Genomic DNA, 57,671 nt, shown 5'->3' on the forward strand with positions numbered 1-57,671 from the left:
TTGACCGAGCATACGGCGGTGCCCACTTCTCTAATTACGGTTTAGGGATGATGATGGAAGATTATCATGGTTATAAATACCTGTTCCATAGCGGCTCGTATGTTGGCTATTGCTCATTCTTAGGCTTTATTCCGGAACTTGACTTGGCATTTGTTTCGACAATGAACTTGGACTCAACCGATGCGATTTTTGCTCTGGCATACCAAACAATTGATACTTTTGCAGGTCTTGAGCAGCATGATTGGATTAAAACTTCGTCGGACTTCATGGCTCAGAGATTGGCAACTAAGCAACGTAAATTTAATGAGGCCGAGGGCGAGAATCCGCAGCCAGTTAAAGCTAAGCCGGAATTACTTGGTGATTATCGCAATCCTGGCTATGGAATTGTCACGATTAGTGAGCAAGATGACAATTTGATGGCTGCAATTGGACCGTGGTCATTTCCAATTATTGCTAACAGCAATGGTGATAAATTTGTTGAGATTAAAATTTATGATACTTTACTGCCACTTGATTTCACGGCAAATGGTTTAGAAATTATGACTGAACCGGCGCTGGGCAAGCCAACGATTTTCAGAAAATAAAAATAACAGGAACTTCTCGAGATACTGAGAGGTTCCTGTTTATTTTTTTCTAAATTGATTAATTTCTGCGGCGTAAATTTCAACTAAGTCAGGCGTAAATTCTTTGGGCTTAGTTGAAGACTTAACATGCTGCCATAGAATAGCGGCAACTTTAAGCTTACTATCAAACTCTTGACTAACTGTATCCTGACAAAACGCACGGACAAAGTTGTTCCACTGATAAGTGTTTTCCTCAGCTGTTTGGCTAACGAGTTGTTGGCTCTGCTTAGTTGACGTCAAATCCTGATACTGAGCAATTAAGTCGCCAACAGTCATTTGTGTATCGCGGCGAGCTTCAGCTGCGCGTTTAATAATCGCCATTTCTTTTTTAAAGGAAAAATGGTCAACGTGAAAGTATTCCGCAAAAAATTGTCGACTGGCATCGTTAAAAGAAAATCCTGAATCGACAATTGGCGTTGTTAAAGTGATTTCATCAGCTGTAAGTTGGCGCACTTTTTGCTTTTTTCGGGTAGGCTTAATTTGGTCTTTAGGAATACCGGACAAGAACGCTTCTAAGTACGAATTGAGTTCGGCCTTAGTCCCAGATGTTGGCAGGCCGTATTGCCTGCACAGGTCTTGAAGCTCGGTCTTATAAAAGTATTTTTGCTTAAATTTAGTTAGTGTAAGTTGGCTCATGGATATTATTCCTATTAGTAATAGTGATGAACGATGATTAGATAGATTGTTTGCATTAAGTTGATTGAATATAGCAGAACAAGGACGCCGACCAAGCTGCTGAGCCAGATTCTTAATGTTTTGTACTTAGCTGATTGCTGGTGCCGCCGTTTTTGACAAAAATCATAAAGAGGGTATAAGAGGTACAGACTAAGGGCTAGGGTGATGATCGCTAATATAACTAGCAATAGTAAATTTGCTGGACTAGAAGTAATTTCCATTGTGTTGACTTCCTATATATAATTACGCTGTATTTAGGTTTAATTCATGATTTCAGTATACATGTTTTTGGATGAGTAATACATGCTAATTTTTAAAAAGAAAAAAGCAGCTGAGACTTTTGCATCAAAACCTTAACTGCTTTTTTCTATTTAATGATCCGGGTGAGATTCGAACCCACGACCCACGGTTTAGAAGACCGTTGCTCTATCCAGCTGAGCTACCAGACCATTGTATGTTTGTTTGTCCTTCACAGAACATTAACTATTATAGAGAAAAGTTTTACTAATTGCAACAAAAAGTTTTATTTATTTTCAAATAAGTGCATAAACCGCAGAATGACGGCAAAAATTAGTCATTGAAGTGGCTGAATTTTGGTATAATTAAGGCAAATAAATTTATGGGAGAAACTAATGAAACGTAAACTAGTGCGACTTTTTGTCTTGCTAAGTGTAGTATTACTTGGCCTGACTATTAGTCAAAATGTTCATGCTGATGATGAATACGATATTGAATACGTTAATGTTACGGCAAAAGTTAATGCCAACGGCTCACTAACAATGACGCGGCAGATTAGGTACGATTTTAACGATGACATGCATGGCGTCTATTACCAGCAAAATCTGGGCAAAAAACAAGCAGTTAAGAACGTTAGTGTCACTGTTAAAGATAACAATGAACCTGAGCAAACTGCTCACGACTTTTCAATTGAGCATAATGACGATGGCTATCGCTTTAAAGTTTACCATGCCGTTAGTGAGGACGATAGGCTGACGGTAACTTACCATTATCAGATAACAAATGCAGTTACCAATTATCGCGACACTGCTGAGCTTAACTTTATGATTATTGGGAATGGCTGGGATACAGACTTAGATCACGTGCAAGCAAGTGTGATTTTCCCTGGTAAAGTCAAAAATTTACGGGCTTGGGCGCACGGACCGTTAAACGGTGAAATTAAGGTTTTACCAAATCAAGGTAAGATTGTGATGCATGTTGACGATTTAGACGGTGATACTGGCGTTGAAGTCCACACGATTTTTCCATTAACGGTTACGCCGCAAAATAAAAATGTGATTGACAAAAATCACCGCCAAGCAGTAATTAAGCAGGAAGCGGCTTTGGCTGAGAAGGCTAACCAAGAGCGCAAGCGCGATCGAATTATTAACGCCGTGATGATTGCAGCTGCACTATTAACTGGTATCGGCGCAGTTTTGCAGGGTTTGTTTGTTAAAAAGCAAGGAACTAAGCCTGCTAAAATGTCACAATTAAGGCATAACTACAGTCTTCCTGCAGTTACGCCAATTGCCGCTCAAATTCTGGACAGTGGTCGTAAGCCTGATAGCCGTGCTTTTACTGCTTACCTAATGCAGTTAGCGGTGCAAAAGAAGGTTAAACTGGACGATTATCTAGTGCATCATAAAGTATATTATCGAATTACATTGCAAGACCCAGAAATTTTAACTGCTAGTCCATTAATGCAGTTCTTGTTTAATGATCTTGGTGACGGGCAATCATTTACGACACGTGAGCTGCGCCAGTATCATAGCAAAAAATTGGGAAATAAGTTCGATGACTGGGCCGATACGCAATTTACTGGGGTTGAAGATCAAGGCTATCTTGAGTCTGACCTGTATGACAAGCGCTCGTTTACACTGGGCTCAATTTTGTTCTTGCTTGCGATCAGCTTTGTCTTAGTGCTCTTTTCGTGGGGAATCTTCGGTCAGTATAAGATGCAGCTTGCAATCGGCGAGACAATTATTATTTTACTTGGCATTGCCGCATATTTCCGTGCGAAAAATCAAATTTCACTGTATACAAAAGAAGGCGCTCGAGAGGCAGAACAGGTTCGCGGTTTTAAAAAGATGTTGTCTGATATTGGCAATTTCAAAATGCGGGCTGTTGGTGATTTGATTCTTTGGGAAGATATTTTGCCGTATGCCGTTGCTTTTGATCTCGCGGACAAGGTTGTTAAACAGTTGAAAATTGAATTTAGCAAAGAAGAATTTGCGAATGATGATTTCTATTATTACGCGCCATTTTATTTGAGCGGGAAAAATAGTTTCGCGGCAAGTTTTAATTCTAGCTTTACCAGTGGAATTTCGTCTGGTTCTTCGAGCTCAGGTGCTAGTGGCGGCTTTTCTGGTGGTTCATCTGGTGGCTTTGGTGGCGGCTCCGGCGGTGGCGTCTTTTAAAAAATATGAGTTTGAAGTCTGGCTGTTGTCGGGCTTTTTTCATTTGATATATACTAGAATAATCAGATTAGAAAAGTTGAGAAAAAATGTTTGATTATCGAAATAATTTAAAAAGAATTTTAAACCAAACCGCGGGCGATGATAAAAGTCTGCGCAACGGGTTGGCTGCAATTAAGATGATACTGGGGATGGCTGATGATGGCGCTGCGCCCGAAGCAACTGTAAAAACTCGCGATACTGCTGTTAAGGTCGATGCCAAGCAAGTAAATTTACTGTTGTCGGGGTTAGCTGATTTAATTTCTACTCCCGGCGACCCTGCTGCTAAGAACACGGCATTGTCGGCAATTCATCGGTTGACCTTTACACCCAACATTGGCGCTAGTTATGGTAAAAGTCTAAGTCAATTAGAACAAGCAATTCAAGCTTCAAACACGACTAAAGATGTGATTAATAAAAAAATCTTTGAGCAAGCAATGCAGCCTAAGGAGAAGCCTGTACGAGATTATCGTAAGGGCAAGCGCTATACAGTAATTCGGCTTCTTGGCGGCTGCGACCTGATTAATGGTAATAATCAGCGCGTTTATACTTTGAAGGAATCACAAATTCATTCTCTTAATTTAAAGAGCGGCGATATTGTTGAAGCAGTTCCTGAAGAAAACAATCCTAATTATGAAGCAACCATTTTGCGGGTTGTCGGTTTTCGTAAACTGTCGGCAACCGAAGTTGATAAAATTTCAACTTTTAAATACGCAGTTGTGCAGGGCAGGACTGGTCATTTGTCGGTTAGTCGCAATATCAAGGGACAAAAGCTGCGGATTCGGGGTAAGGCAGTTTTACTTCCAGTTGATTCAAGTCAGTTCCAAGAGGGTAATGTTCAGCTAGTTGATGGTTCAATTGTAGATTTGGCGTGGTATGACGGGGATGTCCGCTTGAAGAAAAATCCAGCGGATGCCATTCAGCTGCGGTGGATTTATCAGGTTGATCAACCAAAGTCAAAACCTGTAATTAAAAAGAAAAAGGTCAAGGCAGTTCAAGATGAGGTTGCCATTACTAAGTTAGACATGGATTTGCATTATCAACGTGTTGGCATTGCCATTGGTGATAATCAAAATGAGGCAATGCTCGAAGGCATTGTCAATCGTTATCACGGAATTCCGATTCCCATAGATGCTTTTCAGGGCAAGAAAAAGGTCATGGAAAATCAAATTAAGGATTTGGATATTGTGATTTTGGTGACAGCATTTGCGGCCCATGACAGTACGTGGAATATTCGTGAATTTGCTAGCAAGTATAATGTCAAATTTGCAGTCAGTTCAAGCAAAGGCTATCAAGCTTTTGAGCGGGCATTATATCGTGCTGCAAAAGGTTTCCCGGCATACGAGGGCAACCAAACTATTAAGTATGAAACAGAATAATTAATGTTAAAAGCTCGGAGTATATTGCTCTGAGCTTTTAAAATGAGAAGGATTAAATTGTGATAATTATTACCGCTTGATATTATATATACTTATAAGCGAAAGTAGATAAATTTTTATGTTTGAAAATAAGTTGAGCACTAAGACGACAGAGAGGCTTTTTGTACTCGCATAAATTATTAACGATAAAATAAAAAATTAGTAATTATTAGTAATTAAAGTATTTTTAATTTATTGTTGTTTTTTGCTTATTTCTTGAATAGATTATTGCTTTCTTATTACAATAGGAAGTAATAATTTTATTTTGGAAGGAAGATGAGATGACAATTAATAAACAAACACATACGTGGCAATATTGGTTATTTTTCTTAGCGGGGCTGGAAATAATCACGATTGCAATTAACTTCTTTTATGCGCCAATTAACATTGCAGCCGGTGGTTCTACGGGAATTGCGATATTGGTTGATGCTGTTTGGGGTATTAATCGCTCGATAACGGTTCTGGTTGTAAACGCGCTGTTGCTAATCTTAGCAACGATCTTTTTAGGAAAAGAAACGTTAAAAAAGGCGGCTTTAGGCAGTTTGTTATTGCCAGTTTTAATGGCAATAACACCGAGCTTTAAACTAACATCAAATAACATGCTGGCCGTTATTTATGGCGGTGTCTTAATGGGCATTGGCGTTTCGATGCTTTATCGAATTAACGCGTCGGCTGGTGGTACCACAATTCCACCATTAATTTTCAAAAAATATTTTTATCTTGATCCAACTTTAACGTTGCTAATGCTTGATATGTCAATTATTCTGTTGAACGTTTTTGTCGACGGCATTGAGGCAGTTTTGCTGGCGGCTTTTTCACAAATTATTACTACGCTGACAATGCGCTACACCGAAACTGGCTTGGACAAAAAATATCAGGTAACCATTATGAGCAATGAAAACCTTGAGCAGATTAAAGAGATGCTGCAGCAGGATTATGAGGGGCTGACTGTCTACAATGTCGTTGGTGGTTATAGCGATGAAGATAAGCAGCAGCTAGTAATCGTGGTTGACCCTAATGAATATGGCCAACTAGTTGCTAAAGTGCGGGCAATTGACGGCGAAGCGTTTATTGTTACTGAAAATATTGCCAAGGTGCATGGCGGCAAGTGGCGGATTTAAATTAGGCAATTATTCCTAATGTAAAAATGCTGCTCAATTTCGGATTAACAGGCGATATGTTATTAATAATCAAGAATTTTTTATTGCCAACTTCTCTTAAGGGGAGTATCATAAAGTAGTTGTATTTGTGGAGACCTCCACATCTGCAACCGCACATTTCGAGGTAAGAAGTCTTTTTAAAAAAGCACCTCGATTGGCGAGTCTAAGTATTTTTTGGAGGTGCAGTAATGTACGCAATTATTAAAACCGGTGGTAAGCAATACAAAGTTGCTGAAGGCGACGCTATTTTTGTAGAAAAGCTTGATGTAGAAGAAGGCAAAGAAGTTACCTTTGATGAAGTCATTCTTGTTTCTGATGGTAAAGATGTTAAAATCGGCAGCCCATTAGTTAAGGGTGCTAAAGTAACTGCTAAAGTTGAAAAGCAAGGCAAGGAAAAGAAAGTTGTTACTTTCAAGTACAAGCCTAAGAAGCACTCACATTCAAAATATGGTCACCGTCAACCTTATACTAAGGTTACAGTTGAAAAAATTGAAGCTTAATTCAGAGGTGAAATGATATGAATATTTTAGGTCTTAAATTATTTGCCCACCACAAGGGTGGAGGTTCTACTGCTAACGGTCGTGACTCAGCTGGTCGTCGTTTAGGCGCTAAGGCTGCTGATGGTCAAACTATCCACGCAGGTACTATTATTTACCGTCAACGTGGTACACACATTCACCCAGGCCAAAACGTTGGTAAAGGTGGAGACGATACATTGTTTGCATTAGTAAACGGTGTTGTTAAGTTTGAACGGTTGGACAAATACAGAAAGCAAGTTTCTGTTATTCCAGTCGAAGAAGAAGCTAAGTAATTTAGTTCTTAAGAAAAAGACGAAAAGCACGTGCTTCTCGTCTTTTTTATGCGTTTTTAATTTAATTTTATTTAATATTTAAATAGAATAGCCAAGCGTACGTTTTTAGCGGTAGAATAGAATTAAGTATTTTTTCCGTAAGAGGTGCGCGCAATGGACGAACAAGACCAATTATTAACACTTTTAAATAGACGAATTGCTGAAGTTACAAAGCTTATTAAAGAGCAAAACGCTGATGGTTTGCTAATCTTTAACCAAGCTAACTATCGCTATCTAACCAACTTTACCGGTGAAGAAGCGCAGCTGATTTTGACAGCTCAAGGGGACCGTATTTTATTATCGGACTCCAGATTTGCTGATCAGATTAAGGCGCAAGCTCCCGGTGAGTTAACGGTAATTATGAAGCGCGGCAATCAAGACGCAGAAATCAGCAAGCAGTTAGGACAAGCTAATCTTAAAAAAGTCCTGATTGAAGGCGAATTTGTTTCGGCAGTTGAATTTGCTAATTTGCAAAAGTTAAACCCAGAAATTGAATTTGTTATTTGTGAAGAACTCGTTGAACGTGTCCGCAATGTGAAAGATGAGTTAGAACTTGTAGCCTTACGGCAGGCAATCAACATTTCAATGGACAGTTTTAATGGAATTTTGCCGTTAGTTAAGCCTGGCGCAATTGAGCGTAATATTGGGGCCAAGCTTGATTATCTGTTTAAGGTTAATGGCGGCGATGGTCCAAGTTTTGATACAATTATCGCTTCTGGTGTTCGTTCAGCTTGGGCTCATGGTGTTGCCAGCGACAAGATGATTGCTGACGGCGACATGGTAGTGATTGACTTTGGTGCTTTCTATCATGGTTATGCGGCTGATATCACTCGGACTGTTTCTGTTGGTAAAGTTGACCGTGAAATGCACAAGATTTACGACATTGTGCACGAAGCGCAAAGACGTGGGATTGCTGCTGCAGTTGCTGGTAATCACGGTCGTGATGTTGACAAGGCAGCTCGTGATTATATTAAAGAGCAAGGCTATGGTGAATATTTCGGTCATGGCATCGGTCATGGTATTGGTTTAGAGATTCATGAATTATGTCAGCCTGCTTTGCCATTTGGTAAACAGGATCTGGTTAACAACATGGTTCACACCGTTGAGCCGGGAATTTATTTACCGAATAAGGGTGGCGTCAGGATTGAGGACGATATTTTGGTTCACGATCAAACACCGGAAACCTTGTCTACCCTACCTAAAGACGAATTAATTTCTTTGTAAATTTAAATATTATTAATAGTAAAATTATGCGCAAATTGGTAAGATATATTATGGAGATGAGGTACTAAATATGACAATGATTTCAGTTAACGAATTTAAGAATGGCTTAACCATTCAATTTAACAATGACTTATGGCGGATTGTTGAATTCCAACACGTAAAGCCAGGTAAGGGTAGTGCTTTTGTTCGTTCAAAGCTTAAGAGCTTGACTACAGGTGCAGTTCAAGAAAATACTTTCCGTTCAACTGCTAAGGTAGAAACTGCAGAAATTGAAACCAAGGCTATGCAATACTTGTACAATGATGGTTCAAGTTATGTTTTCATGGATACAACCACTTATGACCAATTAGCGATTGCTAACGAACAAGTTAAGGATGAAGCTAATTATCTTAAGGAAAACATGGATGTTAGTGTCATTATGCATGATGGCAAGACTTTGGGAATTCAGCTTCCTAACACTGTTGACTTAGCAGTTGCTAAAACAGAACCTAATATCAAAGGTGATACTTCTTCCGGTGGTGGTAAACCAGCGACTATGGAAACTGGATTGGTAGTTAACGTACCGTTCTTCATCAATGAAGGTGATGTATTAACTATTAATACAGCTGACGGTACATACGTATCTCGCGCAAATAAGTAGTTTTTCGAGGTAAACAAAATGGCAGATAGTTCAAAAATTGTCTTAGACGATAAAAATAACGGTGAAGAAATCGAAATTGATCCTAGTGTTATTGAAGTTATCATGGGCATTGCTGCCGAAAAAGTTGACGGTGTTGCCGGAATGCGCGGCAGTGTCAGATCTGGGATTAACCGAGTTTTAGGACGTGAGGATCGCAGTAAAGGCGTTACAGTTGGTCTTGACGACGACAATAACTTGATTGCTGAGGTTTATATTAACGTTGAAGCAGGTAGTTATGTTCCTAAGGTTGCGATGACTTTGCAAAGCAGTTTGCTGGAGCAAGTTAAGCAAATGACTGACTTAACCTTTAAAGAAATTAACGTTCACGTGACCGGATTAGTCTTCCCAGAGGATGAGGACAAGGATAACAGTGAAACTTCAAAGCTGTTTTCCGACATTGATGAAAAGAGTAAAAATGAATCAACACGAGAGTCGTAGAGTTGCGATGCAGGCGGTTTATTTGGCTAATCAAGATATAAAAATGCTGCCGGCAGATGTTGAAGCTAAAACTGTTATAGCGCTTGATTTAAAAGAACTTTCTGCTTATTCGAAAACTCTAATTGAAGGCGTAGTTACTAAACGGGATGAGCTGAAGGGTGAGCTCGCTAGTCACTTAAAGAAGAACTGGCGGATTAACCGAATTAATCAAATTACCCTTGCTATTCTGGAAGTTGCCTTATACGAAATTAAGTATAGTGATGAAATTGAGCCTAAGGCAGCAGTAAATGAGGCTTTAAATTTATGTGATGAGTTTGCCGATCCAAAGACTAAACCATTTATTAATGGCGTTTTGGCAAATTTTGTTGAAAAATAACTAATAGTCGGCTGTGAAGCCGGCTATTTTTATAGAAAAGGAATTATTGATGGGGCAGATTCTGGACGGTAAAGGCTTGGCTAACTTGCTGGCGGGTAAATTACAGCAGCAGGTTAGTGAATTAAAAGAGCAAGGAATTGAGCCATTATTTTGCGTAATTAATATTGGCGATGATCCAGGCAGTAAAATTTACTTGCGAACGAAAAAAAAACGTGCACAAGAAATTGGAATTGCGCAGAAAGTTTATCAATTGCCAGCTGACGAAAGCCAAGCAGATTTATTAGCATTAATTGACGAGTTAAATGTTAATCCACAAATTAACGGCATTATGGTTCAATTGCCAGTGCCTGAGCAAATTGATTTAAATGAAGCTTTAGAACATATTAGTCCTGACAAGGACGTTGATTGCTTGACGCCGAGCAACGTCGGGCGCTTGTGGCGCGGCGATCATTTTGTTGAACCGGCAACTGCTCACGGTATTTTGGCATTGTTAAAGCATTACCAAATTAATTTACGGGGTAAAAATGTTGTAATCATTGGTCGCAGCAGCATTGTTGGTAAGCCATTGGCTGCTTTAATGCTAGAACAAGATGCAACAGTTTCCATTTTGCACTTGAAGACTAAGAACCTTTCCGAATATACTAAGAGAGCGGATATTTTAGTGTCAGCGGCTGGGCATGCCGGTTTGGTAACAGCTGAGATGATTAAGCAAGATGCCGTTGTTGTCGATGTCGGGATTAATCGGGTTAATGGTCGAACTGTTGGTGATGTTAATTTTGACGAGGTTGCACCCAAGGCAAGTTACATTACTCCAGTTCCTGGTGGCATTGGGCCGCTAACAGTTGAATCACTGATGGAGCAAGTGGTCAAGCTAACAAGGAGAAATCATGGCAGATAATAAATATCTTACCGTTACGGATTTGAATTATTACATTACGCAAAAATTTAAAAATGATCCTTATTTGCACAAAGTCTTTTTGCAAGGTGAATTGTCAAATTTTCGCTTTCGGCGTAATTCACACCAATATTTTTCGTTAAAAGATGAAAAGTCAAAAATCAATGTGGTCATGTTTCGGTCATATTTTGATAAAGTTAAATTTCGACCAGAAGAAGGCATGAAGGTCTTTGTGACCGGCTATGTTAGTGTTTATGGTCCACAAGGCTCGTATCAGTTTTATGCTGAATCAATGGAGCCAGCTGGGTTAGGTGCACTTTATGAGCAGTTGCAGCAACTGCAAGCCAAGCTAGCCAACGAAGGTTTATTTGCGCAAGAGCATAAACGGCCGTTGCCACACTTTCCCGATCATATTGGGGTAATTACGAGTGCGTCGGGTGCCGTTATTCACGATATTTTGGTAACTGTTAATCGGCGCTTTCCTCACGCAGAAGTTGACTTATTTCCAGCACAAGTTCAAGGTGACCGCGCTGCTGCCTCGCTTGTAGCAGCAATGAAGCAAATTTCGTCATATGGTGATAAATATGACGTCATGATCATTGGTCGTGGTGGTGGGTCACTTGAAGACTTGTGGCCGTTTAATGAAGAAGCTGTTGTTCGGCAAGTTTATGCGATGTCAATGCCCGTAATTTCTTCAGTTGGTCATGAAACTGACACGACGCTGTGCGACTTAGTAGCTGATAGTCGGGCAGCAACGCCGACAGCAGCTGCGGAATATGCAACACCAAATTTGCCGGATGAGTTAGCTAATATTCATCAATTACAGAGCAGTTTACTGTCAAGCATGCAAAATATAATTCGGGTGCGACGAGACGCACTTAATCGGATTAATAATTCGATGATTATGCGTGAGCCAACGCGGTTATATGATGAGCAAGCACAAACATTAGACATGCTGCGTGAGCGGTTAATTAATAATATGCAGCACCAGTTAGAGCGTTCTCGTCAGCGTTACCAGTTATCTAAGCAAGCGCTACTGGGGACTAATCTAACTGGTCAAATTAGGCAGATGTTGCAGCAAGAAGATTTTTATTATCAAAAGTTGCAGGCTAATATGACTAATATGCTAAGAGAAAAGCGGCACCAATTAGGACAAATTGGCCAGCAGTTAAACGATTATAGTCCCTTGCAAACATTAAATCGTGGCTTTGCGTATGCGACTGATAATCAGGGGAAAACTGTGAGTTCAGTCGCGCAGCTTAAAGCAAAAGGTGAAATTAACTTACACTTTAAAGATGGTAATGCTAAGGCAATTGTAAAGTCAGTTAGGAGAACAAATGATGGCAACTAAGAAGAATAATTTTGAAGAGCAATTAACAGAATTACAAAAGATTGTGGCAAATTTGGAAAACGGCAATGTGCCGCTAGAAGATGCTTTAAAGGAATTCCAAGCAGGAGTTAAGTTGAGCCGTGATTTGAACCAAAAATTGACGGCGGCTGAAGAAACTGTGGCTAAACTAGTTGATAGTGACGGAACAGAACACCAACTAGATCCAAATAATGCGGCAGCACCAGAGGAATAATATGACTTTTAAAGAATTTAGAACTATATGGACACCAGTTGTTGATGAATATTTAACAAAGAATTTAGCAAGCGAAGTTGATGATGAGAAGATTAGCCAAATTATGGCTTATTCAGTAATGGCTGGTGGTAAAAGATTACGCCCGCTGCTATTTCTAGCAACTTTAGCTGCGTTAGACAAGCCAATTAGTGAACCAGAAGTGCGAATTGCTTGCGGCATTGAATTGATTCACACCTATTCATTAATTCATGATGATTTACCAGCAATGGATAATGATGATTATCGCCGGGGTAAGTTAACAAGCCATAAAAAATGGGGCGAAGCCGAAGCAATTTTAGCTGGGGATGCATTGTTGCCAATGGGAATTGAATGGATTGCCTCAGGCAGTCATTCTTCTGACTTAGTTAAAATTATTACCCAAGCAGTTGGCCCTAACGGCATGGTTGGCGGTCAATATCTCGACATTGATTCGACCAACAATGCTAGCGTGGCCGACGATGCTCAGTTCATCAATCGGATGGAATGGTTAAAGACAGGTTGTCTCATCCTTGCTTGCGTTGAGATGGCGGCAACTTACGCTGGAGCTGATCCTGATAAGAAAGCCAAACTGATGGCGTTTGCGCATGACTTTGGTCGTTCATACCAAATTTATGATGATTTGGTTGATGTTGTAGAGACCAGTGAGGAAGCTGGCAAGGCAACACATAAGGATCAAGAAGAAGGCAAAAATAACACTTTGACTTTGCTGGGAATTAAGCAGAGTCGCCAGGAATTAACTAGCTTGATTAAGCATGCCCAAGACAGTTTAACTGGTTTGAATGGCAGTGTGTTAGCGGGCTTTCTTGATTTATACCAAAAGGTGCTGTAAATGACGAAAAAAAGAGCAGATATTTTATTGGCAGAGCAGGGCCTTTTTCATTCAAGAACACAAGCACAGCGTGCAATTATGGCCGGACTAGTATCCGATCATAATCACCAACGTATTGATAAGAGCGGCACGAGTTTTCCCGAAGATGAAAAATTTCACATTAAAGATGATGGCAAAAAGTACGTCTCACGTGGCGGCTTTAAATTAGAAAAAGCCCTGAAGTCTTTTCAAATTGATTTAAATAATAAAATTTGTTTGGACATTGGTGCCTCAACTGGTGGCTTTACCGATGTCGCACTGCAAAATGGTGCCAAGATGGTTTATGCCCTTGATGTTGGTTATAACCAACTGGCGTGGCAGCTGCGGGATGATGACCGTGTTATTGTCATGGAAAAGCAAAATTTTCGTTATAGTAAGCCGGCAGATTTTACCCAAGGTCTGCCTGACTTTGCCATGACAGATGTTTCCTTCATTTCGCTGGATTTAATTATGCCACCGATGTTTGAAATTTTAAAAGATGGTTGTGATGCTGTCTGTCTAATCAAGCCGCAGTTTGAAGCTGGCCCAGAAAATGTAGGTAAGCACGGTATTGTGCATGACCATGCGGTTCACTGTGCTGTAATTGAGCACACCGTTGAGCAGGCGCTAAAGGTTGGCTTCAACGTTCTTGATGTTGACTATTCGCCAATTAAGGGTGGCAAGGGCAACATTGAATTTTTGATTCATTTACAAAAAGAAGAGCATCATGGCGGCCAGAAATTATGGTCGGGTACGCCAGAAGAGGTTGTAGAACGGGCAGTTCATGAACTTTAGGAGTTAAAAATGTTAGTTGAGCTGGATATTAAGAATTTTGCCATTATCAAGGCGCTGAAGGTTCGCTTTCAAGAAAATATGACGGTGCTGATTGGTGAAACTGGTGCCGGAAAATCGATTATTATTGATGCCGTGTCACTCTTAATGGGTGGGCGCGGTCAAAAAGAAATGGTCCGCAGCGGTGAAAAAAAGGCTGTTGTCACGGGGTTATTTGAGGTTAATCAGGACACTAATGAAATCACCGAGTTATGTGAAAAGTATGGTCTGCCGGATTCCGATGGTCAGCTGATAATTAGTCGTGAACTGGCTGTCAAAGGTCGCAACGTGGTGCGCATTAACGGTCAGTTGACGACGATTAATGTCCTGCGTGAGTTAGGCAATTATCTAGTTGATATTCACGGTCAAAATGATCAGCAGATACTAATGGATCAGGACCGGCAGATTGATTTAGTGGATAATTACGCGCCGGCAAGTTTTAAGGCGGCTCTAGCTAGCTATCAGAAAGATTTTGCCACGTGGCAAACTTTAACTTCACGGCTCAATCACCTGCGTAAAGACGCGCAGGAGTTGGCACAAAAGCAGGACATTTTAAAATTTCAAAATGATGAACTGACTGCGGCTAATCTGACTGATGTCCATGAAGATGAGCAGCTAGAAGAAGAATTTAACGAGCTGAACAATTATCAGAAAATTGTCGATACTGCCAATTATTTGATGCAATTATATGATGATGACGAGCACGGTATTGAAACGCTAATTGGCGATGCACAAAATGCTGCCAATGAATTGAGCGAGTATGGTTCCAAGTTTAAAGATATTGCCAAGACGATAGACGATGGGGTATATGCTTTAAGTGATGCCCGCGGAGAACTATCGAATGTCCTGGATGAAATGGACTTTGATGAGGAACGTTACCAGTATGTTTCTAGCCGGTTAGATACCTTGAATTCGCTCAAGAAAAAGTATGGCCCAGATCTTGAAGATGTTTTTGCTTTTTATACAAAAGTACAAAAGGAATTAGGGCAATATGAAACTGGTGGCCTTGATGAAGAAGAACTGCAGAAGCAAGTTGCCGTAATTGAAGAGAAGCTGACTCAAGAAGCGCGAGGACTGCATGATACACGTGAGCAAGTTGCGCGCAATCTTGAAGAAAAAATCAAGCAGGAATTGGCCGATCTTTATATGGCAAAAGCTCGATTTGCGATTGATTTTTCTAGTACAACGACTTTTACCAGCAAAGGTACTGATGAAATTGTCTTTTTGATTGCGCCAAATCCCGGCGAGGATTTGATGCCGCTAGTTAAGATCGTTTCTGGTGGTGAGCAATCGCGGTTAATTTTGGCATTAAAAGCAATTTTTAGTCGGGTAGAGCCAGTTGGTACCATGATTTTTGATGAAATTGATACCGGTGTTTCCGGTCGCGTGTCAGCGGCAATTGGCGCCAAGATGCACTCAATTGGTGAAAGTAAACAGGTCATTGCGATTACGCACTCGCCGCAAGTAGCCGCCGCAGGGGACCAAAAGTACTTGGTGGCTAAACAAGTTAAGGATGGAGCAACTTATACGCAGATTGGGCCATTGACGCAAGAAGAAACAATTACTGCGATTGCGGAAATGATGGCTGGTAGCAACGTGACGGAAGCTGCTAAACAGAATGCCGAAGATTTGATGGAGAGTTTTAAAAAGAAAAAATGATCATTGAAGAAGTGGCTTTAACTGCTAGTGAGCTTAAGGCTGTAAATCAGTTAATTAATGAGGTTCATCAATTTGACCAAACAATTAAAGATCCTTATTTGAGCAATCAATATAATTATTTCTCGCAGATGCCAACTTTTGTGTTAGCGTATTGTGAGCAAAAAATGGTTGGCTTAACAATGTTGTATGCTGATGAGGAGCCGGGTAGCGAAGTCGAGTTAAGCGTCATCGTTGCTCCTGCTTATCGCAAACGAGGATTTGCTGATGAGATGGTAAAGCATGCAGTTAGGATTTCACAAAAGTATGGTTATTCAAAATTTAGTTTTGTTTCAGAAAAAATCTTTTTACAGCAGAATCCTGATTTTTTGAACAATAATATGTTAACTATTACCGACTCTGAATATTATATGAAAGCAAGTAGGGCAGTTAAGGCTTCACCGCTTTCAGGGTTAACAGTCGAGCAAATGACGGCTGATGATGTTGACGAAGTTGCTAAAATTTATCATGCATCTTTTGACGAGCCACTAACGACAACGATGAACTATTTAGTTCAAGGGTTGAAGGATCCAACTGGGTTAAGTTTTGTCTTACGTTATCAAAATAAAATTGTCGGCTATTGCGGCGTTGACTGCGGTCAATCGGATTATTTCTTTGGCTTGTTAATTGCCGAAGAATTTCGCGGTCGGGGTTTTGCAACGTTCTTTATTAAACAGATGATGGTAACTCTACAAGAACAGGGTTGTAAGGAATTTTCTATCGAAGTTGACTGTGACAATCCAGCGGCAATTCATGTTTACAAGAATGCTGGCTTTGTGGTTGCCACGGAAGTAGTTTATTTGGTGAAAAATGAATGCACAAATAGAACAGTATTGGCGTAATTTTTGTAATGAAAGAGCAATTGCTCCTAGCGAATTGGATGAGGCATTTGCCTTTGGCGATACGAAAAAAATGGTTGATGAATTAGCTGATCTAGTTAATCGGGGAATAAAAACGGCGACAACTAGCATTTATGTGCCAGAGGATAGTCTGGCGCAAGTGGGTAAATATTGCATTATTCTGGATGGTTCTAATAAGCCAGTTTGCGTCGTGCAAAACAAGGTCTGTGAGGTAATGCCCTTTAAGCAGGTATCGCAAGAGCATGCTTATCATGAGGGCGAGGGCGACCGCACGTATGCATATTGGCATCAGGCACATGTTGATTTCTTTACTAAAGAGTGTAAAGAAGAAGGCTGGACCTTTAATGACGAGACACTAGTCGTCTGTGAAGTGTTTGCCAAATTTTCATAATCAAAAAAGCTCGAGAATTTTTAGTTCTCGAGCTTTTGGCTATTTTTGTTAAGCTAAATCAATCCGAAAAATATTGCTGACGTCAATTATTTTTAATATCTTGCGATCATTAGAACGTAAGATAAAACGTCCAGCCGATACACGCTTAACAATCTGGCCGATTTCACTTGTGTCGTTTGGATAGGTAATCATTACAAAATCACGGTGCAACAGAGCAAAGTTTAGGGTAGTTAAAATATGGCGATAAGCTTGGTTATAAATGCTTAGTCTGTCATCATCATAAGTAAATAGATAGTGGTAAATTTTCTTAAGCGAGTTTTTCATTAAAGCACCCCTCAAAAGTAGCGAACATTTGTTTGATAAGCTCATTATACGAACATCTGTTTACGAAAACAAGTGTTTGGCGTAAATTTGTTTAAAAAACTTATTAACTTGAAAAACTGTTACATTTAGTTTTAAATAGACTTAATAGCTTTTTATAGGGGAGTATGGCATGGCAGATAAAGGTTTGTTACTTGTCCTTTCGGGTCCTTCAGGAGTTGGCAAAGGAACCGTTAAAAGTGCAATAGTTAAGAATAAAGTTTTTCCGTTTGAATATTCAGTGTCAATGACGACGCGTAAGCCGCGACCTGGCGAAGTTAATGGCAAAGATTATTTTTTCGTTTCAGAAGAACGTTTTAAGCAAGCTATTAACCATGGCGAACTTCTAGAATATAATAGATATGTGAACCATTATTATGGGACGCCGCTTACACCAGTGAAAAAAATGCTGGAGCAGGGTAAAGATGTGTTGTTAGAGATTGACGTTAATGGGGCGCAAAAAGTGCGTGAACAAATGCCGGATGGAGTTTTTATTTTCTTAACCCCACCAGACTTACACACTTTGCACGAGCGCTTGGAAAATCGTGGCACAGAATCAGAAGACATCATTATGGGTCGCATCAAGCAGGCCAGAGAAGAAATATTGGTAATGCAAGATTATGATTATGCAGTTGTTAATGATGAGGTGGCAAATGCTGTTCATCATATTAAAGCAATTGTTGATGCCGAGCATGTTAGCGTCAAACGGGTAATTGATACTTACCGGAAAATGGTCAGGGAGGACTAATTATGAGAGTTACATATCCATCAATTGACAAATTATTAGCACGTGTTGATTCGCGTTATTCGTTATCAGTGCTTGCTGCTAAGAGAGCACATGAATTAGAGGCTGGCGATCCAGAAGCATTAAAGAGCTACAAGTCGCTAAAGCCTGTCGGTAAGGCGCTGGAAGAAATCGAAGCCGGTAAAGTTACCGTTGATCCCGAACATCGCGAGGTTAATCAATAAGTTGGTTAAATTTCATGACCTTCATCCGCAAGTGATGGAGGTCATTTTTTTCAAGGTGATTAAATGATTGCGCAAGTAATTGTAGATATTGCAGCTAAGCAAACGGACCGGATTTTTGAATATCATATTCCTGATGAAGTTGGTAATGTCGAAATTGGCTCACGAGTGTTTGTACCATTTGGTCCGCGAAAATTGCAGGGTTTTGTGGTTGGCCTGACTGAGAGCAGCCAGTTTCAAGGTAAGTTAAAGGACTTATTACTAGTTGTTGACGAAATGCCGCCGTTAACACCAGAGTTAGTAGAGTTATCTAAAGAACTGGCTAACCGTATATTTTCGTATCGGATTACGCTGTTAAAGGCAATGCTGCCGCGAGTGATGCGGGCGAATTATCGTAAAATTTTGGTACCACAATCTCCTCAGGCAAAGAAGCTACCATTTTTTCAGGGCGAGCCAATTGATTTAAATAAAGTGACTGATGCCAAGGAGATTGCGGCGATTCGCAAATTACTTCGTAATGATAATGCTAGAATTGAATATTTGGTTGAAAATCGAGCTAAGGTGAAGACGCAAAACCAGTATGCCTTGGTATTAACTAAAAAAGACTACATTAACCTTTATGAGTCCTTACGACAAAACGCGGTTAAGCAAAAGCAACTGCTGATGGCGATAATTGAAAACTTTTCTGCCTTCCCGATGCTGCAAAGCCAATTAGAGCAAATAGCTCAAGTTAATACAGCCCCATTAACAAGTGCTGTTAAAAAAGGCTGGCTGAAGAAGTCGGCACTGGAAGTTTATCGTGATCCACTTGCTACTTTCACCAAGAATAAGCATCCTCATGCCAAAATTACATTGAACGATGAGCAACAAGCTGCACTAGACCAAATTGTGCCTGCTATTCAATCAGCCAAGCCGCAGACTTTTTTGCTTGAGGGGATTACGGGCAGCGGAAAAACCGAGGTTTATTTGCATGCAATCAACCAAACCCTGATTAGTAGAAAAAATGCGCTAATGCTGGTGCCGGAAATTTCGCTAACGCCGCAAATGGTGAGTCAAGTCAAAGGACGCTTTGGTGAGCAAGTGGCGGTGTTACATAGTGGCTTGTCAGAAGGCGAATTGTATGACGAGTGGCGGCGAATCCGCCGCGGCGAAGTGCGAGTCGTTGTCGGCGCACGTAGTGCGGTCTTTGCACCCTTAACCAACATTGGCCTTATTGTCATTGACGAGGAGCATGAATCTTCATATAAGCAGGAAGACAATCCGCGCTATCATGCTCGGGATGTTGCTATTTGGCGCAGTAAATATAATTCTTGCCCTTTAGTATTAGGAAGTGCCACACCTTCACTTGGTAGCCGTGCCCGAGCACAAAAGGGTGTGTATCAGTTATTAAAATTGACCAAACGGGCTAACCAAAAGGAGTTGCCTGAAGTTAATTTAATTGACCTCAAGCAGGCTGACTTTGCTGGTGGGCAACTAGATCTGACAGTACAATTGGTTACTGCAATTCAAGAACGATTGGCTAAAAAAGAGCAAGTGATATTGATGCTTAATCGGCGCGGCTTTGCCAACTTTATGTTGTGCCGCGAATGTGGCTACGTTATGAAGTGTCCTAATTGCGATCTATCGCTAACAATGCACAAGGACACGGGACAAATGCAATGCCATTACTGCGGCTATACAATAGCAATTCCGCGCAAATGTCCTAATTGTCAAAGTTCTAAGATTCGTTTCTTAGGGACAGGTACGCAAAAAGTTCAAGAAGAATTAAATTCGCTATTGCCAAGTGCAAGAATTTTGCGGATGGACGTTGACACAACACGGCGCAAGGGAGCATTTAAACGGATTTTGGATGCATTCGGGAACCACGAAGCAGATATTTTACTAGGGACACAAATGATTGCCAAAGGACTAGACTTTCCCAATGTTACGCTTGTTGGGGTTGTTAATGCAGATACGGGCTTGTGGCTGCCAGATTATAATGCTTCCGAACGGACTTTTGAATTGTTAACCCAAGTTGCCGGCCGAGCTGGTCGTGCTGAAAAAAAGGGTGAGGTCATCATTCAGACCTTTAATCCGGATCATTATGCAATTAAGCTGGCACAAACGCAGGATTATGAACGCTTCTATGCCTATGAGATGCAGATGCGACACGCAGGCAATTATCCGCCGTATTTCTATACGGTATTAATATCGGTTGCAGCCAAAAAGGAGCAAAATGCTGCTCGCGAAGCATTTAAGATTAAACGTCGCTTGCAAGCTAACTTGCATCCAGCAACGATTGTCTTGGGACCGACACCGAGTGCAATTTCTCGTCTAAAAAACAAATATTATTATCAAATACTGGTAAAATATAAAAAAGAAGTTAACTTAAATAATTTATTACACCAAATTCAGGACTCAGCGCAGGAAGTAAAGAAGTACGGCTTAAGCGTGTATATCGACAATGAGCCTGAGCGAATTATGTAAAGGAGAATGTCAATGACATCAGTTATTTTTATGGGGACACCCGATTTTGCGGTGCCGATTTTACAAGCACTGGTAAGAAACAATTATGATATTAAAGCGGTTGTTACTCAGCCAGATAAAAAGGTGGGCCGCAAGCAAAAAGTTACCCCAACACCAGTTAAGGTGGCCGCGGAAGAACTTAATCTGCCGGTAGTTCAACCAGTAAAATTGTCGGGTTCGCCAGAAATAGCAGAGTTAATTGCCTTGCACGCTGACCTAATTATCACTGCTGCCTACGGGCAATTTTTGCCGACCAAATTTTTAAATTCAGTTAAAATTGCGGCAGTTAATGTGCACGGCTCATTATTGCCAAAATATCGCGGTGGGGCACCAATTCAGTATTCACTAATCAATGGCGATTCCGAAACGGGAATAACAATTATGGAAATGGTCAAGAAGATGGATGCCGGCGATATTTATGCCCAAAAGACATTAAAGATTGAACCAGAAGACACCACTGGCAGCGTGTTTGCCAAACTATCATTGCTAGGCCGTGACTTACTGCTTGAAACTTTGCCACAGATTATTGCCAATCCAAACCAAAAGACGCCGCAGGATGCAAGCAAAGTTGTATTTTCACCTAATATTCAAAAAGACCAGGAGCAAATTAAGCTGACACTAACGGCAACACAGGCTAACAACTTAATTCGCGGGCTTAATCCTGATCCTGGTGCCTATTTATCAGTTGCTGGCAAACGCCTAAAGGTGTGGCGAGCAGAAGTTAGTTCAGAGCAAACAGAACTGCCAGCAGGTAGTTTAGTTGCAAACGATGGCCGCTTTGCAATCAGTTTTGCGCAAGGAACGGTGTTGAACTTATTGGAATTGCAACCAGCGGGTAAAAAGAAAATGACCGTTAACAACTTTTTAAACGGTCAAGGCAGTAAATATACGGTAGGAGAACAAATTGTCGACGACTAAAAGTGCGCGTGCAGTCGCGCTGCAAACACTGATTCGCGTTTTGCGCGATGGCTCATACTCAAACATTAGCTTGAATAACAGTCTGCGGCATTCGCAATTAAGTCAAGCAGACCGGAATTTTTGTACGCGCCTAGTTTATGGCACGATCCAATACAAAATTTATTTAGAATACCAGCTGCATGACCTAGTTAAGACCAAGCTTAAAGAAGATTATTTGTTGCCGCTATTATTGATGTCGAGCTACCAAATTTTATTTTTGGATAAAGTGCCTAACAGGGCAGCAGTCAATGAGGCCAATCTGCTGGCTAAGCAATTCGGTAAGCCGCATTCAACCGGTTTTAAAATTGTCAACGGTATTTTGCATGCGCTAATTCGTCGCGGGTCAGTCTTACCCGATAAAAAGGATGTCGTACAATACTTGAGCGTCAGGGAGAGTGTGCCTGAATGGTTAGTGCAATATTTAATTAACAATTGGGGGTTTGAACGCACGAGCAGTATTTTGACCAGTATCAATTTGCCCGCTAAAAATACGGTGCGCGTTGCCCGCTCAGTAGATACTGAAGAAGTAATTAAAGCGCTGATAAATTTAGGTTTTGCTTCAGAAGAGTCAGCCTTAACAAGTGACGAGCTAGTTTTAGATCGCGGCGGCGTCAGTGAGACACCGTTATTTCAAGATGGTAAATTGACAATTCAAGATGAAGCTGCTAGTTTAGCGGTAAATGCTTTCAATTTTATGGGTGATGAAGAAGTGCTGGATGCTTGTAGTGCACCTGGTGGCAAAACCGTGCAGATTGCGGAACAATTGGCAACTGGCCACGTGACTGCGCTCGATATTCATGAAAATAAGTTGCGGCTGGTTAAGCAGAATGCTGAACGAATGAATGTGAACGAGCGCGTTGTCACTAAGGCAATGGACGCTCGCAAGGCCGACCAAGTTTTTGCGCAAGGTCAATTTGCTAAAATTCTGGTTGATGCACCTTGTTCTGGTTTGGGATTATTACGCCGCAAGCCGGAAATCCGTTATACCAAGAGTTTGAGTGATTTAACTAACTTGCAAAAAGTGCAGCTAGCATTACTTGATCATTTAAGTGGTCTGGTAAAGGCGAATGGCGAACTAGTTTATTCTACGTGTACCATTGCCGTTGAAGAGGATGAGGCAGTAGTCAAGACATTCTTAAAGCAACATCCTGAATTTGAATTGCAGGCGTTTAAAGCGGGCAAAATTGATGCACCAGAAGGGATGCTCAAGATTTTACCTGATAGTTATGGCAGTGATGGCTTTTTCATTGCTAAGTTTGTAAGGCGAGGTTAGAGTTTTGATTAAAACAGCATACGCTTCGAGTATCGGTCGGATACGGAAAAGCAATCAAGATTTTGTACGAGTTTTTCAAAATAAGAGCGGTGCAACTATGGCAATTGTCTGTGATGGCATGGGGGGCCATCAGGGCGGGGATGTTGCCTCGACAATGGCTGTTAGCCATTTAGGCCATAGCTTTGGTGTAACTGACTTTACTGATTGTGACAGTGCTCGTAAGTGGCTTGATGTTCAGCTTAATTCCGAAAATGAGACGATTTTAAAGACTGCTGACCGTTTTCCCGATTTGAATGGGATGGGCACGACGATTGTCTTGGCCGTAGTTTTTGCACAAGAAGCTTTAATTGCACACTTAGGCGACTCGCGGGCATACAGTTATACGGCGGGCAAGTTTATCCAGTTAGTCGAAGATCATTCGCTGGTTAATGAACTTGTTAAAATTGGCCAAATTACTAAACAGCAAGCCAAGCACCACCCGCAAAAAAATATTATTACGCAAGCACTTGGCGTTTCTAGCACAATTGATCCAGAATTTCGCCAGATAACTTTGCATGATAATGACGTGATTTTGCTATGTACAGATGGGCTGACCAATTCGTTAAGTGACCCCCAGATTCAACAAATTTTGGCAACCAAAGAATTGTCTTTAAAGGAACGCTGCCATAAATTAATCAATGAAGCTAACCGCTTAGGTGGTGGCGACAATATTACCGTTTGCCTTGTAGTTGACGAGGACGGTGATCAGCAGTGATTGATAAAGGGTATTTATTAGGCGACCGCTATCGGATCATTGATACGCTGGGCGAAGGCGGGATGGCTAACGTTTATTTAGCTGAAGACATCATTTTGCAGCGTAAAGTTGCCGTTAAAATTTTACGAATGGACTTGCAGCGTGAGCCGCAGACCCTAGCTCGATTTCAACGTGAGGCATTAGCAACTAGTGAGTTAAGCCATCCAAATATTGTCATGGTACTGGATGTTGGAACGGATTATGGCCTGCCTTACATGGTGATGGAGTACGTTTCGGGTCCAGACTTAAAAGAGTATATCCGGCAGAATTCGCCGCTGGACTTGCGCGATGTGATTCGGATAATGGATCAAATATTGAGTGCTATGGCTTTGGCGCACAAACATAATGTGATTCACCGCGATTTAAAGCCGCAAAATATTCTGATGGATAAACGCGGCAATATTAAGATTGCCGACTTTGGCATCGCGGTGGCTTTGAACCAAAATTCCGTGACTCAGACTAATTCTGCAATTGGTTCAGTTCATTACATGTCTCCAGAACAAACACGCGGCGGACTGGTTACCAAGCAATCTGATTTGTATTCGCTAGGAATTATTCTTTATGAATTAATTACTGGCACGGTTCCGTTCAACGGTGACACCGCTGTTGCCATCGCCTTGAAGCATGCTCAAGAGCCGATTCCGTCAATTAAATTAAAAGACCCAAAAGTCCCCCAGGCATTAGAAAATGTGGTCTTAAAGGCCACTGCTAAGGACCCACGAGATCGCTATAGCACTGCTCAAGAAATGAAGGCTGACTTAGACACAAGTCTTGACGGTAGCCGTGCCGATGAGCCGGTTTTTATTCCTAATCATGGTCTAAATAATGACGAAACAATTGTTCTGCCTAACTTTAAGCCCAGTCGCAAGACCGAGACAGCCAAAGAAAAAGACCAGGGTAAAGACATAGAGCAGCAGCCGCTTAAAAAGAATGGTTTGTTAGCTAGTCTACGGCAAAATAAATGGTGGTGGCTATTTATTGCCATTGCTGCGGCTGCAGTTGTCGGATTAATGTTTTTAGTTCTTAGCAGCCATGCAGACGTCCGGATTCCCGATGTCACTAATCTAACTGAAAAAAGTGCCCGAGTTCAGCTAGAAAAAGTTGGCCTGAAGGTCGGTCATATTAAGCATAAGAGTTCAGATAGTATTGATCAGGGCCGCGTAATTGAGACCTTACCGCCTGCTGGCTCGCAAAGTAAGAAGGGGCGGCCAATTGATCTTTATATTTCAGATGGTGCTGGGATGGTGCGCGTGCCCGACGTAACAGGTGAAGACTATGATGCAGCCGTGGCAAAACTGCAAAAATTGGGCTTTGATGTTATTAAAGACACCCAATATTCGCCTAACGTGCCACCTGATCACGTCATCAGCCAAAGTATCGCTGCCGATGTTGAGGTTAAACCTAACCAGACAACAGTCACTTTAGTTGTATCCAAGGGCCGCGATGATGGACTTCGCCGTAACTCAATTAAATTGGCAAATTTGAAGAATTACACGCTAAAAGATGCCCAAGAATATGCTCATCAGCATGGCTTAACCTTGCAAGTGACCTCAACGTATTCTGATAAAGTTAAAAAAGGCAAGATTATTTCCATGAGTCCAGCAGCTGGTACGCAATTGCCGCGCAATAGCACGGTGACTGTGAGCTTGTCAGAGGGGCCAAAAGAAAAAGAGGATTCATCTGCGATTAAAACCTTTACCGTTAACTATGATTCTGAAAATACTTCGGGTGGTCATGGTAACCACGTGCAAATCTATGTTTCCGATGATAATCATTCTCTCAGCAATATTTATCGCGACTTATATATTAAGCGAGATACTAATTTTTCAATTCCATTTTCACTGAAAAACGGTGCCGGTAGTTTGCGAGTTGTGCGCGATGGTCAAACAATATTAAATGAAAAGGTGAAATAAATGACTAAGCAAGTCGAAGGAATTGTTATTGGCCTGATTGCTGGCTTTTATGATGTGCAGACGCAATCTGGGGTTGTGCGCACAAGAGCACGCGGAGTTTTTCGTAAAAACAAGGAGAAGCCAACAGTTGGCGACCACGTCCAAATTCAAATTGATGAGCAAGGAACCAGTTATTTGGTTGCGATTATGCCACGCAAGAACCTGATTGGACGGCCAGCTTTGGCAAATGTAAGTCATGTTTTACTGGTGATGTCGGCGGTTGAACCAGACTTTTCTCTGCAACTACTTGACCGATTCTTGACGTTTTTTGCATGGCAAAAGGTTGCCGTTAGCATTTATTTATCGAAAAGTGATATTGTTGGTGCGGTTAAACTGCAGAAAATTAAGCAGGAGCTTGATTATTATGCCGCAATTGGTTATCCCGTTTATGATGATTGGACCAAGCTAGCTACCAAGTTGCCTAAGGCAATTATGCAGGACCAAATTTGGACACTGGCAGGGCAGTCTGGTGCTGGCAAGTCGACCTTAATTAATCACCTAAAAAAGGATTTGCAACAAGAAACAGCTGCAATTTCAACAAGTTTAAACCGCGGTAAGCATACGACTAGAACGGTTCAGCTATTTAGCTTAGGTAAGGGCTTTTTAGCAGATACGCCGGGATTTTCCGCGATTGACTTTACGCCAATCAAACTAAATGAACTTTGCAATTATTTTGTCGAGTTTAAGAAAGCGAGCGTTAATTGCAAGTTCCGCGGCTGTCAGCACCTTAAAGAACCTGGCTGTGCGGTTAAGCAGCTTGTAGACGAGGGCAAAATTCGCCAGAGTCGCTACGATGATTATTTATTGATGCACAATGAGATTGCCAATGGCCGGATACCCGAATATTTGAAATAAGGAGATAAGATGTTAATTGCACCTTCGATTTTAAATGCGAATAATTTAAACCTCAAAAGTGACATTGCAGCAGCTGTTGCAGCTGGAATTAACCGGGTTCATATTGATATTATGGATGGCCACTTTGTACCTAATTTATCTTTTGGTCCGCAATTGGTCAGTGATTTTAAGCGGGCATTTCCTGAAGTTACGGCAGAAATCCATTTAATGAGCGACAAGCCGGATATTTTTGTGCCAGCGTTTGTTAGTGCTGGCGCCGATTTAATTGAGCTGCATTATGAGGCGATGACTGAAGTAAAATTAGATAAGTGGCTAACTTATTTAAATCTGCATCATGTCAAAGCTGGTATTGTGCTTAGCCCCGATACGCCGATAACAGTCTTGCCTAAATTTGCAGCTAAGCTTGATCAAGTCTTATTAATGACTGTTTATCCAGGTTTTGGTGGGCAAAAGTTTATTCCAGAAATGATTGATAAAATTAATCGGGCCAATGAATTGCTGCAAGGCAAGCTGCCAATTGAGGTTGATGGCGGCATTGATGCCGAAACCGCCCAGATTGCTCAATCTGCTGGAGCAAGTATTTTTGTTGCTGGTTCATATTTGTTTGGCAAGGGGCAAATTGCCAAACAGGTAGCAGAACTAACGGAGATATTGCGATGAAGGCAATTGCGTTATTAGGTGGTCCGGAAGCCGAATGGCCGCAAGAAATTAAGCAAATATTATTAACTGCAAAGTGTCGCGGCGATCTCTTGATAGGAGTTGACCGCGGCAGTATTTTACTTGAGCAATTGGGTTTTACTCCTGATCTGGCAGTTGGTGATTTTGACTCCTTAAAGCAAAAAGAATTAACTAAAATTGCTTGTGATGTCCCAGATGTGCGTTATTCAGTCCCAGAAAAAGATTTCACCGATACCGAATTGATGATTAGGGATGTTTTTAACGATTATCAAGTTGAAAAACTAACGCTGCTGGGTGCTACTGGTGGGCGTATTGATCATTTTTTGGTAAATTTGCTGATGTTGCTAAATCCGGCAGTTAATCAATTTGCCGAGCAAGTTGAAATATTGGACCGGCAAAACCTCATTAATTTTTATAATTCTGGCAGTCATGTTGTGTTGCGGCAAAAAGGTTACACCTATTTTGGCGTTGTTTCGCTTACAGCAGTAACGCAGTTAAATATTACTAATGCCAAATATAATTTGTTAGATTATGATGGTTCCTATCCGGTGGCATTTAGTTCTAACGAATTTTTGCCGCAGGCAAATTCATTTAATTTGTCGTTTATCAAGGGGACTGTTGCTGTTATCCAAGCTAAAGATATTGATCGTTATCAAAATATTTAATTAAAAAAGCCAATTCCTAGAATTTCTAAGAATTGGCTTTTAATTTAGCGTAATAAAAAAACTGCTAGAAATTAATCCAGCAGTTTTTTATGTATATTAGGCACGAGTCACTTTACCAGACTTCAAAGTCTTGGTTGAAACCCATACACGCTTTGGTTTACCATCAACAAGAATACGAACTTTTTGAAGGTTTGGCTTCCAAGCACGACGAGCTGAATTCAATGAGTGAGAACGTGTGTTACCAAAAGTGGTCTTTTTACCTGTAATATAATCTTTTGCCATTTGCTAAACCTCCTTTACTTGTGTTTTCATACTTATTTAAGATAGCATAACTTTTAGCGTAATGCAACTACAAAAGTATTTTTTGTGAATGGATTTTGTATTTATCTTGGTTTACTATGATAAAATAGAATCATACACAAGAAGCAATGAGACGGAGGATAAACATGGCTGTTAAAATCAAAACAAAAAACGGTTTGATTGATATTTCAAACGGAGTAATCGCAACTGTTGTTGGTAATGCGGCTACGTCTAATTATGGCGTTGTTGGTATGGCGTCAAAGAACGCGATTCGTGACGGTGTTGACGTCATTTTGAACCGAGCAAATTACAAGCGTGGCGTTGTTGTTAAATCAGAAGATAATGAAATTACGGTTGATGTTTATATTATTGTCGGCTACGGCTTGAAGATTTCTGAAGTTAGTCGTAATGTACAAGACAGCGTTAAATTCAGTTTGAAGAATCAACTTGGAATTGACACAAGAGCTGTTAACGTAATCGTTCAAAGTGTTAAGGTACTTGACGAGTAACTCAATCGGAGGTTTAGAATATTGGTTTTAAAGGAAATAGATAGTAACAAATTTAGAGATATGGTACGAGTGGCTACTCACCGAATGGGGCGCAATGCCGAGTTTGTTAACTCACTTAATGTGTTTCCAGTTCCTGATGGCGATACTGGTACTAACATGAATTTAACTATTGAAAGTGGTGCAAAGGCCGTTGCTCAAAATACCAGTACAAGTGTAGGCGATCTAACTGAAAGCTTGGCAAAAGGAATGCTTATGGGGGCTCGTGGTAATAGCGGCGTTATTTCCTCGCAGCTTTTTAGAGGCATTTATAAGGCCACTCAAGGCATGAAAACTTTAAATGCCCAGGAGCTTGCTAATGCATTTTCAAACGGTGTTGCGACAGCTTATAAAGCTGTAATGAAGCCCGTTGAAGGAACAATCTTGACGGTTGCGCGGGTGGCGGCTCAAGAGGGAGCAAATAAGGCTAACGAAACTGATGATGTTGAAAAAGTTATGGAAGCAATTGTCAATGGTGCCAAGAAGTCTTTGAAGACGACACCTGACTTGTTGCCAGTTTTGAAGCAAGTTGGCGTTGTTGACTCTGGTGGTCAAGGATTACTCTTTATCTATGAAGGCTTTTTAGAAGGTATTTTGGGTGAGAGTTTTGCTGATCGCTACCAGCCAGATGAAGGCGAAATGGACGAAATGATTAATGCCATGCACCATCAATCAGTGCAGACGCAATTGTCAACGCAAGATATTAAAAATGGTTACTGTACTGAAATCATGGTTGATTTGACCGCTGATATTCCAGATAAAAAGCCGTTTAATCTGGAAGAATTCAGAAATCATTTGTCTGAGCTTGGAGACTCGTTATTAGCTGTTTCCGATGATGAAGTTGCTAAGGTTCACGTTCATACTGAACATCCTGGTGATGTTTTCTTATACGGCAGTCAGTTTGGTCAATTAGGCAAAATCAAGATTGATAACATGCGGATTCAGCACGAAACGATTGTTAACGATAGTGATGAACAACAAGAAAGCGTTGATTTTGCAGTGATCGCTGTGGCTTCTGGTAATGGTATTCGCAAGTTATTTGAAAGCGAAGGCGTTAACCGCATTATTTCTGGTGGTCAAACGATGAACCCATCAACTCAAGATATTATTGACGCTATTAAAAAATCTGGTGCGCAAAAAGCAATTGTGCTGCCAAATAACGGCAATATTGTGATGGCTGCCAAGCAGGCCGCTGAAGTTAGCGACATTCCTGTTGGTATTGTGCCTACTAAGACTATTTCGCAAGGTTTAACGGCAATGCTTTCCTTTGATCCTGACTTGTCAGTTGAGGAAAATGTTGACAGCATGACCGAAGACCTTGATACCGTTGTTTCTGGTGAAGTGACGCAAGCTAACCGTGATACAACAATTAATGACGTTGAAGTCCATGCTAATGATTATCTGGGGATTATTAATGGTGACATTGAAGTAGATAATCCTGATTTGGTAACAGCGGCGATTAATATGGTTGAAAAAATGCTGGATGAGGATTCAGAAATTATCACAATTATGTTTGGTCGTGATTCCAATAAGAAGCAGGCTGAACAAGTAGTAGATGGTTTAAAGGCAAATCACGATGATCTTGAATTTGAAGTTCATGATGGTGGCCAACCAGTTTATAATTTCTTGGTTTCTGTTGAATAAAAGATGAATACACAAGCATTATTTGCTCCGGTAACAGATTTAAAAGGGGTCGGTACTAAAACGGCAGCTGCATTAGGCAGTTTAGGCATTTATAGTATCTATGACTTACTATTTTATTTTCCGTTTCGCTATGATGAACTGCAAACAATGCCTCTTGACCAGATCATGGATGGCCAGAAGGTAATGTTAAAAGGGATTGTGGCTACAGAAGCTTTTGTTAGCCGTTTTGGTTATAAAAAGAGCCGGCTTAGTTTTAAAATATGGATTGACCATGATATTGTCATGGTCAATTTTTTTAACCAACCATGGTTAAAGGACAAAATCGAAATTGGCAAAGAAGTAGCTGTTTATGGTAAATATGCGGTGGCGCGGCAAAGTCTATCTGGCTTCAAGTTTGTTGCTGCTAAGGAACACGACAGCGGGATGGCGCCAATTTATCCGGTTAATCGACATTTACGCCAGAAAAAATTGGTTGAACTAATTAATTTGGCGTTAACCGATTATTTACCGCTGGTTGAAGACGTGGTTCCTGAGGCAATCAGGCAAAAATACCGTTTATTGTCGGAACAAGAAATTGTCGTTAAAATGCACCATCCCAAAAATGGCCGTGAGGCAGAGTTGGCCAAAAGAAGTGCAATTTTTCGTGAATTTTTCATTTTTCAAACGGAATTAGCCCAGCTTGCTCATGGCAATGCCAAGCATCAGGGAATTCCTAAAAAATATGATTTGGCAGAAGTTGCCAAATTAACCACATTGCTGCCATTTGAGCTTTCGGCTGATCAAAAACAGGTGGTTAACGAAATTTTTGCGGATTTACATTCCTCAAGGCAAATGCAAAGACTGCTTCAAGGGGATGTCGGTTCGGGTAAGACGGTCGTGGCCGTTTATGCGATTTTTGCGGCGGTAACTGCCGGCTATCAGGCAGCCTTGATGGTGCCAACCGAAATTTTGGCAACGCAACATTTTAAAAAAATCGACGAGCTGCTTAGACCACTTGGCGTGCGGGTTGCCTTATTGACGGGAACAACTAAAACATTGGAGCGGCGCGAAATTTACCGCGAACTAACTGATGGCACAATTAACGTTGTAATTGGAACGCACGCCTTGATTCAATCCAAGGTGATCTTTAAAAAATTAGGCTTGGTAATTATTGACGAGCAACACCGCTTTGGCGTTAGTCAGCGGCAAGCATTGATCAACAAAGGTCCCAGTCCCGACATTTTGGCAATGACGGCAACACCAATTCCGCGAACGTTAGCCTTAACAGTTTATGGTGAAACAACGGTATCGGAAATTCGCCACCTGCCAGCAGGTCGCAAGCAGATTATTTCTGCTTGGAAGACCAGCAGCCAAATGGATGAGGTATACCAGTTGATGCGCCAGCAGCTTGAACAAGGCTTCCAGATTTATGCGGTTACGCCGCTGATTACTGAGTCTGAGGCAGTCGATTTAAAAAACGCAGAGCAGTTACATGCTAAGCTCAGTCATGATTTTCCTAACCAGCAGGTTGTGCTGCTGCATGGCCAGATGCCGGGTACCAAAAAAGATGAGATTATGACTGAATTTGCGGCTGGTAAAATCAATATTTTGGTTGCGACAAGTGTAATTGAGGTTGGTGTCGATGTTGCTAACGCCAATATGATGATTATTTACAATGCTGATCGCTTCGGCATCAGTCAGTTGCACCAGCTGCGTGGTCGAATTGGCCGAGGTCAGACGCAAAGCTACTGTATTTTCATGGCTGACCCTAAAACTGACGCGGGAAAAGCTCGGATGCAGATTATTTCTTCAACAACTGATGGTTTTAAACTAGCTGAGGAAGATTTAAAAATGCGGGGCGAAGGCGACTTGTTTGGTAAGGCTCAATCAGGTTTGCCTGAATTTCAGGTTGGCAATGTCGTTAATAATTATGAAACTCTGGTTGTGGCACAGAATGTGGCTAAATCCTTAGTTGAACAGGATCCGGAATTGACCGCTGCTGCTCATCAGACTTTAAAACAGGTGCTTGATTACAAGCAGCTGCAGCAAGAGAGAACATAGAAAAGATTGTGATAATAATGAGAACAATTGCAATAGATGCGATGGGCGGCGAAAACGCACCCGAAGCAATCGTTAAGGCTGTTTTACAGGCCAAAGCAGAGTTAACCCAAACGAAATTTATTTTGTTTGGTGATGCAAAAAAAATCAACAAATTGATCGGTTCCGATAAAGACCGAGTTGAAGTTGTTGCGACGACTGAAATTATCAAGGATGAAGATGAACCGGTAAAGGCAATTCGCAGTAAAAAGGATTCTTCATTGGTAGTAGCTGCGCGCTATGTTAAAGAGGGCAAAGCTGATGCCTTGCTATCATTGGGTAACACCGGGGCACTCTTATCTTGCGGGATTTTTATTATTGGCCGAATTAAAGGTATTGCGCGGCCCGGCTTAATGCCAACCTTGCCAGTGAAAAATTCTGACGATGGCTTCAACATGATTGATGTTGGTGCTAATGCTAAGACCAAGCCCGAATACATTTTGGCATGGGCTAAGATGGCTGCTTATTATGCCGAAAAGGTGCGCGGAATTAATAATCCTCGTGTCGCCCTCTTAAATAACGGTGCCGAAAGCGACAAGGGTGACGACGTTCATCAGGCCGCTTATCAGCTGCTTCTTGATAGCAAGCTAAATTTTGTTGGTAACATTGAGGGCAATGAATTACTTGAAGGCAATGCCGATGTGGTTGCTACCGATGGTTTTACCGGCAATGCCGTCTTAAAAAATATCGAGGGTACCTCTAGCGTGTTAATTCATTTACTTAAAGACAGCCTCTTAAATAATGGCCTGAAAGCAAAAGTTGGGGCATTATTGATTAAAAATGCGCTGAAAGGATTAATTTCAAAATTTGATACGGCAAAATATGGTGGTGCCGTCTTACTTGGTGTGAATGCGCCAGTTGTTAAGACTCATGGTCGTTCTGGTCAAAGAGCTATCTATTTTACACTTAAGCAGATTGATAAAATCTTGGAAGAAAAAATTATTGATGAATTTAAAGCAGAATTTTCCGCTGCTGAATAATTAATTAAGGTATAATTAAGAACAATAAGGAGAAACAAATAATGACAGAAGAACAAATTTTTTCAAAAATTAGCAGTATTTTAGCCGAAAATTTTGAAGTAGATAAAGACAAAATTACTAACGATACTAACTTTACCAGTGACTTGGACGCTGATTCCATCGATTTAGTTGAATTCATTTTGCAGCTTGAAGATGAATTTGGCGCCGAGATTTCTGATGAAGATGCCGAAAAAATTAAAACAGTCGGTGATGCCGTTAATTACGTGGCTGCACACCAAAATTAATTTCTAAAAATTCAGTTTGATATTTGCATGAAGCTAACTTGATGTATATAATTAGAAATTAAATAAATTTATTAAATATCTCTAATAAATTTTCGCAAAAATTGAGAGGGGAAATGACCTTTGGAAAAACAAAGTGATCTCTTGCTAGATATCCAGCATTTGCATACTGCATACCGTCTACATGGGAAATTTTATGATGCTGCTGATGATATAAATATTACTCTGAAGCGTGACGAAATTTTATCAGTTGTAGGTGAGTCTGGTTGTGGTAAGAGTACAATTGCTGCAAGCATTATTGGCTTGTACGACCATAAAAACACAAAAGTAACTGGTGATATTCTCTATAACGAATTGAACTTGGTGGGTTTGAACGAAGCTCTGTTTAACAAGATTCGTGGTAATAAGATCGGAATGATTTTTCAAGATCCATTGGCAAGTCTTAATCCGTTAATGAGAGTTGGCGATCAGGTAGCTGAAACCTTGTATTACCACACTGATATGAACGAAAAGGCGCGTCATGAACGCGTTATTGAGTTATTTAATCAAGTTGGGATGCCTAAACCTGAGGAAATGTACTCAATGTACCCACATGAATTATCAGGTGGGTTGCGTCAACGGGTTGTGATTGCAATGGCAGTTGCATGTAAGCCGGAAATCATCATTGCCGACGAACCGACTACTGCACTTGACGTAACGATTCAGGCGCAAATTCTGGATTTACTCGAAGATATTCAAAAGCAATCACATTCTGGAATTATTTTGATTACGCACGACCTTGGCGTTGTTGCTGAAACAGCTGATGAAGTTGCCGTAATGTATGGTGGTCAGATTGTTGAAAAGGCTGATGTTAAAACAATTTTTAGTCATCCGTTGCACCCATATACCCGTTCTTTATTGAACTCAATGCCGCAATCAGATGATGAAAGCGAAGATTTGCATGTTATCCAAGGGACTGTTCCGTCATTGCAAAATATGCCGAGAACAGGTGATCGGTTTGCTCCGAGAATCCCGTGGATTCCTGAGAGTGACCACGAAGAAAATCCAACTATGCATGAAGTCGAACCTGGACACTGGGTCAGATGTATATGCTGGAAGACATTCCACTTCCAAGATCAAGATGCTGCAGTAAGTGGGGAGTAATTTATGGCTAAAGAAATTATTCAAGTAAAAAACCTAAAAGTTCACTATCCAATTCGGAGTGGCTTTTGGAACAGAATTACTGATTATGTGCGTGCCGTTGATGATATCAGCATTACAATTAATGAGGGTGAAACTTACGGCTTAATTGGTGAATCTGGTTCTGGTAAATCAACTACTGGTAAGGCAATTGTTGGGGTTGAACCCGTTACTAGCGGTCAGATTATTTATAAAGGCGTTGACATTACTAAAGCTAAGAATAGACGTCAGTTGAACTACAATAAAGATGTTCAGATGATTTTCCAGGATTCAATGTCTAGTTTGAACCCGCGTAAAAGAATTGAAGATATTATTGCAGAACCAATCCGTAACTTCGAAAACTTAACTACTGATCAAGAACGTGACCGTGTGCAGGAACTGCTTGATATTGTTGGGATGCCTAGTGATGCGATTTATAAATATCCGCATGAATTTTCCGGTGGTCAAAGACAGAGAATTGGGGTTGCCCGTGCGGTAGCGACAAATCCAAGGCTGATTGTAGCAGATGAACCTACCAGCGCTTTGGACTTGTCGGTTCAGGCTCAGGTTTTAAACTTCATGAAGCATATTCAGCAGCAATATAATATTGCATATCTGTTTATTTCACACGACTTGGGTGTTGTTAAGCACATGTCTGAGAACTTGGCAATCATGCACCGTGGTCGTTTAGTTGAAATTGGTACCCGTGAGGATATTTATAATAATCCAATTCATATTTATACCAAGCGGCTGCTTTCTGCAATTCCTAAGGTTGATGTTGAACACCGTGAGGAACACAAGAAGGAACGTAATCGGGTTGAACAAGAATTTCAAAATGACCAGAGTGCTTGGTACGATAAAGACGGTCGTGTTTATCCATTACAACATGTATCTGGCAAGCATTTTGTTGCCTTGCCGCCAGAACAAGTAAATCAAGAAAAGGAGAGTGACTAAAAATGTGGAAAACAATTCTGAGACGTTTTTTGGTTATGATTCCGCAAATTATTATCTTGAGTTTTTTAGTCTTTGTTTTGGCTAAAATGATGCCTGGTGACCCATTTAGTGGCCAAATTAACCCCAACACCGATCCCAAGCAGTTAGCTGCTTTAAAGCAGGCAGCGGGTTTGAATGATCCAATTCCAGTTCAATATGGTCGTTGGGTTGGTAACTTGTTCCGGGGCGATCTTGGTACGAGTTATATCCAACACGTGCCGGTTGTTTCTTTAATTGCTGACCGTGCGGTTAATACCTTCTGGTTGTCATTATTATCAACGATTATTACTTATGCAATTTCAATTCCAATGGGAATTACCGCTGGCCGTCATCAAGATGAATGGCAAGACCAAGCAGTTGAAATCTTTAACTATGTTACCTATGCGGTGCCGCCGTTTGTCTTTTACATTTTAGCTATTTGGCTATTCGGCTTCACATTAGGTTGGTTCCCAATTTCAGGTTCAGTTTCGGCTAATGCATCGGGCTTCTGGGGGGTAATTGGCAGTCAATTCTACCATATGCTGCTACCAGCAATTCTGACAGCGCTCGTTACAACCACTGGTATTGTTCAGTATTTGCGTACGGGTATCGTCGATAACAAGGTTGAGGATTATGTTCGAACAGCACACAGTAAGGGTGTTCCAGAAAACGTTGTCTTCAACAAGCATATTTTGCGTAACTCATTATTGCCGATTGCCTCTAACTTCGGAACGGTAATTACCGGTCTATTAAGTGGTTCAATGATTATTGAATCTGTCTTTAGTTACCCAGGAATGGGGAAACTCTTCTTGGATTCAATTTCTCAACGTGATTATACGACGCTGACTGCATTAATTTTGATTTTTGGTATTTTAACTTTATTAGGTAACTTGCTCTCAGATATTATCATGAGTATTGTTGACCCAAGAATTCGGATTAAGTAGGGGGCGAGAGTAAAATGGCTAAAAATAAAGAAAAATTACAAAAAGACCAAAAAGCATCACGCCCAGCTCCTGCATCTGGATTTAAGGTTGCAATGCACGAAATTAGACATGATAAAGTAGCTTTTACTGCTGCGATTATTATCGTTCTGATTTTATTGTTTACCTTTGGTGGCTCACTGTTTCTACATAAGTCACAAGTTACAGAAATTAATATTGTCGATGCCTATTATGGCTGGGGTCAAAATGGTCATATCTTTGGTACTGATGACGGTGGTCGTGACATTTTAAAGCTGCTCATGATGGGTGGTCGTAACTCAATTATGATTGGTCTGGCAGTTACTGCAGTTGTTGAAATTGTCGGCTTATTAGTTGGACTAGTTTCAGGCTATTACGGTGGTTATATTGATTCAATCATAATGAGAATTGTTGACTTCATCCAGGTTTTGCCAAGATGGCCAATTATGATTGTTCTTGTAACTGTTATTCCTAACTACAATGCGGTTAATTTGGTCTGGATTATTTCCATCTTTGCGTGGACTTCAACGGCGCGTTACTTCCGTGCCTTCATTTTGTCACAGCGTGAACGGGATTACGTCCTAGCTTCTAAAACTTCGGGTTCGTCTGACTTGAAAATTATGTTTAGAGAAGTTTTACCAAACATTACGTCAATGATTATTATTGATGTTGTATTGACAATTGCCGGTAACATTGGTGTCGAAACAACACTATCGTTTATTGGCTATGGTTTGCCAACAACAACGCCGTCACTTGGTACGTTGATTGGGTTTGCTAACGATCCAGTTAACGTTGTTAACCGGCCGTGGTTGTGGTTACCAGCGACAATTTTACTGCTGATGATTTCTTTAAGTATTAACTATGTTGGCCGTGCCTTGCAACGTGCAGGGGACGCTCGTCAACGTGAAAATTAATTTAATTAAAAGCTTTACTTTAAAGAGTAAGGCTTTTTTCTTACTTAAAAAAGCAAAACTATCTATGAGTAAACTATAATAATTAAATTAAATTATAATAAAATTATCCGAATTGCTGTTTGCATATGTTAAAATTTAAGTATTAACTTATTCCAATTACACTTAAATATAAATAGAATGGATAGGGGTAATTATTATATGAAAAAGTCCAAAATACTTAGTTCAATTGGAGTTGTTACGGCAGCTGCATTAACCTTGGTAGCTTGTGGTAAGAGTAACAACGGCGGTAGTAATCAAAACGTAAATTCGGTTGATAAGTTTTCTGCATCAGTACCAAGTAAAGCTGCTAGACAAGGTGGTACTTTAAAGGTCGCTGTTAGAACTGATACACCATTTACTGGTATTTTTTCAGATGAATTATCTACCACTTCTGTTGACTCCGAGGTTTCTCAACCTGGTGAAGAAGAGCTATTTGACACCGATGATAATTTTAAAATTAATGATAAGGGTCCAGCAACTTTAAAATTAAATGTTAAAGTTAAGACCGCAACAATCACTGTGAAAAAGGGCGTTAAATGGTCTGACGGTAAACAAGTAACGGCTAAGGATATGGAATATTCATACGAAATCTTGGCTAACAAAAAGACCGCAGCACAACGTTACAGCAGTCAATTAGAAAACATTGAAGGTATGAAGGAATATCACGATGGTCAGGCAAAGACGATTAGTGGTATTGAAATGCCAGACGGTGAAAATGGTCGCCAAATTATTATTCATTTCAAACAAATGAAGCCAGGAATGACCAATAGTGGTAACGGCTACTTCTGGGAATATGTGGCACCATACCATTACCTAAAAGACGTGCCGTTTGATAAGTTACAATCTTCAGACAAGATTAGAAAGCACCCACTATACTTTGGACCGTTTAAGCTAGCTAAGTTAGTTCGTGGTGAATCTGTAACTTGGGTACCAAACAAGTATTATTGGCGTGGCACTCCGAAGTTAAATAAAATTGTGATTTCAGTTATTTCTTCTAACTCAACTTCACAGTCAATTAAGGATCATAAATTTGATGTCATTCAAGCAATTAACACCCAATGGGACCAAGTTAAAGATACTAAGAATGTAAACTTCGTGGCGCAAATTCCGCTGCAATATAATTATATTGGCTTTAGGGTTGGTAAATGGGATGCCAAAAAAGGCAAGAACGTCATGAACCCGAAGGCTAAGATGAATAATAAGGCTTTGCGGCAAGCAATTGGTTATGCCATGAACGTTGATGCCGTTGATAAGCGTTACACTGAAGGCTTGAGCTTCCGTGTACCAACCCTAATTCCAGCACAATTTGGTGATTACTTTGATAAGAATGCTAAGGGTTACTCATATAACTTAAAGAGGGCCAATGCAATTTTGGACAAGGCTGGATATAAGAAGAAGGGCAAATGGCGTGTTCAACCAAATGGCAAGCCGTTAGTGATTAACTATATGGCTCGCCAAGGTGATTCTACTCAAGAGCCAATTGAGCAAAATTATATTCAACAATGGCACAAGATTGGTCTAAATGTTAAATTGCTTGGTGGACGTCTAACAGAATTTAACTCGTTTGAAGATAAATTACAGCACGATGATCCAAGTGTTGACATGTTTGAAGCTGGTTGGAGTTTAGCAAGTGAGCCATCGCCTAATATTATGTATAGTGAAACAACACCGATGAATTATTCACGTTTTGTGACACCAGAAAATAATAAATTAATGGATGAAATTGACTCAACTAAGTCATTCAACCATAAATATCGTGTGCAAAAGTTCCACGAATGGCAAGAGTACATGAACGACCAGGCATTTATCATTCCTGAAGATAATAAGTATCAGGTATATGCTGTAAATGATAGGATTACCGGTTATTCATTGAAGCCTTCACAAAACACTAATGGCCACCAATTATGGTGGCAAGTTGGTTTTATCAAATAAAATAACGCTTTTTAAAAACTTGAGAGTAAAATCTCAAGTTTTTTTAGTGTGATTTCGAATAGCTTATTAAATTTAAATTAATTAATATGTTGATTTTTTAATTAATCATGGTAGGATTTAAGTATTAGCTTGTTTCGAAAAAATGTTAAATGATAATAAGGAAGGGTAGCTTATTATGAAAAAAGGCAAATTTTTAAGCTCGGTTGGAGTAGTTACAGCAGCTGCTTTAACATTAGTAGCTTGTGGTAAGAGCAACACCGATGATAATAGTGGTGCTAAGACGGCAAATAAGTTTCCAATTGCAACGCCAGCTAAGGCAGTTAAGCAAGGTGGAACCATTAAGATTGCTGAAGAAACTGACACACCATTTACAGGTGTTTTTAATGAAGAATTACAAATGGACCAGCCAAGTGCTGATGTTTCTTCTCCTGGTCAAGAATCATTGTTTTATGTTGATGATAACTACAAAATTAATGATAAAGGACCAGCAATTTTAAGATTAGATCGTAAAGCTAATACTGCAACGATCACAATCAAGAAGGGCGTTAAATGGTCTGACGGCAAACAAGTTACAGCAAAAGATGTTGAATTTGCTTATGAAATTATTGCTAATAAAGATACGAACTCACAAAGATATTCCGACCAATTTAATGTTATTAAAGGTATGAAGGAATATCACGAGGGTAAGGCCAAGACAATTTCTGGTATTGAAATGCCAGATGGCGAAAATGGTAGAAAAGTTGTCTTACATTGTACTGAATTGAAGCCAGGTATGGCATATACAGGTAATGGTTATATTTGGGAAGATGCAGCTCCGTATCATTATTTAAAGAATGTTCCATTTAAGAAGTTGGAATCTTCCGATCAATTGAGAAAGAATCCAATCTTCTTTGGACCATATAAGGTGCAAAAGATTGTTCGTGGTCAATCTGTAACTTGGGTACCAAACAAGTATTACTGGCGTGGTAAACCAAAACTAGATAAGGTTATTTATCAAGTTGTTTCTCCTAACTCCGCTTCACAAGCAATTAAGAGTCATAAATTTGACATTATTCAAGTTATTAACAGTCAGTGGAAGCAAGTTAAAGATACTAAGAGTGTTAACTTTGTTGCTAAAATTCCGCTACAATACAACTACTTAGCCTTCAAAGTTGGTAAGTGGGATGCTAAGAAATCTAAGAATGTCATGAATCCTAAAGCCAAAATGAATAATAAGGCTTTGCGTCAGGCTATGGCTTATGCAATGAATACAGATTCAGTTTATAAGCACTATACTGATGGTTTGAGTTTCCAAATCCCAACTTTGATTCCATCACCGTTTGGCGATTACTATGACAAGAGTATTAAGGGTTACACTTATAATATTAAGAAAGCTAACCAAATTTTGGATAAAGCTGGCTACAAGAAGAAGGGCAAATGGCGTGTCCAACCAAATGGTAAGCCATTAACTATTCATTTTTTGGCAATGTCAGGTAATGCAATTCAACAACCAATTGATCAAAACTACATTCAACAATGGAATAAGATTGGCTTGAACGTAAAATTGGTTGGCGGTAGATTGACTGAGTTCAACTCATTCTACGACAAGGTTCAACATGACGATCCAGGTGTTGACATGTTTATTGCTGGTTGGACCTTATCAGATGAACCTTCACAACAACAAATGTACAGTGAAGGTACAATGTCAAACTACTCAAGATTTGTTACCCCAGAGAATAATAAACTCTTGCAAGAAATGGACTCACAAAAGGCCTTTAACCACAAGTACCGAGTACAGAAGTTCCATGAATGGCAGAAGTATATGGTTGATCAAGCCTATGTTGTACCAACAGTTAATTCATATCAAATTGATGCTGTCAATGATAAAATTACTGGCTACTCCTATAAGCCATCGCATATGAACAATGACCACCACATTTGGTTTGACATTGGTTATGCCAAATAACTAACATAATTGAAAATCCTTTTAGTATAAATATAGCGAAAAGCACATGGTTAAAGGAACCTTGTGCTTTTTGTGTATTTTAAGGATAACTTATCGCTGGAATTGCATTTTATCGCGCAAAAACTGGTATAATCAAAGAATAAAGGAGCTGAGAAGATGGTAAGCACGAAATTTGTTAATCAATTAAATGACAAATATAAAATCAAGTTTAACAATCCCCAATTATTGGAAGAAGCATTCACGCATTCTTCGTACGCTAATGAACACCCGCAGGATGGAGTTCGCGATTATGAAAAGCTGGAGTTTTTGGGGGATGCGGTATTGGAACTGGCGATTTCTGATTACTTGTACCGTCATTTTACCGAATTAAATGAGGGTGAATTAACACGGATGAGGTCTAACATTGTTGATACTGAAGGCTTCGCCGAATTTGCCAAGAAGTTTGGCTTTCCAGCTGAAATTAATTTAGGTCATGGTGAAGAAAAAGCCGGTGCACGTTCACGCAAGACATTGCTTGAAGACGTGTTTGAGGCCTTCAATGGTGCGCTTTTCCTTGATCAAGGCATGAATGCAGTTGAACACTTTCTTCATTTAACTGTTTATCCATTAATTGATGCTGGTAAGTTTGATGCATCACGAGATTACAAGACCGACCTGCAGGAATTCTTGCAGCAAGATGGCCCGGTTAAGATTGAATATCAGGTAATTAAGGAGGAACAGCTGCCTTCTCGTTTTACGGTACAATTGCGGGTTAATGGCAAAGTTGTGTCCCAAGGTGTAGGTCATAATAAGAAGGCTGCAGAGCAGGACGCGGCACAGGCTGCCTTAGCCAAGAGAAGCTAGGGGGTCGCTTGTGCCATTAAAAGAACTAATAATTGACGGTTTTAAATCTTTTGCAGAAAAGACTAGGATTGAATTTGATGCTGGGATTACTGGCATTGTCGGCCCCAATGGTAGTGGGAAAAGTAATATTACTGAAGCCATTCGGTGGGTAATGGGTGAATCACGGGCGAAGTCGCTGCGTGGTTCTAATATGAAAGATGTTATTTTTGCCGGAAGTGAATTTCGTAAGAGTGCCAATCACGCAGAAGTGACGATGGTTTTTGACAATCAGAAACGCGAGCTGCATTTTGACGCCGACCAAGTGACGGTAACGCGGCGAATTTTGCTTTCAGGTGATAATGAATACTTGATTAACAAGCATTCAGTTAGACAGCGCGATGTTCGCGCACTTTTTTTGGATTCTGGAATTTCGCAAGATAGTTTAGCGATTATCTCTCAGGGACGAGTAGACCAAATACTAAATTCGCGTCCAGAAGCACGGCGAGTGCTGTTTGAAGAAGCTGCTGGGGTACTTCACTTTAAGAAGCAAAAGGAAGCTGCTAGCCTGCAGCTTGAACGGACGACAGACAACTTGGTTAGAATTAATGATTTGGTTAAGGAACTGGAGCAACGGATTGAGCCGCTGCATGAACAGAGTTCATTAGCTAAGGAGTACCAATTTCAAAAGCAGGGGCTTGATCAAAAGTTAAAAACCTTGTTGGCCTTTGAAATTGCGGATTTGGATAAGCAAAAAGCCCAGGTGCAACAAAAAGCTGACAAAAATCAGGTTCTGCTGTCTAAGCTTGATTGCGAAGTTAAGGAATCTCAAAGTGCGGTCACAACTAAGCGCAATGAATACAAGCAATTAAGCGACCAGCGTGAGCAGGTGCAGGCCGATTTACTCGCATTAACTAAAAAACTGTCGGATTTAAACGCCAACTTGCAGATTGCGGAGCAAAGCAAGCAATATAGCGAAGCCACTAAGAAAGAATATCAGGCTGAATTAAGCGATTTAAAAGCCCAGGTTGTCCAGCTTCAGGCTGATGGTAAAAATCTGGCTGAGCAAAAGACAGCGCTAATTAATCAGCAGCAGAAACTGCAAGATCAGCGCTCGGATTTAACTGCGGAATTAAACGAAAATCCCGCTAACTTAAATCAAAAATTAGACGATCTACGCTCTGATTATATCCAGTTATTACAAGATCAAACTTCCAATAATAATGAAATTGTTTATCTCAATTCTGAATTAAAAAGAACGCGTGATGACAGTAGTTATCAAAATATTGATGTGACAACCGAATTAACGAAGTCAAGAGCAGAATTGGATCGGCTAAAGTCAGAAGGCACAGTACTTAAGGAAAAGCGGACAAAAGAGCAGCAGCAGGCTGCTACATTAATGTCTAAGCAGGAAGATGTCCAAGCAAACTTAAATGGTTTACGACAAACTGTTACTGAAAATACTCACCGGCTGAATCAAGTAAGTGCAAGATATGAAGCATTGGAAAATATTCGCAAACGTCATGAGGGTTACTATTATGGTGTTCGCAATGTTTTAAACAATCTGGCTGACTATCACGGAATTATTGGGGCAATTGGTGAGTTGATTTCATTTCCGGCAGAGCTAGAAGCCGCAATGGCGACGGCACTTGGCGGTGGCGTGCAAGACTTAGTAGCGGCGACGCGTTCAGATGCTCGAGATGCGATTAATCAGTTAAAGCAGCGTCATGCTGGTCGAGCCACGTTTTTACCATTAGATGGCTTACGGCAGTATTCAATTCCTGCTTCAACCGTTCGCAGTTTGCAGTCGTTTGCTGGTTATCAGGGGATTGCCAGTGATTTGGTGCAAAGTTCCAGTAGCGAAGATATTAGTCCGGCGATTAATTACCTGCTTGGGAGTACGGTGATTGTCGATACGATTGATAATGCTTTGCAAATTTCGCGTCGCATTGGCCGCTACCGAATTGTTACCTTAGACGGCGATATTATCTCGCCCGGCGGTTCAATGACTGGTGGTGTCCGCAACCAAAAGAATAATTCGCCTTTGCAAACTGCTGCTGAATTAACGCAGCTTAAACAAAAAATCGCGCAATTAAAAGAAGGTTTAACTATTGACCAGACAGATTTAGCAACGCTAGTTAAGCAAGACGAAGAATTAACGCAGCAATTGTCTGAAGTTAAACAGAAATTGCAGGAAGTTAGTCGCGATTTGGGCGAAGCTGTCCTTTCTTATCAAAACCAAGAAAAAGAGGTTGACCGCCTAAAAGCTGCCAACCAACTGTTTGAATCTCGCAGAGAAGAGCGAGACAAGCAAATTGCGTCGTTAACGGCGAAGATTAAGCAGGCTGAGCAGCAAAAAGCCGATTTTGTGACAAAAATTGCTGAGCAAAAAGAGCAGATTAGCCAGCTTCAGGAGCGAATTAAGAACTTTGCAACGTTAAACCAAAAAGTCCAAGATAAGTTGGCTGAACTTGATCCACAGATTGCGGTTTATACTAACAAATTAGAAAATTTGGCTGGTCAACAAAAGACAAATCAGCAAGAATTAACTGACCAGCAAAAACAAGTTGAGACGCTGACAACCAAACTTACTGATCTGGAACATAATGGTCAGCTCGACCAGCAGAAAAAGCAGGAATTGCACCAAGAAAATGCAACTGGTATTAAGCAAAAGGCTAAACTGCAAGAAGAGTTGAATACACTGAGTTCGCAGCTCGGGCAATTTGATGCGCAAATTAATCAATTGGACCAAGTTGCCAGCCGCAATTATGATTTACGTAAGGATGCGGCAAGTGAGCAAGAAGGCCTTTCGGTTAAGATTGCCCAGTTTAGCAGTAAAATTGACCAACGACTTGAAACTTTGAATAAAGATTATTCATTGACTTATGAGGCTGCATTGGCCCATGCTGAGGGTGAAAATACGCAACAAACGCGTGAGCAATTGCAAAAAGAAGTTAAATTGCACCGCATGACGCTTGAGGATATTGGTCCAGTTAACTTAAAGTCAATTGACGAATATGAAGAAGTTAAAACGCGTTATGATTTTCTCAATAATCAGCAGAACGACTTGCTTAAGGCGCGAGATAATTTGCGCCAGTCAATGACTGAATTAGACAAGGAAGTTGGCAATCGTTTCAGTAAGACTTTTACTGCGGTTGCCAAGAGCTTTAAGGAACTGTTCCCAGTTGTTTTTGACGGCGGCAATGCAAAGCTGGTTTTAACCGATCCTGATGACTTGTTAACGACGGGGGTTGAAATTATTGCGCAGCCACCTGGCAAAAAGTTGCAGCGCTTAAGTCTGTTGTCCGGTGGTGAACGGGCATTGACGGCCATTACATTATTATTTGCGATGCTGAAGGTTAAGCCGGTGCCATTTTGCGTTTTGGACGAGGTCGAAGCTGCCTTGGACGATGCGAACGTGACCCGATTTGCACAATTTTTGAAAAAATACGACATGCATACACAATTTATTGTGATTACGCACCGGCGCGGTACAATGGAGCGAGCGGACCAATTATATGGCGTTGTGATGCAAGAGTCTGGCGTTTCGCAAGTCTTTTCAGTATCGTTAAAAGAATTAAAAAATGAGGTGAACTAAGAGTGGGCTTATTTGATAAAATCAAAAAATCACTATTTGGTAATAAAGAAGAGGCTGAAGTAGAGCCTAAAGTTGAGGCAGAACAACAGTCTGAAGCCAAACTAGAATCTAGTGCTGGCGCTGAGACGCAGGAAGTTGCGCAAAGTGAAAATGAAAGTACAATTTCATCAGTTGCAACAAGTGCGGTGAATGAGCCAGAGTCTGAGTCACAGTCGGAAGCGACAGCGGAATCTGTTTCTAGCAGTCAAACAATGTCTGCTGCACCTAGCGAATCAGCTGTAAGTACGTCTGCAGTTGAAGAAATGACAGAACCGAAGACGGAATCTAAAGCAGAAGCAACGCCTTTAGAAAGTGCAACGCAAGAGCAAAACCAAACAGAACTGTACGAAAAGGGCCTTGCCAAAACCAACAAAGGTTTTGGTGCTCGGTTAAATCAGTTCTTTGCGCAATTTAGGTCGGTTGACGAGGACTTTTTTGACGATTTGGAAGAATTGTTGATTGAATCAGACGTTGGCTTTGAAACTGCTGAGGAATTAACATCAGAGTTAAAAGACGAAGCCAAATTACAAAAGGCTAAGTCGCATAATGACTTAAAGAAATTAATCGTTGAAAAGTTGGTGGACCTATACGACAAGAACGGGGATGCCGAAAATGAAAAATTGCGCTCTCACGATGATGGTCAACCCAATATTTATCTTTTTGTCGGAGTTAATGGCGCTGGCAAGACCACGACGATTGGTAAATTAGCGAAGCGGTTCAAGGATCAGGGCAAGTCGGTGTTGTTAGCAGCTGCTGATACGTTCAGAGCCGGTGCAGTTGAGCAATTGGTTGAATGGGGCAATCGTGTTGATGTCCCTGTCGTAACAGGAAAAGAACAGGCCGACCCCGCTTCAGTTGTTTATGACGCAACGGCAAGAGCAATTAAGGAGCATGTTGATTACTTATTGGTCGATACAGCTGGTCGTTTGCAAAATAAGAAGAATTTAATGAGCGAACTTGAGAAGATTGAGCGCATCATTAAAAAGCAGGCACCTGATGAACCAACAGAAACCTTGTTAGTTTTAGACGGCTCAACTGGGCAAAATGCCTTGTTGCAAGCAAAAGACTTTGATAAGACCACTAAGTTAACTGGTTTGGTTTTAACCAAATTAGACGGCTCTTCCAAAGGTGGGGTTGTGCTGGCAATTAGAAACGAAATGAAGTTGCCGGTGAAGCTAGTTGGTTTAGGTGAAAAGCCTGAGGACCTGGCTGACTTTGACGCAGCGAATTATGCTGTTGGACTTTTCCATGATTTGGTATAATTAGTGCAAAAGGAGAAAATTATGAAAGAATACAGTGCATGTACCACCATTTTGGTTGGTAAAAATGCTTCAATTGACGGTTCAACAATGATCGCCCGCAACGATGACACTTTTCGGCCAATTACGCCACAAAAGTTTATTATTCATCCAGCTGCTAATGGTGAAAAGGGACGCCAGATTAAATCGTGGCTGAATAAGTTTACGATGGATCTACCTGAGGATGCACAAGCTGTGCCAGCAGTTCCAAATGTTGATTATCAACACCGTGGTTATTATGACGAAAGTGGTATTAACCAAGAAAATGTTGCCATGTCGTGTACAGAATCAACTTATGGTAATGAACGCGCCTTGGCTTTTGACCCACTAGTTAAAGATGGCTTGGACGAGGACTGCATGCAATCAGTTGTTTTGCCATATATCCATTCAGCTAAAAATGGGGTTGAATATTTAGGTAAGCTAATTGCTAAGTATGGTTCACCTGCTGGTAACTCGGTTTTGTTTAGTGACCAAGATGAAATTTGGTATATGGAAATTGTTACTGGTCACCACTGGGTTGCCCAAAGAATCCCTGATGATGCATATGCGATTGCAGCTAACCGGGTTTCAATTGAACAAGTTGATTTTAATGATCCAGCTAACTTTATGTGGAGTGACGGCATTCAAGAATTTGTGACTGCACATCATTTAAATACGGACTATGAGGGTTGGAACTTCCGCCACATCTTTGGTACCTATACTGAACAGGATCGTCATTACAACACTAACCGGGTTTGGTATGGTCAAAAGTACTTTAATCCCGAAGTTGAGCAAGACCCAACAGATGGTGATTTACCATTTATCCGTCGTGCAGCAAAGAAGATTACGCGTGAAGATATTGAATTTGTGCTTGGCAGTCATTATCAAGACACACCTTATGATCCATTTGGCAAGGGAACGGAGGAAGAAAAGCACCGTTTCCGGCCAATTGGCTTAAACAGAACTCAAAATGCGCATATTTTGCAAATTAGAAGTGATGTTGATCAAGATAAGGCTGCAATCATGTGGCTATGTATCGGCGGGCCAACCTTTACCCCGTTTGTACCGTTCTTTGCCAATATGAATGATACTGATCCGTCATATAACAACACTTCAATGGACTACAACATGAAGGATGCTTGGTGGTATTACAAGTCTTTGGCAACAATCGTTGAAAGCCACTATCCACAATTTGTTCAGCTAGATACTGACTACTTGAAGGACTTAAACCAATACTTCCGTCGTCGTGTCGAGGTTGTTATTGCTGGTGCTGAAGGTAAGAGTGGCAGCGAATTAACAGCTTATTTGACTAAAGCAAACCAAGAAACAGTTGCTTATACTCGCAAACAATCAGAAAAATTGTGGGGTCAGATGATGATTGATTCAATTAACATGTCGAAGTTGACCTTTAATATGGATGAAAACTTATAGTAAATAAAAAAGCCTTAACCGTGATGGTTAAGGCTTTTTGCGTGGTTAAAAGTTATTGCTTATTCATTGCTGAATGGTGCATGCCATAGAGGTAGTAGATAATGATACCAACTATTGTCCAAATTAACATGTACTCCTTTGCCTGATTATCCAAGCCCAAGAAGACCGCGAATGAGCCTAAGAATGCCAGAAACGGTAAAACGGGATAGAGGGGCATTTTGAATGCTGGATCAGCAATATCATGGCCTTCGCGTGGACGCAGACGATAAATACCAATCGAGACAAACATGAAGGCAATTAATGTCCCAGCAGAAACCAATTGAGTTAAAAAGGTAAAAGGAATAAAAGCTGAGATAATAATAGCAACAATCGCAACTGTCCATAATGCTGTTGCTGGTCTGTGATCTTGGTTAAGATTACCTAATTTTTGGGGTAACATACCATCACGACCAAATGAGTAGACTAGTCGCGAACTTGCCATACATAGACCAATTAAGGCAGTAAACATACCCAAAACGGCTACGGATTGAACAATGATTGCGACCCCGCCGTGACCAGTCTGGCGCAGGGCGTAACCGACTGGCTCGGCCGAGTTCAGATATTGTTGGTAAGGTACCATACCAACGAGTACTAGGCTAACTGCCACAAACAAAACGACAGCAATTAATAATGAACCAATAATGCCGCGAGGCATGGTCTTTTGGGGGTTAATTGCTTCGGCAGAGTTGGAAGCAATGGTATCAAAACCCAAGAAGGAAATATAAATCATCGACACCCCAGCATAAATTCCTTGCCAGCCACCAAACGGTCCGTGCGCGGTAGCACGATAGTGCGGGATGAACGGCACGAAATTGGCTGCTTTAATTGCTGTTAAACCGATAACAACAAAAAGTAAGATGGCTAAAACTTTAACAACAACTAAAATGTTTTCAACTCGTGATGCTTTCGACACCCCGAAACTAACTAAAATCGCTGCAAGCATGATGGCAATCAGGGCCACAAGGTCGACTAACCCGCCGTTAACGCCAATTGGGTTAGCCAAAAACGCAGGCAAGTTCCAGCCTAACGGCGCAATTAATGCTCGCAGATTGGCTGATAGGCCAGAACTGACAAAGGCCATTCCAATTAAATATTCAGCCAAAAGTGCCCAGCCAGAAATCCAGCCCCAAAATTCACCAAAGACGACATTAATCCAAGAATAAACGGAGCCAGCGAATGGCATTGCTGCTGCCATTTCCGCATAAGCAAAGGCCACCAGTCCAGCAACAATTGAGGCAACAACACAAGAGATAGCAACGGCTGGTCCTGTATGCAGAGCTGCAACTTCACCTGGCAGTGTGAAAATTGAGGTGGAAACGATTGTCCCAACGCCAAGGGCTAAAAAGTCGCGGACCTTTAAGGTACGCACTAGGTGGCCATCTTTTTCTTGATAAATATTAGGATTTTCCTTGCGATTCATTGTTTGCCATAACTTCAACTAAACTACCTCCAAAGGATAAGATTATTTTTTAATAATTAAATTAAATAATAATTAATATTAATGCAAAATATTTTAATCGTCAAATCTAACTTTTCATTTGGCAAAATAAAAAACGCGGTTATGACTAACTGCGTTTTTTAAGTAATTGAAATTATTAAGCTTAATCTTGCTTGTTCATTGTTGAGTGTGCTAGGCCGTAACAGAAGTAGATGACTAATCCAATGATAAACCAAATAACTGCATAAATTTTGGCATGAGCATCCAATCCCATAAAGACAACGAGTGAACCCAGAAAGGCTAAGAATGGCAGCACAGGATAAAAGGGCATTTTAAATGCAGGGTTAGAAATATCCACGCCTTCACGTGGGCGCAAGCGATAAATCCCCAATGAAACAAACATGAAGGCAATTAATGTCCCGGCAGAAACTAATTGCGTTAAGAATGAGAAGGGTAAGAATGCACTGATTAAGATCGCTACAATAGTAATTGTCCAGAGTGCATTGTTAGGCTTTTTATCGACCGTTAATTTGCCTAACTTTTTAGGCAGCATACCGTCGCGACCAAAGGAATAGACTAGTCTTGAACTTGACATGCACAATCCAATTAGTGCTGTAAACATGCCAAAAACAGCAATTGTTTGGACGATTGTGGCAACAGTGCCATGGCCGATTGAACGTAGAGCAAGGCCAACAGGCTCTGCAGAACCCATATATTGTTGGTAAGGAATAACACCAACTAATACCAAGCTAACGGCGACAAATAAGACAACAGCGATTAACAATGAGCCGACAATTCCACGAGGCATTGTCTTTTCCGGATTTTTGGCTTCTGCCGAATTGGCAGCAATTGCATCAAAGCCTAAGTATGATACGAAAATCATGGATACACCAGCGTAAATCCCCTGCCAGCCACCAAAGGGACCATTGCTAGTTGCATGATATTGCGGAATAAATGGCACGAAGTTAGCCGTCTTAATTGCGGTCATACCAACAATAATGAACAATAAAATTGCAATTACCTTGAGTGCAACTAGGGCGTTCTCAACGCGAGATGCCTCAGACACGCCGTGACTAATTAATAAGGAAACTAAAAAGATCGAGACAATTGAAATGAGGTCGACTACACCGCCTTGGACGCCAAATGGGTTAGACAGAGCAGCCGGCAATTTTAGTCCCAAAGGAGCGATTAAAGCACGTAAATTAGCCGAAATTCCCGAGCCGATAAACGACATGGCAATAAAATATTCGGCTAACAGTGCCCAGCCGGCAATCCAACCCCAGACTTCGCCAAAAACAACATTAATCCAAGAATACGCAGATCCAGCAAATGGCATTGCCCCGGCCATTTCGGCATAGGCAAAAGAAACAATGCCAGCGACTATGGCGGCTAAGATACAAGAAATGGCGACAGCTGGTCCCGTGTGTAGTGCTGCTACTTCGCCTGGCAGCGTAAAGATTGAGGTGGAAACGATTGTTCCAACCCCTAACGCTAAAAAGTCCTTCACAGTGAGTGAGCGAACTAATTGGCCGTCCTTTTGTTCATAGACCCGCGGATCTTCTTTACGATTGATTTTCTTCCATAAATTCACGTTTTATTCTCCTTGAAATTCTTATGTCAATATAAAGAAGCTTACACAACTATGGCAGGCTGTGCAAGTTTAATTATCGTAAGAAAATCAGTAATTAATTGTAGATGATTTTTCTATTAAAATCAGAAAATTTACTAAGAGTTGCGGTTCGCAATCGTCAAACTGGCGCTTTTTTGCTATACTAATTTAAGGTGAAAAGTAATGGACGAACTCGTTAAAAATGAAATATTAGGCGATTTATACGCATATTATGGTCAGCTCTTAACTAAGGGCCAGCAAAGTTATTTTGAGGATTATTATTATAATGACCTGTCTTTGGGCGAAATTGCCGCCAATCACAACGTGTCGCGGCAGGCAGTCTATGATAATTTGCGTCGCTGCCGGAAACTTTTAACCAATTATGAAGCAAAATTGCACATGCAGAGAGACTATAATGAAATAGAACAAAAATTGACAGTGATTGCTGATGCAGTCGCTCAAGATAAGCATGAAGAAGCATTACTTAAAATTAAGCAATTATTAGGAACAATGAGGGGAGAATGACTCAATGGCTTTTGAAAATTTAAGTGAACGAATTCAAAAAGCGTTGCGGAATTTAACTGGTAAGGGCAAAATTTCTGAAGAAGATATTAATAATGCAAGCCGTGAAATTCGGCTAGCACTGCTTGAGGCCGACGTTAACTTTAAGGTCGTTAAAGATTTTATTAAGAAAATCAAGGAAGAGGCCTTAGGCAAGGAAGTCCAGGAAAGTTTAAATCCGGGCCAGCAAGTTATCAAAATTGTTAATGATGAATTAACTAAGATGATGGGTGAGAGTGCCGTTGGTCTGAACAAGTCTAAGCATATCCCAACAATCATCATGATGGTCGGGCTGCAAGGTACTGGTAAGACGACAACTGTTGGTAAGCTTGCCAACCGCTTAATGCAAAAGGAAAAGGCGCGGCCGTTATTGATTGCCGGCGATATTTATCGGCCAGCCGCAATTGACCAACTTGAACAAATCGGTACTGAATTAAAGGTTCCGGTTTATAGCGAAAAAGAGCAGTCAAATGTTGCGCAAATCGTGCAAAACGGGTTAAAACAAGCTGAAGCCAATAAAAATGACTACGTAATCATCGATACGGCTGGTCGTTTGGAAATTGATGAACCCCTGATGGAAGAGCTCGAGCAGGTTAAGAAGGTTGCTGAGCCAGATAACATTCTGCTAGTCGTTGACGCAATGACTGGTCAAGCTGCAACTGATGTTGCCAAGGGGTTTGATAGTCGCTTGGACATTACCGGGATTATTTTAACTAAGCTCGATGGTGATACTCGTGGTGGTGCGGCATTATCCATTAGGGCGGTTACAGGTAAGCCAATTATCTTCACTGGTCAAGGGGAAAAATTAACTGACCTTGAGCAGTTCCACCCAGACCGGATGGCATCGCGGATTTTGGGTATGGGCGACATGCTGACCTTGATTGAAAAGGCCCAGCAAGACTATGACGCCAAGAAGGCCGAGCAAGTTGCTGAAAAGATGAAGGAAAACACCTTCGACTTTAACGACTTTGTTGATCAACTCGACCAAGTTGAGAAGATGGGGCCACTTGATCAAGTCATGAAGATGATTCCGGGAATGGCTAACAATCCGCAACTGAAGAATCTTAATATTGATAAAAAGCAAATTCTGCACGTTAAGGCAATTGTGTCATCAATGACGCCTGCAGAACGTGAGGACCCTGAGCTGCTTAATCCTAGTCGGCGCAGAAGAATTGCAACTGGGTCTGGTCGTCCAGTGGTTGAAGTTAACCGCATGATTAAGCAATTTAAACAGGCACGTGACATGATGAGTAAGATTACCAAAGGTAATTTCAAGGGCATGGGCAATTTGCCGGGAATGGACTCGCCAATGGCCAAGATGGCAATGCGCCGAATGGGCAAAAAGTTCAAGAAGAACAAGAAAAAGCGCATGAAGATCAAGCGCTATCACTCATGATTGCCTGTTAAGTAAAAACACTTTACACCCGCTTGAAAAAGTGCTATATTAATAATCGTTAAGTTTTAGGAGGATATAAATTTATGTCAGTAAAAATTCGTATGCGCCGGATGGGTGCTAAAAGAAAGCCTTTCTACAGAATCGTTGTTGCAGACTCAAGAATGCCACGCGATGGTCGTTTCATCGAAGAAGTAGGTTTCTACAACCCAGTTGCAGAACCAAAGCAATTAAAGCTTGATGAAGACAAGATTTTTGAATGGCTTAAGAAGGGTGCACAACCTTCAGACACTGTTAGATCACTTCTTTCAGGTGCTGGCTTAATGAAGAAGTTGCACGAATCAAAGCAAAGCAAATAATTTATTTGCAAAGGTAGAAAGTTTGAAGTTAGATGCTTCAAACTTTTTTCTTACTTGAATTTAGGAGGGCAAATGCAATTTTATGATGTAGCGCAGATTGTGACCACGCACGGACTAAAGGGTGAATTAAAGGTGAATTTAGTAACCGACTTTCCTGAAGAACGCTTTTCTGCTGGCAGCAAATTAACTCTCAAAGATAATCATGACCGTGTTTTAACGGTGACAAATGGTCGGCCATTTAAGCAGTCATGGCTTGTTCAGTTTGCGGAAATCACGGATATTGATCAAGCTGAAAAATTAAAGGGCAAAACTTTGGTTGTGAGTGAAGATGCTCAACATGACCTGCCTGATGGTGTCTATTATTATCGTGATATTCTTGGTTGCACGGTTTTAGACAATCAAACTGGCGCGGTTTTGGGCAAGATCACGGATATTATGTCTCCTGGAGCCAATGATGTCTGGCAAGTAACTGAAGAATCCGGCAAGGAATACTTAATTCCTTACATTGATGATGTTGTTAAAAAAGTCGATATTACTGCCAAAAAAGTTTATGTTGAATTAATGGAGGGCCTGCGCGATGAAGATTAACGTGCTAACACTTTTTCCAGATATGTTTACCCCCTTGCAGACGTCAATGCTGGGGCGCGGCTTGGAGGACGGCAAGTGGGATCTTAATCTAGTTAATTTTCGCGATTTTACCAGCGATGTCCATCATCATGTCGATGATACGCCGTATGGTGGTGGTGCTGGCATGGTCTTGCAAATCATGCCAATTAAAAAGGCGTTGGATTCACTGACTAACAAGGGCAAGGTAATTATTACCGCACCGCAAGGGCAGACTTTTAACCAGAAGATGGCCCAGCGCTGGTCCAATGAGGAAAATTTAACTTTCATTTGTGGTCATTATGAAGGCTTTGACCAACGAATTTATGATTTGGCTGACGAAACGGTTTCGATTGGTGATTATGTGTTAACTGGTGGTGAATTGCCCACGATGAGCATGATTGATGCGACAGTGCGGCTGCTTCCGGGTATTTTAGGTAATGCTGCCTCACCAGTTGAAGAAAGCTTTTCTCATGGGCTTTTGGAATATCCACAATATACACGTCCGGAAAACTTTGAAGGCTTGAAGGTACCCGAAGTTTTAACTTCTGGCAATCATCAAAAAATCGCCGAATGGCGTCATAAAGAGGCACTAAGGGCAACGTATTTAGCTCGTCCAGATATGCTGGAAAATTATGAATTAAGTCAGGAAGAACGCGATTGGCTTGCCGAATTTAAAGAAGAGGATTAAGCTTGCGTTAATGTGGCTAATTTGCTAAGATATTAAAGGTGTCAGCATTTAGCTGCACTAAGAGTTATGGGTGTTCCGCTGACGCAAGTAGCGTTAATGAATGCCGAAAGAGGAGAAAACTATGGATCCATTAATTCAAGAATTGACTAAAGAACAATTACGTGATGATATTCCTGACTTCCGCGCTGGTGACACTGTTCGTGTTCACGTTCGCGTTGTTGAAGGTACTCATGAACGTATCCAGATGTTCGAAGGTGTCGTAATTAAGAGAAAGGGTGCTGGCATTGCTGCAACTTACACTGTTCGTAAGATTGCTTCTGGTGTTGGTGTTGAACGTACTTTCCCAGTTAACGACCCACGTGTTGCTAAGGTTGATGTATTACGTCACGGTCGTGTACGTCGTGCTAAGCTTTACTACTTACGTGAACGTCATGGTAAGTCTGCAAGAATTGCAGAAAAGCGTCGTTAATTCACGTTTTATCATTCAAAAAGAACCATCTTTTAAAGAAGATGGTTCTTTTTTTATTTCTTGTGGTACTATAAAAGTATGTTTTGATAATTGGAGGATGATAATATGAGTGAACCGTTTTTAATGCAATTTGATGCAAATCCGCACGCAGTTCTGGAGCCCGATCATGAACGCGATAAGCTGAATTATCATTTTCCTAAAAAATTGTTGTTTGCGTTTATTACTTCTGAGGCAATTGCTAACTTTTTGTCTCAATATCCGCATCGCAAGCTGGGTCATTATGATTGCTTTGAAGGCGAGACGCCAATTTATGAAGTTGATCTAGGCAATGAAAAAGTTACTTTCTGTCAAGCTAAAATTGGTGCTTCAGCGGCTGTTGAATTACTTGATTGGCTGATTAGTTACGGCGTCAAGCAGATTTTGGCAATTGGGTCGGCCGGAAGCTTGGTTGACTTACCAGAAAACTATTTTTTAGTTCCTGTGAAAGCAGTCAGGGATGAGGGCACGTCATTTCATTATTTGGCTCCTGGCAACATGATTGATTTGCATTCGAATTATTTATCGCGAGTAGAACAATTGATGGCAGAAAATGACTACAAAATTAAAGAAGTCATTACTTGGACGACCGATGGCTTTTTCCGCGAGACAAAAGACAAGGTAAGTCAGTTTAAACAACTTGGTGCTTCTTGTGTTGAAATGGAGTGTGCCGCGATGGCAGCGTGCTCAAACTTTCGCCACGTTGACTTTGCACAAATCTTGTTTACGGCCGACTCTTTAAGTAATTTAGAAAAGCATGAAGATCGTGGCTGGGGTAGAGATGCCCACGAGTTAGCCTTACAATTAGTAGCACAAATTTTAGTAAAAATCTAGAATAAAGATTGTGAAATTTACTAATGTGAAACTAACATGAAACATAGATTTTTTCACAAACCACAAATATAAAAGCTGATGTAATAGTGATTAAAGATAATTTATCCTTAAAACTTTGTGAAGCCAAAACAATGAGTGAATGTGGAAAGTCCCAAATGTCTTGAAATGAAAGCGATAATACGTGATGAAATATCCAGAATGGTTAATTGAAAAAGTGCAAAAAAGAGCACAAGGAATGAAATTAGAAGGATTAAATGAGGGGGCTGGACCAGAAAATCCTGCCCTGATGATCGTTGGTGAAGCCCCAGGTCGTGATGAAATTGTCTCGCACGTTCCGTTTCATGGTAGTTCGGGTAAAGAGTTAATGAAATCCTTGGCACTAATTGGTTTGACGCGAGACGATGTCTATATCACTAGCGTGGTTCGTAGTCGACCTTATGCGACCAAAACTGTTTTCAGTAAGAAAGAAAATAAAGAGGTTATTAAACATCCAAATCGCAAGCCAACTAAGAAAGAAGTTTTGGCTCACGCACCATTCTTTGATTATGAAATTGCGCATGTTCAGCCTAAAATTATCGTTACTGTTGGTGGCACTGCAATTGAACGCTTGCTTGGCCCTGGCCACAGCATTTCGCAAGAACACGGTCAAGTAATCGTGCAAACGCCAATTCTGCAGTTGAATGACGCTGAAG

The 57,671-nt window shown here is 40.8% G+C and carries 57 protein-coding genes, 1 tRNA gene and 1 other annotated feature (2 of these 59 running past the window's edge); of the genes, 51 read left to right on the forward strand and 7 right to left on the reverse strand.

Annotated features, from left to right (window positions below; translation table 11 throughout):
- Positions 1–584, forward strand: the 3' portion of a protein-coding gene (locus PT287_RS06330; protein ID WP_277133544.1) for a serine hydrolase domain-containing protein. 775 nt of this gene lie to the left of the window's left edge; the window shows 584 of its 1,359 coding nt (coding positions 776–1,359); its start codon lies off the left edge, out of view; it ends in the stop codon at positions 582–584.
- Between the two features lie 39 nt (positions 585–623).
- Here PT287_RS06330 and PT287_RS06335 read toward each other — a convergent pair whose 3' ends face one another.
- From PT287_RS06335 to PT287_RS06345, 3 genes are all read right to left on the reverse strand, one after another.
- Complete coding sequence (locus tag PT287_RS06335; protein ID WP_277133546.1) at positions 624–1,259, reverse strand: SAP domain-containing protein; 636 nt, start codon at positions 1,257–1,259, stop codon at positions 624–626.
- A 14-nt stretch (positions 1,260–1,273) separates the two neighbouring features.
- Positions 1,274–1,519, reverse strand: a complete 246-nt coding sequence (locus PT287_RS06340; protein ID WP_277133548.1) for a hypothetical protein — start codon at positions 1,517–1,519, stop codon at positions 1,274–1,276.
- Positions 1,520–1,673: 154 nt separating this feature from the next.
- Positions 1,674–1,747, reverse strand: a tRNA-Arg gene (locus PT287_RS06345).
- A gap of 183 nt (positions 1,748–1,930) precedes the next feature.
- On the opposite strand from PT287_RS06345, the gene PT287_RS06350 reads away from it, so the two are divergent.
- The 17 genes from PT287_RS06350 to PT287_RS06430 all read left to right on the forward strand — a co-directional run bounded on the left by PT287_RS06350 (position 1,931) and on the right by PT287_RS06430 (position 17,034).
- Complete coding sequence (locus tag PT287_RS06350) at positions 1,931–3,712, forward strand: DUF2207 domain-containing protein (protein WP_277133550.1); 1,782 nt, start codon at positions 1,931–1,933, stop codon at positions 3,710–3,712.
- Positions 3,713–3,798: 86 nt separating this feature from the next.
- Positions 3,799–5,127: a DUF2325 domain-containing protein gene (locus tag PT287_RS06355; RefSeq protein ID WP_277133552.1), complete on the forward strand. Its 1,329-nt coding sequence runs from the start codon at positions 3,799–3,801 to the stop codon at positions 5,125–5,127.
- 320 nt (positions 5,128–5,447) lie between these two features.
- Positions 5,448–6,287, forward strand: coding sequence for a YitT family protein (locus PT287_RS06360; protein ID WP_277133554.1), 840 nt, complete (start codon positions 5,448–5,450; stop codon positions 6,285–6,287).
- Between the two features lie 137 nt (positions 6,288–6,424).
- Positions 6,425–6,501 (forward strand) — a sequence feature (ribosomal protein L21 leader region).
- 13 nt (positions 6,502–6,514) lie between these two features.
- A complete protein-coding gene (gene rplU / locus PT287_RS06365; RefSeq protein WP_277133556.1) occupies positions 6,515–6,826 on the forward strand; it encodes a 50S ribosomal protein L21 in 312 nt (103 codons plus the stop codon).
- A gap of 17 nt (positions 6,827–6,843) precedes the next feature.
- A complete protein-coding gene (gene rpmA / locus PT287_RS06370; RefSeq protein ID WP_277129453.1) occupies positions 6,844–7,137 on the forward strand; it encodes a 50S ribosomal protein L27 in 294 nt (97 codons plus the stop codon).
- A 153-nt stretch (positions 7,138–7,290) separates the two neighbouring features.
- Positions 7,291–8,400: a Xaa-Pro peptidase family protein gene (locus tag PT287_RS06375; protein ID WP_277133558.1), complete on the forward strand. Its 1,110-nt coding sequence runs from the start codon at positions 7,291–7,293 to the stop codon at positions 8,398–8,400.
- Between the two features lie 70 nt (positions 8,401–8,470).
- The gene (efp, locus tag PT287_RS06380; RefSeq protein ID WP_277133560.1) at positions 8,471–9,040 is read left to right on the forward strand and encodes an elongation factor P; all 570 of its coding nucleotides are present in this window, start codon (positions 8,471–8,473) and stop codon (positions 9,038–9,040) included.
- An 18-nt stretch (positions 9,041–9,058) separates the two neighbouring features.
- On the forward strand, positions 9,059–9,517 hold the full coding sequence (locus tag PT287_RS06385) for an Asp23/Gls24 family envelope stress response protein (RefSeq protein WP_277133561.1): 459 nt from the start codon (positions 9,059–9,061) through the stop codon (positions 9,515–9,517).
- Complete coding sequence (gene nusB / locus PT287_RS06390) at positions 9,495–9,893, forward strand: transcription antitermination factor NusB (protein ID WP_277133563.1); 399 nt, start codon at positions 9,495–9,497, stop codon at positions 9,891–9,893. Before PT287_RS06385 ends, nusB begins: the two co-directional genes overlap by 23 nt.
- Before the next feature lie 49 nt (positions 9,894–9,942).
- Positions 9,943–10,791, forward strand: coding sequence for a tetrahydrofolate dehydrogenase/cyclohydrolase catalytic domain-containing protein (locus PT287_RS06395; protein ID WP_277133565.1), 849 nt, complete (start codon positions 9,943–9,945; stop codon positions 10,789–10,791).
- Positions 10,781–12,139 (forward strand): exodeoxyribonuclease VII large subunit, encoded by a 1,359-nt coding sequence (xseA, locus tag PT287_RS06400; RefSeq protein ID WP_277133567.1) that lies wholly within the window; start codon positions 10,781–10,783, stop codon positions 12,137–12,139. Before PT287_RS06395 ends, xseA begins: the two co-directional genes overlap by 11 nt.
- Complete coding sequence (locus PT287_RS06405) at positions 12,129–12,371, forward strand: exodeoxyribonuclease VII small subunit (protein WP_277133569.1); 243 nt, start codon at positions 12,129–12,131, stop codon at positions 12,369–12,371. Before xseA ends, PT287_RS06405 begins: the two co-directional genes overlap by 11 nt.
- A 1-nt stretch (position 12,372) precedes the next feature.
- On the forward strand, positions 12,373–13,239 hold the full coding sequence (locus tag PT287_RS06410) for a polyprenyl synthetase family protein (protein WP_277133570.1): 867 nt from the start codon (positions 12,373–12,375) through the stop codon (positions 13,237–13,239).
- A complete protein-coding gene (locus PT287_RS06415; RefSeq protein ID WP_277133571.1) occupies positions 13,240–14,052 on the forward strand; it encodes a TlyA family RNA methyltransferase in 813 nt (270 codons plus the stop codon).
- Positions 14,053–14,061: 9 nt separating this feature from the next.
- The gene (gene recN / locus PT287_RS06420; protein ID WP_277133573.1) at positions 14,062–15,747 is read left to right on the forward strand and encodes a DNA repair protein RecN; all 1,686 of its coding nucleotides are present in this window, start codon (positions 14,062–14,064) and stop codon (positions 15,745–15,747) included.
- Positions 15,744–16,625, forward strand: a complete 882-nt coding sequence (locus tag PT287_RS06425; protein WP_277133574.1) for a GNAT family N-acetyltransferase — start codon at positions 15,744–15,746, stop codon at positions 16,623–16,625. The genes recN and PT287_RS06425 overlap by 4 nt, the downstream gene beginning before the upstream one ends.
- Complete coding sequence (locus PT287_RS06430; protein ID WP_277133576.1) at positions 16,594–17,034, forward strand: ASCH domain-containing protein; 441 nt, start codon at positions 16,594–16,596, stop codon at positions 17,032–17,034. Before PT287_RS06425 ends, PT287_RS06430 begins: the two co-directional genes overlap by 32 nt.
- A 48-nt stretch (positions 17,035–17,082) precedes the next feature.
- Here PT287_RS06430 and PT287_RS06435 read toward each other — a convergent pair whose 3' ends face one another.
- A complete protein-coding gene (locus PT287_RS06435; RefSeq protein ID WP_277133578.1) occupies positions 17,083–17,358 on the reverse strand; it encodes a hypothetical protein in 276 nt (91 codons plus the stop codon).
- 169 nt (positions 17,359–17,527) lie between these two features.
- On the opposite strand from PT287_RS06435, the gene gmk reads away from it, so the two are divergent.
- The 10 genes from gmk (at position 17,528) to PT287_RS06485 (ending at position 28,038) form a co-directional block, all read left to right on the forward strand.
- The gene (gene gmk / locus PT287_RS06440) at positions 17,528–18,142 is read left to right on the forward strand and encodes a guanylate kinase (protein ID WP_277133580.1); all 615 of its coding nucleotides are present in this window, start codon (positions 17,528–17,530) and stop codon (positions 18,140–18,142) included.
- A 2-nt stretch (positions 18,143–18,144) separates the two neighbouring features.
- Positions 18,145–18,363 (forward strand): DNA-directed RNA polymerase subunit omega, encoded by a 219-nt coding sequence (gene rpoZ / locus PT287_RS06445; RefSeq protein WP_277133581.1) that lies wholly within the window; start codon positions 18,145–18,147, stop codon positions 18,361–18,363.
- Between the two features lie 63 nt (positions 18,364–18,426).
- Positions 18,427–20,826, forward strand: a complete 2,400-nt coding sequence (priA, locus tag PT287_RS06450; protein WP_277133582.1) for a primosomal protein N' — start codon at positions 18,427–18,429, stop codon at positions 20,824–20,826.
- 12 nt (positions 20,827–20,838) lie between these two features.
- The gene (gene fmt / locus PT287_RS06455; protein ID WP_277133583.1) at positions 20,839–21,783 is read left to right on the forward strand and encodes a methionyl-tRNA formyltransferase; all 945 of its coding nucleotides are present in this window, start codon (positions 20,839–20,841) and stop codon (positions 21,781–21,783) included.
- Entirely contained in the window at positions 21,770–23,095 is a 1,326-nt protein-coding gene (rsmB, locus tag PT287_RS06460) for a 16S rRNA (cytosine(967)-C(5))-methyltransferase RsmB (RefSeq protein ID WP_277133585.1), read from the forward strand. Before fmt ends, rsmB begins: the two co-directional genes overlap by 14 nt.
- A gap of 4 nt (positions 23,096–23,099) precedes the next feature.
- Positions 23,100–23,849 carry a Stp1/IreP family PP2C-type Ser/Thr phosphatase gene (locus tag PT287_RS06465; RefSeq protein WP_277133587.1) on the forward strand — a complete coding sequence of 250 codons (750 nt, stop codon included), beginning with the start codon at positions 23,100–23,102 and terminating at the stop codon, positions 23,847–23,849.
- The gene (gene pknB, locus PT287_RS06470; RefSeq protein ID WP_277133589.1) at positions 23,846–25,801 is read left to right on the forward strand and encodes a Stk1 family PASTA domain-containing Ser/Thr kinase; all 1,956 of its coding nucleotides are present in this window, start codon (positions 23,846–23,848) and stop codon (positions 25,799–25,801) included. The genes PT287_RS06465 and pknB overlap by 4 nt, the downstream gene beginning before the upstream one ends.
- Positions 25,802–26,695, forward strand: a complete 894-nt coding sequence (gene rsgA / locus PT287_RS06475) for a ribosome small subunit-dependent GTPase A (protein ID WP_277133591.1) — start codon at positions 25,802–25,804, stop codon at positions 26,693–26,695.
- Positions 26,696–26,704: 9 nt separating this feature from the next.
- A complete protein-coding gene (gene rpe / locus PT287_RS06480; RefSeq protein ID WP_277133593.1) occupies positions 26,705–27,355 on the forward strand; it encodes a ribulose-phosphate 3-epimerase in 651 nt (216 codons plus the stop codon).
- Positions 27,352–28,038 (forward strand): thiamine diphosphokinase, encoded by a 687-nt coding sequence (locus tag PT287_RS06485; RefSeq protein ID WP_277133594.1) that lies wholly within the window; start codon positions 27,352–27,354, stop codon positions 28,036–28,038. The genes rpe and PT287_RS06485 overlap by 4 nt, the downstream gene beginning before the upstream one ends.
- 96 nt (positions 28,039–28,134) lie before the next feature.
- Here PT287_RS06485 and rpmB read toward each other — a convergent pair whose 3' ends face one another.
- Positions 28,135–28,320 carry a 50S ribosomal protein L28 gene (gene rpmB, locus PT287_RS06490; RefSeq protein WP_277133595.1) on the reverse strand — a complete coding sequence of 62 codons (186 nt, stop codon included), beginning with the start codon at positions 28,318–28,320 and terminating at the stop codon, positions 28,135–28,137.
- 164 nt (positions 28,321–28,484) lie between these two features.
- Here rpmB and PT287_RS06495 point away from each other — a divergent pair, with 164 nt between their 5' ends.
- The 15 genes from PT287_RS06495 (at position 28,485) to PT287_RS06565 (ending at position 48,947) form a co-directional block, all read left to right on the forward strand.
- A complete protein-coding gene (locus PT287_RS06495) occupies positions 28,485–28,847 on the forward strand; it encodes an Asp23/Gls24 family envelope stress response protein (protein ID WP_277133597.1) in 363 nt (120 codons plus the stop codon).
- Between the two features lie 21 nt (positions 28,848–28,868).
- Positions 28,869–30,527 carry a DAK2 domain-containing protein gene (locus PT287_RS06500; protein ID WP_277133599.1) on the forward strand — a complete coding sequence of 553 codons (1,659 nt, stop codon included), beginning with the start codon at positions 28,869–28,871 and terminating at the stop codon, positions 30,525–30,527.
- A 3-nt stretch (positions 30,528–30,530) separates the two neighbouring features.
- On the forward strand, positions 30,531–32,567 hold the full coding sequence (recG, locus tag PT287_RS06505) for an ATP-dependent DNA helicase RecG (RefSeq protein WP_277133600.1): 2,037 nt from the start codon (positions 30,531–30,533) through the stop codon (positions 32,565–32,567).
- A gap of 17 nt (positions 32,568–32,584) precedes the next feature.
- Positions 32,585–33,583, forward strand: a complete 999-nt coding sequence (plsX, locus tag PT287_RS06510; RefSeq protein WP_277133601.1) for a phosphate acyltransferase PlsX — start codon at positions 32,585–32,587, stop codon at positions 33,581–33,583.
- 41 nt (positions 33,584–33,624) lie between these two features.
- Complete coding sequence (gene acpP / locus PT287_RS06515; RefSeq protein ID WP_277133602.1) at positions 33,625–33,867, forward strand: acyl carrier protein; 243 nt, start codon at positions 33,625–33,627, stop codon at positions 33,865–33,867.
- Between the two features lie 120 nt (positions 33,868–33,987).
- Complete coding sequence (locus PT287_RS06520; protein ID WP_277133603.1) at positions 33,988–35,007, forward strand: ABC transporter ATP-binding protein; 1,020 nt, start codon at positions 33,988–33,990, stop codon at positions 35,005–35,007.
- A 3-nt stretch (positions 35,008–35,010) separates the two neighbouring features.
- Positions 35,011–35,976 carry an ATP-binding cassette domain-containing protein gene (locus PT287_RS06525; RefSeq protein ID WP_277133604.1) on the forward strand — a complete coding sequence of 322 codons (966 nt, stop codon included), beginning with the start codon at positions 35,011–35,013 and terminating at the stop codon, positions 35,974–35,976.
- A gap of 2 nt (positions 35,977–35,978) precedes the next feature.
- The gene (gene opp4B, locus PT287_RS06530) at positions 35,979–36,938 is read left to right on the forward strand and encodes an oligopeptide ABC transporter permease (RefSeq protein ID WP_277133605.1); all 960 of its coding nucleotides are present in this window, start codon (positions 35,979–35,981) and stop codon (positions 36,936–36,938) included.
- Between the two features lie 14 nt (positions 36,939–36,952).
- Positions 36,953–37,867: an ABC transporter permease gene (locus tag PT287_RS06535; RefSeq protein ID WP_277133606.1), complete on the forward strand. Its 915-nt coding sequence runs from the start codon at positions 36,953–36,955 to the stop codon at positions 37,865–37,867.
- Between the two features lie 198 nt (positions 37,868–38,065).
- A complete protein-coding gene (locus tag PT287_RS06540) occupies positions 38,066–39,838 on the forward strand; it encodes an oligopeptide ABC transporter substrate-binding protein (protein ID WP_277133607.1) in 1,773 nt (590 codons plus the stop codon).
- Positions 39,839–40,013: 175 nt separating this feature from the next.
- Complete coding sequence (locus PT287_RS06545) at positions 40,014–41,783, forward strand: oligopeptide ABC transporter substrate-binding protein (protein WP_277133609.1); 1,770 nt, start codon at positions 40,014–40,016, stop codon at positions 41,781–41,783.
- Positions 41,784–41,939: 156 nt separating this feature from the next.
- Positions 41,940–42,626: a ribonuclease III gene (rnc, locus tag PT287_RS06550; protein ID WP_277133611.1), complete on the forward strand. Its 687-nt coding sequence runs from the start codon at positions 41,940–41,942 to the stop codon at positions 42,624–42,626.
- A 10-nt stretch (positions 42,627–42,636) separates the two neighbouring features.
- Positions 42,637–46,200: a chromosome segregation protein SMC gene (gene smc / locus PT287_RS06555; protein WP_277133613.1), complete on the forward strand. Its 3,564-nt coding sequence runs from the start codon at positions 42,637–42,639 to the stop codon at positions 46,198–46,200.
- A 2-nt stretch (positions 46,201–46,202) separates the two neighbouring features.
- Complete coding sequence (gene ftsY, locus PT287_RS06560) at positions 46,203–47,501, forward strand: signal recognition particle-docking protein FtsY (RefSeq protein WP_277133615.1); 1,299 nt, start codon at positions 46,203–46,205, stop codon at positions 47,499–47,501.
- Between the two features lie 21 nt (positions 47,502–47,522).
- Positions 47,523–48,947, forward strand: coding sequence for a C69 family dipeptidase (locus PT287_RS06565; RefSeq protein WP_277133617.1), 1,425 nt, complete (start codon positions 47,523–47,525; stop codon positions 48,945–48,947).
- Between the two features lie 52 nt (positions 48,948–48,999).
- Here PT287_RS06565 and PT287_RS06570 read toward each other — a convergent pair whose 3' ends face one another.
- Together PT287_RS06570 and PT287_RS06575 are read right to left on the reverse strand one after the other, a co-directional pair.
- Positions 49,000–50,424 (reverse strand): amino acid permease, encoded by a 1,425-nt coding sequence (locus PT287_RS06570; protein WP_277133619.1) that lies wholly within the window; start codon positions 50,422–50,424, stop codon positions 49,000–49,002.
- 163 nt (positions 50,425–50,587) lie between these two features.
- Positions 50,588–52,015, reverse strand: coding sequence for an amino acid permease (locus PT287_RS06575; protein WP_277133621.1), 1,428 nt, complete (start codon positions 52,013–52,015; stop codon positions 50,588–50,590).
- A 201-nt stretch (positions 52,016–52,216) separates the two neighbouring features.
- On the opposite strand from PT287_RS06575, the gene ylxM reads away from it, so the two are divergent.
- The 8 genes from ylxM to PT287_RS06615 all read left to right on the forward strand — a co-directional run.
- Positions 52,217–52,558, forward strand: a complete 342-nt coding sequence (ylxM, locus tag PT287_RS06580; RefSeq protein WP_277133623.1) for a YlxM family DNA-binding protein — start codon at positions 52,217–52,219, stop codon at positions 52,556–52,558.
- Positions 52,559–52,562: 4 nt separating this feature from the next.
- Positions 52,563–53,990 carry a signal recognition particle protein gene (ffh, locus tag PT287_RS06585; protein ID WP_277133625.1) on the forward strand — a complete coding sequence of 476 codons (1,428 nt, stop codon included), beginning with the start codon at positions 52,563–52,565 and terminating at the stop codon, positions 53,988–53,990.
- An 83-nt stretch (positions 53,991–54,073) separates the two neighbouring features.
- Complete coding sequence (rpsP, locus tag PT287_RS06590) at positions 54,074–54,346, forward strand: 30S ribosomal protein S16 (RefSeq protein ID WP_277129498.1); 273 nt, start codon at positions 54,074–54,076, stop codon at positions 54,344–54,346.
- A gap of 72 nt (positions 54,347–54,418) precedes the next feature.
- Positions 54,419–54,934: a ribosome maturation factor RimM gene (rimM, locus tag PT287_RS06595; protein WP_277133627.1), complete on the forward strand. Its 516-nt coding sequence runs from the start codon at positions 54,419–54,421 to the stop codon at positions 54,932–54,934.
- Complete coding sequence (trmD, locus tag PT287_RS06600) at positions 54,924–55,640, forward strand: tRNA (guanosine(37)-N1)-methyltransferase TrmD (protein ID WP_277133629.1); 717 nt, start codon at positions 54,924–54,926, stop codon at positions 55,638–55,640. Before rimM ends, trmD begins: the two co-directional genes overlap by 11 nt.
- Positions 55,641–55,761: 121 nt before the next feature.
- The gene (gene rplS / locus PT287_RS06605; protein ID WP_277133631.1) at positions 55,762–56,109 is read left to right on the forward strand and encodes a 50S ribosomal protein L19; all 348 of its coding nucleotides are present in this window, start codon (positions 55,762–55,764) and stop codon (positions 56,107–56,109) included.
- A 105-nt stretch (positions 56,110–56,214) separates the two neighbouring features.
- On the forward strand, positions 56,215–56,979 hold the full coding sequence (locus PT287_RS06610) for a nucleoside phosphorylase (protein WP_277133633.1): 765 nt from the start codon (positions 56,215–56,217) through the stop codon (positions 56,977–56,979).
- A gap of 184 nt (positions 56,980–57,163) precedes the next feature.
- On the forward strand, positions 57,164–57,671 hold the 5' portion of the coding sequence (locus PT287_RS06615; protein ID WP_277133635.1) for a uracil-DNA glycosylase. Its footprint extends 143 nt past the window's final position; the window shows 508 of its 651 coding nt (coding positions 1–508); its start codon is at positions 57,164–57,166; its stop codon lies off the right edge, out of view.

The sequence above is a fragment of the Lactobacillus sp. ESL0679 genome, from assembly GCF_029433515.1.
Classification (GTDB): domain Bacteria; phylum Bacillota; class Bacilli; order Lactobacillales; family Lactobacillaceae; genus Lactobacillus.

Bases quoted from the DNA above. Each gene is read 5' to 3' on its own strand.
- PT287_RS06435 (WP_277133578.1), bottom strand. From the start codon at position 17,358: ATGAAAAACTCGCTTAAGAAAATTTACCACTATCTATTTACTTATGAT.
- rplU (WP_277133556.1), top strand. From the start codon at position 6,515: ATGTACGCAATTATTAAAACCGGTGGTAAGCAATACAAAGTTGCTGAA.
- PT287_RS06350 (WP_277133550.1), top strand. From the start codon at position 1,931: ATGAAACGTAAACTAGTGCGACTTTTTGTCTTGCTAAGTGTAGTATTA.
- opp4B (WP_277133605.1), top strand. From the start codon at position 35,979: ATGTGGAAAACAATTCTGAGACGTTTTTTGGTTATGATTCCGCAAATT.
- rpsP (WP_277129498.1), top strand. From the start codon at position 54,074: ATGTCAGTAAAAATTCGTATGCGCCGGATGGGTGCTAAAAGAAAGCCT.
- PT287_RS06335 (WP_277133546.1), bottom strand. From the start codon at position 1,259: ATGAGCCAACTTACACTAACTAAATTTAAGCAAAAATACTTTTATAAG.
- PT287_RS06360 (WP_277133554.1), top strand. From the start codon at position 5,448: ATGACAATTAATAAACAAACACATACGTGGCAATATTGGTTATTTTTC.
- rimM (WP_277133627.1), top strand. From the start codon at position 54,419: ATGCAATTTTATGATGTAGCGCAGATTGTGACCACGCACGGACTAAAG.
- rpoZ (WP_277133581.1), top strand. From the start codon at position 18,145: ATGAGAGTTACATATCCATCAATTGACAAATTATTAGCACGTGTTGAT.
- rnc (WP_277133611.1), top strand. From the start codon at position 41,940: ATGGTAAGCACGAAATTTGTTAATCAATTAAATGACAAATATAAAATC.
- rpe (WP_277133593.1), top strand. From the start codon at position 26,705: ATGTTAATTGCACCTTCGATTTTAAATGCGAATAATTTAAACCTCAAA.
- PT287_RS06545 (WP_277133609.1), top strand. From the start codon at position 40,014: ATGAAAAAAGGCAAATTTTTAAGCTCGGTTGGAGTAGTTACAGCAGCT.
- priA (WP_277133582.1), top strand. From the start codon at position 18,427: ATGATTGCGCAAGTAATTGTAGATATTGCAGCTAAGCAAACGGACCGG.
- PT287_RS06565 (WP_277133617.1), top strand. From the start codon at position 47,523: ATGAAAGAATACAGTGCATGTACCACCATTTTGGTTGGTAAAAATGCT.
- PT287_RS06405 (WP_277133569.1), top strand. From the start codon at position 12,129: ATGGCAACTAAGAAGAATAATTTTGAAGAGCAATTAACAGAATTACAA.
- nusB (WP_277133563.1), top strand. From the start codon at position 9,495: ATGAATCAACACGAGAGTCGTAGAGTTGCGATGCAGGCGGTTTATTTG.
- PT287_RS06535 (WP_277133606.1), top strand. From the start codon at position 36,953: ATGGCTAAAAATAAAGAAAAATTACAAAAAGACCAAAAAGCATCACGC.
- xseA (WP_277133567.1), top strand. From the start codon at position 10,781: ATGGCAGATAATAAATATCTTACCGTTACGGATTTGAATTATTACATT.
- PT287_RS06355 (WP_277133552.1), top strand. From the start codon at position 3,799: ATGTTTGATTATCGAAATAATTTAAAAAGAATTTTAAACCAAACCGCG.
- recN (WP_277133573.1), top strand. From the start codon at position 14,062: ATGTTAGTTGAGCTGGATATTAAGAATTTTGCCATTATCAAGGCGCTG.
- PT287_RS06415 (WP_277133571.1), top strand. From the start codon at position 13,240: ATGACGAAAAAAAGAGCAGATATTTTATTGGCAGAGCAGGGCCTTTTT.
- rplS (WP_277133631.1), top strand. From the start codon at position 55,762: ATGGATCCATTAATTCAAGAATTGACTAAAGAACAATTACGTGATGAT.
- rpmB (WP_277133595.1), bottom strand. From the start codon at position 28,320: ATGGCAAAAGATTATATTACAGGTAAAAAGACCACTTTTGGTAACACA.
- PT287_RS06540 (WP_277133607.1), top strand. From the start codon at position 38,066: ATGAAAAAGTCCAAAATACTTAGTTCAATTGGAGTTGTTACGGCAGCT.
- PT287_RS06485 (WP_277133594.1), top strand. From the start codon at position 27,352: ATGAAGGCAATTGCGTTATTAGGTGGTCCGGAAGCCGAATGGCCGCAA.
- PT287_RS06410 (WP_277133570.1), top strand. From the start codon at position 12,373: ATGACTTTTAAAGAATTTAGAACTATATGGACACCAGTTGTTGATGAA.
- ylxM (WP_277133623.1), top strand. From the start codon at position 52,217: ATGGACGAACTCGTTAAAAATGAAATATTAGGCGATTTATACGCATAT.
- fmt (WP_277133583.1), top strand. From the start codon at position 20,839: ATGACATCAGTTATTTTTATGGGGACACCCGATTTTGCGGTGCCGATT.
- PT287_RS06375 (WP_277133558.1), top strand. From the start codon at position 7,291: ATGGACGAACAAGACCAATTATTAACACTTTTAAATAGACGAATTGCT.
- trmD (WP_277133629.1), top strand. From the start codon at position 54,924: ATGAAGATTAACGTGCTAACACTTTTTCCAGATATGTTTACCCCCTTG.
- PT287_RS06340 (WP_277133548.1), bottom strand. From the start codon at position 1,519: ATGGAAATTACTTCTAGTCCAGCAAATTTACTATTGCTAGTTATATTA.
- gmk (WP_277133580.1), top strand. From the start codon at position 17,528: ATGGCAGATAAAGGTTTGTTACTTGTCCTTTCGGGTCCTTCAGGAGTT.
- PT287_RS06525 (WP_277133604.1), top strand. From the start codon at position 35,011: ATGGCTAAAGAAATTATTCAAGTAAAAAACCTAAAAGTTCACTATCCA.
- ffh (WP_277133625.1), top strand. From the start codon at position 52,563: ATGGCTTTTGAAAATTTAAGTGAACGAATTCAAAAAGCGTTGCGGAAT.
- plsX (WP_277133601.1), top strand. From the start codon at position 32,585: ATGAGAACAATTGCAATAGATGCGATGGGCGGCGAAAACGCACCCGAA.
- rsgA (WP_277133591.1), top strand. From the start codon at position 25,802: ATGACTAAGCAAGTCGAAGGAATTGTTATTGGCCTGATTGCTGGCTTT.
- PT287_RS06385 (WP_277133561.1), top strand. From the start codon at position 9,059: ATGGCAGATAGTTCAAAAATTGTCTTAGACGATAAAAATAACGGTGAA.
- PT287_RS06495 (WP_277133597.1), top strand. From the start codon at position 28,485: ATGGCTGTTAAAATCAAAACAAAAAACGGTTTGATTGATATTTCAAAC.
- PT287_RS06395 (WP_277133565.1), top strand. From the start codon at position 9,943: ATGGGGCAGATTCTGGACGGTAAAGGCTTGGCTAACTTGCTGGCGGGT.
- acpP (WP_277133602.1), top strand. From the start codon at position 33,625: ATGACAGAAGAACAAATTTTTTCAAAAATTAGCAGTATTTTAGCCGAA.
- rpmA (WP_277129453.1), top strand. From the start codon at position 6,844: ATGAATATTTTAGGTCTTAAATTATTTGCCCACCACAAGGGTGGAGGT.
- PT287_RS06430 (WP_277133576.1), top strand. From the start codon at position 16,594: ATGAATGCACAAATAGAACAGTATTGGCGTAATTTTTGTAATGAAAGA.
- efp (WP_277133560.1), top strand. From the start codon at position 8,471: ATGACAATGATTTCAGTTAACGAATTTAAGAATGGCTTAACCATTCAA.
- recG (WP_277133600.1), top strand. From the start codon at position 30,531: ATGAATACACAAGCATTATTTGCTCCGGTAACAGATTTAAAAGGGGTC.
- PT287_RS06610 (WP_277133633.1), top strand. From the start codon at position 56,215: ATGAGTGAACCGTTTTTAATGCAATTTGATGCAAATCCGCACGCAGTT.
- PT287_RS06425 (WP_277133574.1), top strand. From the start codon at position 15,744: ATGATCATTGAAGAAGTGGCTTTAACTGCTAGTGAGCTTAAGGCTGTA.